We start from the raw sequence: 57,671 nt of genomic DNA on the forward strand, positions 1-57,671 counted from the left end.
CATGACGATTGCCAACGACAATCCGGCATAGCGAGGCTGCGCCAGAGCCGCGTGGCAGCGGGGGCATGCTGTGCAGATCAATCAGCAGCAATTCGCCGTGATCGCGCAGCATCTGATTGCGCTCCGACGCCATTGCCTGGTGAAAAGGCCGATGCGCCGCGTCCAGCCGCCGCTCATAGTCCAGTTCGCTGATCGGTGCGCGCCATAATGGGCCGCACCCGGGCAGGCGCGCGGGCACGACCCCGAGCCCTGCTCTGGCCTTGCGCCCCGGCGGTGCGAAACGCGGGCGCAGCGGAACGGCGACATCGGCGCCGTCCATATCGGCCTCGTGACGGTTGCAGTCGGCCACCGCGCGCAGCAAATTGGCCTTTACCACCCGTGCCCCTGCTTGCAGCATGGGTGCTGCGATCACATCGCACCACGGATCGGACAGGCGCTGCAGCTGGGAAACCGGCACCCGCGCCGCGCGTTCAACCCATTGTGGCAAATCGCGCCCCGCGTGCGGGATAGAGAGCAACACGGGCAGCTGTACGCCCGGCATTTGCCAAATCGAGACAGCTGCGCGCGGCTTCACCTATAGAATCGCCTTTCAGACCGGGTCGGCATCGCCATTTTGTTAAGCATGTGCCGCTATGCTACACAAGTCACGCGTCGGAGGGTCGTCGCGTCCGAAAACACACAACGAGAGTAACCATGATCCGCATCCTGCTGGCCGAAGATGATGATGTGATGCGCGAGTATCTGGCCCGTGCGCTGGTCGCAGCGGGCTATCACGTCACCAGCGTCGATCGCGGCACGGCGGCGCTGCCGCTGGTCGAATCGGGTACATTCGACCTGTTGCTGTCGGACATTGTTATGCCCGAAATGGATGGAATCGAGCTGGCACAATATGCTGCCAAGGCCGCGCCGCAGATGCAGGTAATGTTCATCACCGGCTTTGCTGCCGTGTGCTTGCGGGCAGAGGAAAATGTCCCGCAGGCCAAATTGCTGTCCAAGCCCTTCCACCTAAAAGATCTGGTGCGCGAGGTCGACAGCCTGTTCGGGCACCAGTCGCAAACTGCGTAATTCTGGGGTTGCGTGAGGGCCTAAGTCGCACTAATGGCGCGCTACCCCGAATAACGTGTGGGCGTGTAGCTCAGTGGTAGAGCACTGTGTTGACATCGCAGGGGTCGCAAGTTCAATCCTTGCCACGCCCACCATTTCCTCAATCAAGCCAGCCCTTTTCCCACGTCCATGCGGGAGGCGTCACCGACGCCCGAGCCGCCGTCGACGTCGAGGATGGTGCCCGTGATATAGGCCGCAGCAGGCGAACAGAGGAAGACGGCCGCTTCGGCAATTTCGGCAATCTCGCCCCAACGTTTCATGGCGATGCGGGCATAATGTTTTTCGCGCGTACCCGCATCGGGAGCCAGCCGCGCCATGCCCTCGGTACCGGCAATCGGACCCGGCGAAATGCCGGTGACACGCACATCGGGCCCCCATTCGAGCGCAAGCACGCGGACGAGTTGATTGATACCGGCTTTCGCCGCACAGGCATGGGCCTGCATCGCCATGGCGTTGACGGCCTGCCCCGCCGTTATGGCGATCAGCGACGCACCAGGGGTGTTGAGCAAATCGTGGCAGCCGCGAAAGACGTTGAAGGTGCCATTAAGGTCGATATCGACCACGGTGCGGAAGGCATTGGCCGACATCCCCAGCGAGGGCGCGAGGAAATTGCCCGCCGCGCCCGATACAACAATGTCCATGGGCCCGAAGCGGTCGACGACGTTTTCCATCACACTGCGGATCGCGCCATAATCGCGCACGTCGCCCGACAGGCCGATGGCGTCATGGCCGATATGCTCAGCCGCACGCTGCGCCTTGTCTGGATCGCGCCCTGCGACCGCCACGCGCGCGCCCAGCTCAGCAAAGCGGCGTGCAATGCCCAGATTGATGCCGCTGGTGCCGCCCGCGACAAAGGCAGTCTTGCCCGTCAGCAGGCCATCGCGAAATGTAGTCATCTATCTCTCCCTTAGCCCCATCCTGTCATTGCAAGCGAAGCGAAGCAATCTAGAGCTGTGCAAAGCCGCCCTGGATTGCTTCGCTGCGCTCGCAATGACGCCGAATGAGTCGGCGGGTTGACGTGAACGTCAACTTGCCCTTTCACGATGACAGCCAGAACAAGCAAGAGTCTCCCGCCATGCAATCCGGACCCACGTCACACTATTTCATCTCGCAGCGGCTGAAGCTGCATTATGCCGATTGGGGCAATCGCGATGCACCGCCGCTGCTGCTGGTCCACGGCGGGCGCGACCATTGCCGCAGCTGGGACTGGGTGGCCGAGGAACTTCGCGCCGACTGGCATGTTATTGCCCCTGATTTGCGGGGTCACGGCGACAGCGCTTGGTCGCCCGATGGCAATTACGGCATCGATGCGCTGGTCTATGATCTGGCGCAGCTGATCCACCAAATGGATGCCGCGCCGGTGACGATTGTGGCGCACTCGCTCGGCGGCAATGTGTGCGTGCGCTACGCCGGGCTGTACCCCGAAAAGGTGCGCAAGCTGGTGGCGATCGAAGGGCTCGGTCCCTCACCGAAATCGCGCGCCGAGCGGGAGGCGGCTCCCTTTGCCGAGCGCTGGCGCAAGTGGATCGCCGACAAGCGCGTTGCCGCCGGGAGGCTGCCGAAGCGCTATGCCACGCTGGACGATGCGCTTGAACGGATGCAAAGCGAGAACAGCTATCTGACCGCCGAACAGGCCCGCCATCTGACCATCCACGGCGTGAACCGCAACGAGGATGGGACATGGAGCTGGAAGTTCGACAACCACCTGAATGTCTGGCCGGTATTCGACCTGCCGGTGGCTGAGATTGAGGCTTTGTGGCGGGCGATTACGTGCCCGACATTGCTGCTGTATGGAGCGGACAGCTGGGCCTCGAACCCCGAGCACGACGGGCGGATGGCCCATTTTTCAACCGCGACGGTGAAGGAATATGAGCGAGCGGGGCACTGGTTACACCATGACCAGTTTGACCGATTTATGGCAGATTTACGGGACTTTCTCTAACTTACCCGCTTAATTTGTTCCGCCAACATCGCGAACATGGCATCAATGTGCGATCTTTCCAGGATCAGCGGCGGGGACAGCGCGATGATATCGCCCGTTGCGCGAACGAGCAGGCCATTGTCGAAACAGCCGTGGAAAAGCTCCATCGCGCGCTTGGTTGGCGCACCCGGGCGCGGTTCGAATTCGATGCCGGCAACAAGGCCGATTGTCCGAACATCGATGACGTTCGGTAAACCCTTCAGGCTGTGCGCAGCCTCGGCCCAATAGTCGCCCAGCTCCGCAGCACGGTCGAACAGGCCTTCGCGCGCATAAAGGTCCAGCGTGGCCAGGCCGGCAGCGCTAGCGAGCGGGTGACCCGAATAGGTGTAGCCGTGGAACAGTTCGATGCCGTCGGGCGCATTGTTGACGACATCGTCGTGAACAGCGCGGCTGACCGCAACCGCGCCCATGGGGACAGCGGCGTTGGTCAACCCCTTGGCCATGGTCAAAATGTCCGGGGTGATGCCCCAGGTTTCGGCTGCCGTTGCCCCGCCGACACGGCCGAAGGCGGTGATGACCTCGTCGAAGATCAGCAGGATGCCATGGCGCGTGCAGATGTCGCGCAGGCGCTCGAGATAACCGACCGGCGGTATCAATACGCCGGTCGATCCAGCCATCGGCTCGACGATGACGGCGGCGATGGTTTCGGCACCGTGGAGGGTAACCAGTCGCTCAAGATCGTCGGCCAGTTCAGACCCATTCGCCGGAAAGCCGCGCGAAAAGGCGTTGCGCGAAATATCATGGGTGTGCCGCAGATGGTCGACCCCGAGCAGACCCTGCCAGACACGGCGGTTGTTGACGATGCCGCCAACCGAAATACCGCCAAAGCCGGTGCCATGATAGCCGCGCTCGCGCCCGATCAGCCGCGTGCGTGTTCCCTGCCCGCGGGCGCGCTGGGCCGCGAGAGCAATCTTGAGCGCCGTGTCGACCGATTCCGACCCGCTGTTGGTAAAGAAGATGCGGTCGAGTCCTTCGGGCATAAGCGCCGCGAGGCGGCTGGAAAATTCGAACGCCAGGGGATGGCCGAGCTGGAAGGTCGGCCCGAAATCCATCGTTGCAGCGGTCCGGGCGATCGCAGCGGCAATTTCATCGCGGCAATGCCCGGCGTTTGAGCACCAGAGCCCGGCGGTGCCGTCGAGGATATCGCGGCCATCGGCGCTCTGGTAATACATGCCTTTGGCCGAAACGAGCTGGCGCGGCGTTTCTTTGTAACTGCGGTTCGCCGTGAAAGGCATCCAGAAGGCGGCCAGAGGGTCATTTTCGCGCAGCATCAGGGCCGTCCTTCCGTTTGTTACCTGAAACCTAGCCCAGCGCGACACAAAGCTGCAAGCACGCTTGCCAAATGCCGCATTTGGTGGTTGCTTGGCCGCGCACCCACCCCTCCCCCGCGCCCGTCCGGGGAAAGATGAGGATTTATGAGTATCAATCTGGCGAGCTGGATCGCCGAGAACAAAATCGAAGAAGTCGAATGCATCGTCCCCGACATCAATGGCGTCCAGCGCGGCAAGGTGCTGCCAGCCAACAAGTTTTTGTCGTCGGTACGTGACAAATCGCTGCGCATTCCGGGCAGCATTTTTATCTGCACCATCGACGGTCATTATCCCGAAGATATCGAGGACATCTGGGATAAGGACCCTGACAAAATCCTGATTGCAGATCCCGACACTATCTGCATCGCGCCGGGGTTCAAATCGCCGACGGCCTTTGTCATCGCCGATGCGTTCAACCGCGATGGCAGCGAAGTGGCACTCGCGCCTCGGGCAATCTTGAAGAAGGTGCTGGGGCTTTACGCGAAAAAGGGCTGGAAGCCGATTATCGCGCCCGAGGTGGAATTTTACCTCGTCAGCCAGAATGTTGACCCCGATTTCCCGCTGGTGCCGCCCACCGGCCAGTCGGGCCGCGCCGAAACCGCGAGCCAGCCCTATGGGCTGGAGGCGATGAACGAATATGAGGAAATCATCGATCATATCTATGACGATTGCGAGCTGATGGGGCTCGATATCGATACGATGATTCACGAAATGGGCGCGGCGCAGCTGGAGGTGAATTTCATTCACGGTGACCCGTTGCGGCTGGCCGATGAAGTTTTCCTGTTCAAGCGTGTGGTGCGCAGCGTGGCGCGCAGCCACGGCGTTTACGCCACCTTCATGGCCAATCCGATGGCGGGCCAGCCGGGCAGTGCGATGCACATCCACCAGTCGGTGGTCGACCTGGAAACGGGCAGAAACCTGTTCGCTGCGAGCAATGGGAAAGACAGCGCGCTGTTTCGCAGTCATGTCGCGGGCCTCGTTCGCCTGATGCCGCAAATCGCTCCGCTGTGGGCTCCCAATGTCAACAGTTTCCGCCGGATGCGCCCCGATAGCGCCGCGCCCATCAACGTGCACTGGGGCGTTGACAACCGGTCGTGCGGTTTCCGCGTGCCGGTATCCGACCGCCACAACCGCCGCGTCGAAAACCGTCTGCCGGGTGCCGACAGCAACCCCTATCTCGCCATCGCTGCGTCGCTGGTTTGTGGCTATATCGGCATGGTCGAGCGCATGATACCGCCGAAAGAGATTGAAGGCAGCGCCTATAACCGCGCGCGCACCTTGCCGCGCACGCTGGAAGCCGCGCTGGACCGTTTTGCCTCGTGCAAGAAGGTCAAGACGCTGCTTGGCGAGGACTTCTTTGATATCTTCTTCGCAGTGAAGGACCAGGAACTGTACAATTACCAGTCGGTCGTTTCGAGCTGGGAGCGCGAACATCTTTTGATGCGGGTATGATCCACCATCTGCCCAACAGCAGCTATTACGCGGCGTCGGTGACGCCGTTTCCAGCGCAGCCTCAACTGCTCGAATCGATCCAAGCCGATGTTTGCGTTGTTGGCGGCGGCTTTACGGGGCTGGCCGCGGCATTGGCCTGCGCGGAAAAGGGTCTCGCCACCATATTGCTCGAAGGCGACCGCATCGCCAATGGCGCGTCGGGGCGAAACGGCGGCCAGATGATCCCTGGGCTGAATGTTTATGCCCATGAACTGGTTGGCCTGCTCGGGCGTGATAATGCCGCAGCACTATACCGGCTGGCTGCATCGGCCCGCGAGCGGGTGCATGCACGGATCGCCCAGCATAGCATCGATTGCGACCTGCGCCCCGGCCATGTCCATCTGGCGGCACGCAAGGGTGATATGGCGGAGTTCGAGCGCGAGGCCGAGTTTGCCGATGCGCTGCTGGGCGATGGCAGCGCGCAGGTGGTCGGTGCAGCGGATGTTGGCCAGCATGTTGCGGTCGAGGGCTATCATGGTGCGCTGCTGACACCGGGCGGTGGGCATATGCATCCGATGAAATATGCGCATGGTTTGGCGCGCGCGGCGCTGGCCGCCGGCGTGCGGATTTTCGAACAGAGCCGGGTCACTGGCATAGCCGATGGTGCGCTGTCACGGGTCACGACGGCACAGGGCGAGGTTACCGCAAAGCATGTGCTGCTGGCCTGCGATGCCGACATGGGCAGCGTCGATCCGGCAGCCGGCAAATATACCATGCCCGTCCTCAACTATATTATCGCCACCGAACCGCTGGCTGCGGAGCGCGCCGCCGCGCTGATCCCGAGCGGGGCAGCGGTGTCGGACAGCCGGTTCGTGCTCAACTATTTTCGCTTGTCGGCCGACAATCGCATGCTGTTCGCGGGCGGCGAGAAATACACCGCGAAACCGCCACGCGACATTGCAGCCTTTGTCCGCCCGTTCATGCTGAAGCTGTTCCCATCGTTGGCCGATGCAGCGATCGATTTTGCCTGGGGGGGCGCGGTGGGGATCACCGTCAACCGGTTGCCGCAGTTCGGGTGGCGCGGGAACAGGCTGTTTGTCCACGGCTATTCAGGGCAAGGCGTGCTCCTCGCGACCCTAGCCGGTGAACTGATGGCCGATGCCATTACGGGCAAGCCAGATGGTTTCGAGCAGTTTGCGGCCGTTGCGCACCTGCCCTTTCCCGGTGGCAAGCTGCTGCGCAGCCCCATCTATACCGCTGCGATGATGTATATGGCGCTGCGGGATCGGCTGTGATTCCGGCGGAGCGCATTGCGGCGTTGATGGCACGCGAGCGCGACCTGTTCGTCGCCGCCAATCCACGCGCGGTTGCGGCAGCGGGACGAGGCAACAACTGGTTCGGGCAAGTGCCATTCCATTGGATGCTCGACTGGCCTTCGCCGGTGCCGCTGGTCGCGGCATCAGCGCAGGGGGCAACGCTGACCACGATTGACGGCCAGACGCTGAACGACTTTTGCCTGGGCGATACCGCCAGCATGTTTGGCCATTCGCCCCCTGCCCTTGCCGCCGCCATAGCCGCGCAGGCAATGCAGGGACTGAGCTATATGCTGCCGACCGAGAGGTCGGACGCGGTTTCGGCGTTGCTGGCCGACACCTTTGGCCTGCCGCGCTGGCAGGTGACGACGACCGCAAGCGAGGCCAATCGCGCGGTCATCCGCTGGTGCCGGGGGATTACGGGACGACGCAAAGTCTTGCTGTTCAACGGCTGCTATCATGGCGCGGTCGACGATGCTTTTGTTGACCTGAAGAACGGTGAGCCGACGATGCGCGCCAGCCTGGTCGGGCAGGTTCACGACCTGCGCGGCACCAGCGTGGTGGTCGAGTTCAACGACGAAGATGCGCTCGAAGCCGCGCTGGCGGGCGGTGACATCGCCTGCGTGCTGGCCGAGCCGGTGATGACCAATGTCGGGATGGTACGCGACGCACCCGGCTTTTTGCACCGGCTGCGTGGGCTGTGTGATGCGACCGGGACATTGCTGGTGTTCGACGAAACCCACACCATCTCGTCGGGCTTTGGCGGGCATAGCAACACCCATGGCCCGATGCCCGACATCATGGTGATCGGCAAATCCATTGGCGGCGGGGTCCCGACGGCGGTTTATGGCTTTACCGAGGCAGTGGCAACGCAGATGGCTGCGCTGAATGCAGCGCGGCCAGCCGGGCATAGCGGGATCGGGACCACCCTGTCAGCCAATGCACTGGCGATCAGTGCAATGCGGGCGATGCTGTCGGACGTCATTACGCGCGAAAATTATGCAGTGATGCTGGCGGGGGCCGAGCGGCTTGTGGCCGGGGTCAGGGAGGTGATCGAACGCCTCGGGCTCAGCTGGCACATCACCCAGGTCGGCGCGCGGGTCGAATTGCTGTGCTCGCCGGTGCCGCCGCGCAATGGCGGCGAAGCCAAGGCAGCGATGCAGCCGGCGCTTGAGGCGCTGATCCACCTCTATCTGACCAATCGCGGCAGCTTGCTCGCCCCGTTTCACAATATGATGCTGGTCAGCCCCGTCACCAGCGATAAGCAGATTGACCAATTGGTCACGTCGGTCGATGCACTGGCAGTTGAATTGCTGGAGTAACACTATGTCGCGTGCCCGTTCGTCGGCCACCATCGCCGGGGCGGAAGAAGCCAAGGCCTTTTTCGCTGCCAACCCCGAAATCGATTCCATCGAGATGATTTACACCGATCTGGGCGGGGTGCCGCGCGGTAAGCGGCTGCGCCAGCATGAGGTGATCGCGGTGTACGAGAGCGGGCGGATGTTTCCGGGCTCGATTACTGTGGTCGACATTCGCGGGCAGGATACGGTCGAAACCGGGCTGGTGTGGGAGGATGGCGACGCGGACCGGTCGATGAAGCCGATCCCTGGCACGCTCGTGAAGACGCCGTGGGGCGGCGACAATGCTGCGCAATTTCTGGTCGATTTCTATGAGCTCGACGGCACGCCGCATGATCTGGACCCGCGCCATGTGCTGGGACGCGTGATCGATCGCTTTGCCGATGACGGGCTGACCCCGGTGCTGGCGGTGGAGCTGGAGTTTTATTTGCTCAGCCCGCGCCGTACGCGTGACGGCGGTTATCGTCCGGCGCGGCCCGATGGCGGTCGCACGCCGACCGGAGTGGAAGTCTATGGCCTGCGCGAACTTGATGATTTCCGGCCCTTTTTCGACGAACTTTACGCTGCGTGCGACGTGCAGGGCTTGCCGCTGGAAAGTGCGATATCCGAATTCGCACCGGGGCAGTTTGAACTGACGCTGCGCCACAAGCCCGATGCGCTGCGCGCGGTTGACGACGGCATCATGTACAAGCGGCTGGTGAAGGCGGTCGCGCAGCGCCACGGTATGGAAGCGACCTTCATGGCCAAACCCTTTGCCGAGCAGGCGGGGTCTGGCATGCACATTCATGTGTCGGTCAACGATGGCGACGGCCGCAACATTTTTGCCAGCGATGCGCCTGAGGGCACCGATGCGCTGCGTCACGCCATCGGCGGGATGATCGGCAGCATCGGTGATGCCTTTGCGCTGTTTGCGCCGCATGCGAACAGTTTCCGCCGTTTCCGCGCCAACAGCTATGCGCCGGTTGCACCAACCTGGGGCGTCAACAACCGCACCGTTTCATTCCGCATCCCGGCAGGGCCGCCAGCAAGCCGCCATGTCGAGCACCGCGCCTGCGGGGCCGATGCCAACCCCTATCTGGCCGTGGCGGCAATTTTGGCGGGGATGCACCATGGGATGACCAACAAGATTGATCCCGGACCACCGGTGACAGGCAACGGCTATGACCGCGATAGCAGCGGTGATGACAAGCCACCGTCGAACTGGTTTGCCGCGGTGGACCGCTTTCACGGATCGGCATTGATGCGCGATTATCTGGGCGACCGCTTCGTCGACATGTTCACGATCGTAAAGCGCGTTGAACAGGATAATTACTTCGCGCAGGTTCCTCCCATCGATTATGAATGGTATTTGCGGAACGCCTGAACAAAAATTACGCATTTACCGCTTTGCAAAGCGACAAATTTGCGACAGCATCGCTGCACTGCACAAAGGGGAGTCGTCACGCCATGGACATCAATGAATTTCTGAAAGCCGGTCGCGGCCGTCGGTCACTGCTAAAGGGCATGGGCGTTGCCGCTGTTGGCATCAGCTTTGGCGGTCTCGCCGGTTGCACCACCGAGGAAAGCGCCAAAGTGTCGACTGGCGAACCGGGCGAGTTGAACTTCTACAACTGGGCGACCTATATCGGCGAAACCACCTTCGACGATTTCAAGGAAGCGAGCGGCATCACGGTCAGCATGACCGAATTTGCCAGCAACGACGAATTGTTCGCCAAGTTTAAAGCGGGCAACCCCGGCTTCGACGTTATTGTGCCGTCAAACGACTTTGTTGAGCGCATGATTGCCGCCGACATGCTGATGGAGCTCGACCAGAGCCTGATCCCCAACAAGAAGAATATCGATGGCGCCTATATCGACGTCGCCTTTGATCCCCAGCGCAAATTTTCGATGCCCTATACCTGGCTGACGTTGGGCATCGGCTATCGCAAGTCGAAGGTGCCGACCCCCCCCGACAGCTGGAAGGTGCTGTTCGACAGCGACCAGTATAAGGGCCGCATCGCCGTGTTGTCCGAAGCCGGCGACATGTTCCGCCTCTATGGCAAATATATGGGCAAGTCGGTCAATGCGCTGACCCCCGCCGATCTTGCCACCATCGAAAAAATGATGATCAAGCAGAAGCCCAATATCCAGAAATTCCATGAGGATGATGGACAGGACCTGCTGGCCAAGGGCGAGGTTGATCTGGTGCTGGAATATAACGGCGACATTGCCCAGCTGATGGCCGAGGATGACGACGTCGGCTTCGTTATTCCCAAGGAAGGCAGTCAGCTGAACAGCGATTGCCTGTGTATTCCCAAGGGCGCGAAGCACCCCAAGAATGCACATGCGTTCATCAACTATCTGCTGGACGCCGAGGCGGGGAAGAAGATTTCAGAGACTATTCTTTATCCCACGCCCAATTCGGCGGCGAAAGCGCTGATGCCCAATGAGTATAAGAATAATCCGGTGATTTTTCCGCCCGCCGACGTGCTCGCCAAATGCGAATATGCCAAGTTCAACGAGACGCTGCAGCCGCTGTACGAAGAGGCATTCACCCGCGTTCGCGCGGCATAAGCATCGGCAGCGGCGATGGCCGAACAGGACTGGAAGGCCAGCAAGAGCGCATTTGCAGCGGTGTCGGTACCGACACTGTTGTGGGTGTTCCTGTTTTTTCTGGTCCCTATGGGCATTGTGTGGATGTACAGTTTCGGCCGCAACGCCGGGCTGAACGAGATCGAATTCGTTGGCACGCTCGACAATTACAAGCGCGCGACCGAGTGGCTTTATCTTACCATCTTCGCCAAGAGTTTCGCCGTCGCGGCGCTGGTGACTTTGATCTGTCTGATCATCGGTTTTCCGGTGGCGATGGCGATTACGTTCGCGTCGGAAAAATGGCGACCCTGGTTGCTGCTGGGCATCATGCTGCCTTTCTGGACCAATCTTCTCATCCGCACCTATGCGCTGATGATGCTGCTGGGGACGCAGGGGTTCGCTAACAAGACGCTGGGTGTGCTGTGGGAGGGGGCGAGCTGGCTGCAGACATTGGTTGGGATGCAGCCGCTGCCGACGTGGGAGCCATTGCCGCTGCTCTACAATAATTTCGCGGTCGTATTCGGGCTGGTCTATGTCCACCTGCCGTTTATGGTGCTGCCACTCTATGCCGCGCTCGACCGGCTGGACCGCAGCCTGATCGAGGCGAGCCTTGATCTGGGCGCGGGGCATTTCCGCACCATTATGCGCATCGTCGTGCCGCTGGCCGCACCGGGCATTATCGCCGGCGTAATGATCACGCTGATTCCCGCGCTCGGCGCCTATCTGACCCCCGATCTCATGGGCGGGACCGACAGCCAGATGATCGCCAATGTTATCGAGCGCCAGTTCAAGCGTGCGAACGATTGGCCATTCGGTGCGGCGCTGTCGTTCCTGCTGATTTACGTGATGTTTGCGCTCATTGCATTGCAGGCACTGCGGCGCAAGCCGGCAGAGGCACGCTGATGGCGCTGCTTGCCCGCACCCCCCGCGCGCCGCTGGAGTATAGCCGCACGTTGTGGATGCGGCTGTGGGTCGGGTCGGTGCTGTTCTTCCTCTATGCACCGCTGCTGATCCTGATGATTTTCAGCTTTAACGACAGCAAGCGCAACGTCGTGTGGCGCGGGTTCACGACCAAATATTATGAAAAGGCGCTGGCCAATGATTCGCTGATCGAGGCGATGGCCAATTCGCTGACCATCGCTGCGCTGGCGACTTTATTCAGTCTGTTGCTGGGGGCGGTGGCCGCCGTGCTGCTGTGGCGGTTCCGCTTTCCGCTGAAGGGCGCGGTTGACGGGGTGATCTCGCTTCCCATCATCGTGCCGGAAATTTGCCTCGGCGTCGCATTCCTGATGTTCTTTGCCGCGATTGACTGGCCCAACAATCTGGTGTGGCCGCTCAATCTTGGGGCGATCACCATCGCGCACATCACCTTTTGCTTTCCCTTTGTAACCATGGTGGTGCGCTCGCGGCTGGCCAGCTTCAACCGCGAGCTCGAAGAAGCGGCCAAGGATCTGGGAGCGAGCGAATGGGCGGTTTTCCGGGATGTTCTGGTGCCACACATGAAGCCCGGGCTGGTCGCGGGTGCGCTGCTGTCCTTTACACTCAGCCTTGATGATTTCGTGATCACCTATTTCACCAGCGGACCCGACACGGTGACCTTCCCGGTCAAAGTTTATTCCATGGTGCGTTTCGCGCTGACCCCCGAAGTCAACGCGGCGTCGACCATCCTTATCATCCTGACCATCGCGCTGACTGCGCTTGCGCTGAAGGTGCAGGGCGTCAAGGCCATCGCCGGAAGCCATTCATGACCGACAAAGCGCCCATCATCGAAATCCGCAATGTGTCCAAACGCTTTGGCAAGGTGGCGGCGGTCGACAATGTCAGCCTGGACATTCGCAGCGGCGAATTTTTCGTGCTGCTCGGCCCGTCGGGGTGCGGCAAAACAACCCTGCTGCGCATGATCGCCGGGTTCGAGGTGCCGACATCGGGCCAAATCATCATCGATGGGCAGGATATGGCCGGAATCCCGCCCAACAAGCGCCCGGTGAATATGGTCTTTCAAAGCTATGCCGTGTTCCCGCACATGAGCGTGGCCGACAATGTTGGCTACGGCCTGAAAATCGCCGGCGTCGGCCGTGCCGAGCGCGACGAGCGCGTGCGCGAGGCGCTGGGGCTGGTCAAACTGGACGGGTTCGAAGAGCGGCGGCCCGACCAGATGTCGGGCGGGCAGCGCCAGCGCGTTGCGCTGGCGCGCAGTCTGGTGATGCGGCCCAAGGTGTTGTTGCTCGACGAACCGCTGTCGGCGCTCGATGCCAAGCTGCGCGCACAGATGCAGTTCGAACTTGCGGATTTGCAGGACCAGGTCGGCATCACCTTTGTTACCGTGACGCACGACCAGGACGAGGCCCTGTCGATGGCGAGCCGCATCGCGGTGATCAACAAGGGCGAAGTGGCGCAGCTGGCGACGCCATCGGACCTGTATGAATTTCCCGCCAACCGATTTGTTGCCGATTTTGTAGGGTCGGTGAACATCTTTGAGGGCAAGTTGATCCTCGACGAGCCCGACAAGGCGGCGGTCGATTGTCCGGGACTGGGCAAGGTATATCTGAACCATGGCGTGACCGGCCCGCACGGTGCTGATGTGTGGGTCGCGCTGCGGCCCGAGAAAATGTATCTGCACGTGCCCGGTGAGGGCCGAGCGGTCCGCGCAGCGGCGCAGGATGCACCCGAAGGCTATAATTTCGCGCGCGGCGTGATCAAAGGGATGAGCTATTTGGGCGACATCACCCTGTTCGAGGTCAAGCTGGACAGCGGCGCGATGATCCGCGCTTCACGCCCAAACCTATCGCGCCACGACCAGGAAGATTTCACCTGGGATGACCGAGTGAGTATGCACTGGCGAGCGGACAGCCCGGTGGTGCTGTTGGGGTGAAGCCAACCATATCGTCGTCCTGAACTTGTTTCAGGACAACACCTCCGTGTCTTTGTTGTCCTGAAACAAGTTCAGGACGACGAGAGGCGGGGTTAGTGGCTCTGCTTCTTTCCCGGCACCAGATGCAGCGCCGCAACAATCAGCCCGCCCAGCAGCAGCCCGAACACCCCCGACCCCGCGGCATTGATGATCCATTCCCACAGACCAGCACCAGGCAAGCCACCCGCAACAGCATGGGCAAAATCATGCAAGGCATGGCCCAGCCCGCCGATGTGAAATTCATCGAGGCCGTGGAGCACAATTTGTCCCCCCACCCACAGCATGGCCGCTGTGCCAATCAGCGCCAGCGCTGCCAATAGCTTCGGCATGACGTTGACGAGCCCGCGACCAATGGCACGGCGCGCGCTATGCCCCTCTTTCGCCATGTGCAGGCCGATATCGTCCATCTTTACGATCAATCCGACTACACCATAAACGATGGCGGTAATTGCCACCGCAATCACCGCCAGCGTCGCCGCGCGCGTCCACAGCCCATCGTCCATGACCTCATAGAGGGCAATAACCATGATTTCGGCCGACAGGATAAAATCGGTGCGGATTGCGCCGGCGACCATCGCTTCTTCGTGCGATGTGTCGCAGACTTCCTCCACCGCTTCGTTGAGCGGTTTATCTTTGGCGGTGAGTGCATGCCAGACCTTTTCGGCGCCCTCAAAACAGAGATAGGCGCCGCCGATCATCAAGATGGGCGTAATCGCCCATTTGGCAAAAACCGACAGCAACAGCGCGACGGGCAGGATGAAAACCAGCTTGTTCCGAAGCGACCCCCGCGCAATGCGCCAGATGATCGGCAATTCGCGGTCGGGGGTAAAGCCAGTGACGTAGCGCGGTGTGACGGCGGCATCGTCGACGACGACCCCGGCGGCCTTCACTCCGGCCTTTGTTGCGGCAGCGCCGATGTCATCGATGCTGGCAGCCGCGACTTTGGCGATGGTGGCGACATCGTCGAGCAGCGCGAATATTCCGGATGGCATGGGCTAAAGCTCTCTACAGCGATTCTATCCTCCCTTTACCGTCTGCCCTGAGCTTGTCGAAGGGCTGTTCTTCCTTTCTGCGGTGGCAGGCAGAGGGCCGACATTCGACAAGCTCAGGGCGAGCGGGAAAAAATCAATCAGAGCGCCCGCAACTTCGGCTCCGCGGCATCGAGCGCGCCGCGAATGATCCGCACCATTTCATCGATTTGTGCGGGCGTGATGATTAACGGCGGGCACATGACGATGCTGTCGCGGATGCCCCGCACCATCAGGCCGCCGGCAATGCACAGGTCGCGCACCATCGGTCCGGCCGTGCCTTCCTTGCCGCCGAAGCGCGCGCCGCTGGACTTATCGGCGACGATCTCGACCGCGCCGAGCAGGCCGATCGAGCGGGCCTCGCCCACCAGCGGATGGTCGTTCAACGTGGCCAGCGCCTTGGCCAGATAGGGCCCGGTCTCGTTCCGCACCCGGTCGACCAGATGTTCGCGCTCCAAAATCTCGATATTGCGCAGCGCCACCGCCGAGGCCACCGGATGGCCCGAATAAGTATAGCCGTGCACAAAATCACCGCCGGTTTTCATTACCTTGATGATGTCGGCGCTAACCGCGACGGCAGAGATGGGCAGGTAGCCTGACGACAGCCCCTTGGCCATGGCGATGATGTCGGGCTGCACCCCCATCGTTTCATGACCCCACATATTGCCCGTGCGTCCAAAGCCGCAAATCACCTCGTCGCACACCAGCAAGATGCCATATTTGCGGCAGATTGCCTCGACCTGCGGCCAATAGTTGGCGGGCGGGATGATCACGCCGCCCGCGCCCTGCACCGGTTCGCCGATGAAAGCTGCAACATTTTCCGGGCCGACTTCGATGATTTTCGCCTCAATTGCCTCGGCGCAGGCCGTGCCAAAGGCCTCGGGCGACATGTCGCGGCCTTCATTAAACCAATAGGGCTGGCGGACATGTTCAATCCCGGCGAGCGGCAGCACGCCCGGTGCCGGAAAGCCCTGCCCGTGCATCGCCTTCATCCCGCCCATGCTGACCCCGGCAACGGTGGAGCCATGATAGGCGTTGTGGCGGCTGATGAAGATGGTACGGCTCGCCTCGCCCTTCACCTGCCAATAATGGCGGACGAGGCGCAGGATTGTGTCGTTGGCCTCGCTGCCCGAACTGTTGAAAAAAACATGCGGCAGGCGGCCGCCGGTCAGGCTGGCAATCTTGTCCGCCAGCATGACGGCGGGCGGGTTCGCGGTTTTGAAGAAGCTGTTGTAATAGGGCAGCTCGAGCATCTGCTCTTTGGCGACATCGGCGAGCTCGGTTCGGCCGTAACCGACATTGACGCACCACAGCCCCGCCATGCCATCCAGAATGCGGTTGCCGTCACCGTCGTGAATATAGCAACCCTCGGCATGCGTGATGATGCGGCTGCCACCCAGATCCTCAATCTCTTGCCAGTCGGCCTGCGCCGGCAGGTGGTGGGCGATGTCGAGGCGCTTGAGTTCGGCGATGTCATAGTTGCGGGGCATGGTGGACTCCTGAACGATTGGGTCGCCCCTGCAAAAGCAGGGGCCGTCGCGGCCTGTCCACAATGGCGCGGGAGCAAGCCTCTAGCGGGCCCCTGCTTTCGCAGGGGCGACGGAATGTCAGGGCGAGAACCCAATCCGCGCCTGGTAGCGGTTATAGCGGGTGATGCAGCGGTTCATGCCTCTCCTCTTAGCGCTCTTCCCAGCAGGCGAAAATAGGTCTGGCTGTCGGGGTCGTTTTCGGTGCCCCATTCGGGATGCCATTGCACTGCCAGCAAAGGCGCACCATTGGGCCGGGCGCTATAGGCTTCGACCAATCCGTCGGGCGCGCGCGCCTCTATGGTCAGGCCGTCAGCGAGCCGTCCGATACCTTGGTAATGCACCGAATTCACCTCGATCGCAGCCCTCGCATAGGCCGCCGCGAGCATGCCGCCATGCTCCAACTGGACCGGGTGGCGATGGTCAAACATCGCGTCAAAGCTTACACCGTCAGGGGCGTGGTGCTGGATCAATTCGTCGCTGGCGCTGGTGTCGCGGCGCAAGGTGCCGCCGAGCGCGACATTGATTTCCTGAAAACCGCGGCAAATCCCAAACACCGGCTTGGCGGCATCAATCATCCGGTCCACCAGTCCCAGCGCAATTTCGTCGCGGTCGGGGTCGAACGGCCCCTCTCCCTCTGCCGCCTCACCATAGCGTCCGGGGGCAACGTTGGAGGGCGTGCCAGTGAGCAAAATGCCATCGAGGCGCGGGGCGACTTCGGCCGCAGTCATCAGGTCAGGCAGTGATGGAACGATGAGCGCTGCTACATCGGCATAACGCATGGCGCTGACAATATAGCGGTTCATCACCGCTTGCGCGATTTCTGTCCCGACGATGCGGTTGCAAGCGATGATGCCGAGTACAGGGCGTGTGCTCATGGCCCCTTGTTTCGGACTAGCGAGCGCAGGTCAAGCGCGACTGCCACACAATAATTTTCCATTGCCGTCATCCAAAGCGGGCTGCAGCAACGTATCTGCAGGTAAAGGTCATAAGGAGAATTTCATGCGGGTAGCGTTCATTGCAGCTGTCGCCGTTTTCTTCATTGCGCCCGCCGCCCAAGCGACAGACGAAACAGCATTTAGTGCTGCTGCCGCACGCCTCGCCATGGCTGGGCAATGGTCGGGCAAGCTGGAATACCTCGATTATTCGGCCAATCGTTGGTTTGGCATCCCCGTGTCGGTCCGGATCGAGGATCAAGGCGATGGCGTTACCATCATCCGCAAGGCAGATTTTGATGATGGTCCGGCGGTGGGCAATGTCCGCATCACTACGATCGATATGCTGGATACGGCGCAGTCGACCATCACGGTCGCTGGGTTTCGCAAAGGCCGCTCGGTTGACCTTAGTATTTACAGCGTACGGGTTGAGGGAAAGCCCGCCGATTTGCGCAACTGGACGATGATCGAAGAGGCTCAGGGCCGTGATGACAATCGACCTGCAATCATCCGCTTGACCACCACCCGCAAAGGTGACTCAGTTATCACACTGAAAGAAGTTGATTTTCAGGATGACAACAGGGCCGAATGGCTGACCCGCAATCGCACCACCCTGACCCGAATTGGCGGCTAGAAGTGCGACAGATCAATGCTTGGCTGCATCCTTTTGCGCAAAGGCGGCCGCCGCGCCATACAGGCCGGGCTGCGCGAGCGTGATCAGCTTGACCGGGATGGCGCTCATATAGCCTTCGAACCGCCCCTTGGCACGAAAGCGCTCGGGAAAGCCCGAGCGGACCAGCGTGTCGCGGATGCGTTGGCCAAGGCCGCCGGCGATCACCACCCCTGACGCACCCTGCGCCAAAGCAATGTCCCCGGCGACGCTGCCCAGCGACAGGCAGAAACGGTCAGCAGCGGCGGCAGCCAGACTGTCCTCTCCGCTCATCGCCAGTTTCCAGATGGTACGGTCGTCTAGCGGGGCGATCGCCCGGCCCTCGATCCCTGCCAGCGCCTCGTAAATGTCGACGATGCCCGGACCCGAGACAATGCGCTCGACCGAGACACGGCGGTGACGCTTGCGCAAGCGCGCCAAGATGGCGTCCTCGATGCTGTCGAGCGGAGCGAAGTCGATATGCCCGCCCTCGGTCGCCTGCACGCGGTAGGTATCTTCATCGCGCCAGACATGCGCGACGCCCAGCCCGGTGCCCGGGCCGATGACACTGATTGTTCCGCTGACGGGCAACGGTTCATCGGGGCCACACAGATGGTCAAACGCACCGGCATCGGCGGCAGCGACCGCATGTCCCACCGCTTCAAAATCATTGATCAGCAGATGATCATCGACGTTCAGCTTTTCGCCGATCAGCGCGGGACGGATAATCCAGGGATTGTTGGTGAAGCGGATGACATCGCCCTTGGCTGGCCCCGCAATGGCGATGGCCGTCGCGCGCGGCAAATCGGTGCCGGTGATCCGACCAAAATCCTCCCACGCCGTCTGGAAACTGGCATGGTCGGCGGTTTGTAGCGTGACCGCTTCGCCGAGCGCCACCACGCGCCCGCCCGCGACTTGCGCCAGGGCAAAGCGAGCGTGAGTCCCGCCGATATCGACTGCGACGAGTTGCTGTGTGGCGGCCATACGTGCAATTCTCCCGCAGCCAGCGTGCCGCATGGCACGCGCGAAGACAAGCCGCATACGACTGCGCGCAGGGCAGAGGTCAGTGCTTTTGGGGAAATGGCGCACCCGGAACGATTCGAACGTCCGACCCCCAGATTCGTAGTCTGGTGCTCTATCCAGCTGAGCTACGGGTGCGTGGAGGAGCGCCAATAGGGCGAAGGCCCATGGGGCGCAAGCCCTTTTCGGCGCTAATTTGACTGATCGGCAATGCCCCTGCCGATGGCTGCGAAACCCAAACGACTGAGGTCAGGCTGGGCATCGATGACGTCTTGCGGACAACCAGAGTCCCACGGAAAGTTACCGCTGTTCGCACACGGCCAAACCAGCTGCCACACCGGAAAGGCCTTGTTCTCGTAGTACCAGCGCGTGAAATTCATATAATCGTCGGCAGCGCGCTCGCCGGCTTCGACAAATACAACGGGAAAGCCTTCAAGAAATCCTTCGATCTGCTCGCCCGTGCCGAGTTGATCACCTTCATTTAATCGACGATAAAATTCGTTGACCATCCACAGATGCAGCTTCGAGGAGAGGCCGAACACGATAAGTTCTGGAGCTCCGTAACTTTCAAACGCGCCAGTTGAATACGAAAAGTTGGGTGTCCCGGTTGGCTCGTCAACGCGGTCGGAGACCGACATCACTGCGTGGCCGTGGTTCTCGATCATATCGAGGTAGCTCTGATCGAGCGGGTCGGTTTGCGGCTGTCCTTTGAGCGACATTAACGCTTCAGCGCCGCCTGCGCCGCCGCCAATCGCGCGATGGGGACGCGGTAGGGCGACGCGCTGACGTAATCCAGCCCAACGCTCTCGCAGAAGAAGATGGATGGCGCATCGCCGCCATGTTCGCCGCAAATGCCCAGCTTGATGCCGTCGCGGGTTTTGCGCCCACGTTCGGCGGCGATCTCGATCAGCTGGCCGACGCCCGCGGTATCGATGCTCACGAACGGATCGGCCAGGAAAATGCCCTTGTCGACATAATGGGTCAGGAAACGGCCCGCGTCGTCGCGGCTGATGCCGATAGTCGTCTGGGTAAGGTCGTTGGTGCCGAAGCTGAAAAATTCGGCACTTTCGGCAATTTCGCCCGCCATCAGCGCAGCGCGGGGGAGCTCGATCATCGTGCCGACCAGATAGTCGATGCGCGCGCCGCGCTCAGCGAACACCGCCTCGGCCATGCGGTCGATGACGGCCTTCATCAGGTCAAGCTCGCGCTTGGTGGCCACCAATGGCACCATCACTTCGGGAATGGGGGCCGCGCCGCTCGCCGCCGCAACGTCGAGCGCGGCTTCAAAAATCGCGCGCGCCTGCATCTCGTAAATCTCTGGATAGGTCACGCCCAGGCGGCAGCCGCGATGGCCCAGCATCGGGTTAAACTCGTGAAGCTCGTTGGCGCGCGCCTTGAGTTTCTCGATGCCGACCCCGGCGGCCTCGGCCACTTCGGCAAATTCCTCCTCGCGCGTCGGCAGAAATTCGTGGAGCGGCGGGTCGAGCAGGCGGATGGTGACGGGCAGCCCCGCCATCACTTCGAAAATTCCCGCGAAATCGCTGCGCTGTTCGGGCAGCAACTTGGCGAGCGCCTTGCGCCGCCCCGCTTCGTCATCGGCCAGGATCATCTGGCGCACCGCGGTGATGCGGCTCGCGTCGAAGAACATATGTTCGGTCCGGCATAGGCCGATCCCCTCGGCCCCGAAATCGCGCGCGACCTGCGCATCGTGGGGGGTTTCGGCGTTGGCGCGCACCTTCATGCGGCGACCTTTGTCGGCCCACACCATCAACGTGCCGAAATCGCCGACCAGTTCGGGTTGCAGCGTCTTGACCTCGCCCGCCATCACTTCGCCGGTCGAGCCATCGAGGGTGATGATCTGGCCTTCGTGGAATTCGCGCCCGCCCACGCGCAGGATGCGTGCGGCGCTGTCGATGCTGAGCCCGCCCGCGCCCGACACGCAGGGGCGGCCCATGCCCCGCGCCACAACCGCAGCGTGGCTGGTCATCCCGCCGCGCGCGGTCAGGATGCCGCGCGCCGCGTGCATGCCGTGAATGTCCTCAGGGCTGGTTTCGACGCGCACCAAAATGACCGCCTCGCCCATTTCGGCGGCGTGTTCGGCGCTATCGGCGGTGAACATGATCTTGCCCGACGCCGCGCCGGGGCTGGCGGGCAGCCCTTTGGTCAACACATCGCGCGGCGCGTCGGGGTCGAGCGTCGGATGGAGCAATTGGTCGAGCGCGCCAGGGTCAACCCGCTGCACCGCTTCGTCCTCGGTAATCAGCCCCTCGGCGGCCATATCGACGGCGATTTTCAGCGCCGCCTTGGCCGTGCGCTTGCCCGAACGGGTTTGCAACATCCACAATTTGCCGCGTTCAACCGTGAATTCGATATCCTGCATGTCGCGGTAATGACGTTCCAGCGTGTCGAACACCTGCGCCAGCTCGGCGAAGGTTTCGGGCATTGCCTCTTCCATGCTCAGCGGCTTGGCGTTGGCGGCCTCGCGCGCGGCACGGGTCAGATACTGCGGGGTGCGGATGCCCGCGACGACATCCTCGCCCTGCGCATTGATCAGCCATTCGCCATAATAGGCGTGCGCGCCAGTCGCAGGGTCGCGGGTAAAAGCGACGCCCGTCGCCGATGTTTCGCCCATATTGCCGAACACCATCGCCTGCACATTCACTGCGGTGCCCCATTCGGCGGGGATGGCGTTGAGGCGGCGATAGACCTTCGCGCGCTCGCTTTCCCAGCTGGTGAACACCGCACCAATCGCACCCCACAGCTGGTCGCGCGGGTCCTGCGGGAATGGCGCGCCCGATTGGGCTTCGACGAGCACATTATATTCGGCGACCAGCGCTTTGAGGTCTTCGGCCTCTAGCTCGGTGTCGAGGAAATAGCCGCGATCTTCCTTGGCGATTTCCAGCGCTTCTTCAAAGGCGGCATGGTCCAGTCCCATGACGACATCGGCGTACATCTGGATAAAGCGGCGATAGCTGTCCCACGCAAAGCGCGCGTCGCCCGAGGTGGCGGCGAGCCCCTCAACCGTCGCATCGTTAAGGCCGAGGTTGAGCACCGTGTCCATCATCCCCGGCATCGAAACGCGCGCGCCCGAGCGCACCGAAACGAGCAAGGGATCAGCGGGGTTGCCAAAGGTCTTACCCGTAATCCCCTCGATATGCGCGATACCGGCGTCGACTTCGGCGGCGAGGGTGGCGGGGAAAGCCTGGCCGTTCGCGTAATAGGCCGTGCAAACTTCGGTGGTGATGGTGAAACCCGGCGGCACCGGCAGGCCGATGCTGGCCATTTCGGCAAGGTTCGAGCCCTTGCCGCCGAGCAGTTCCTTGGACCGCTCTTTGGTGGTGGCCGCGCCGCCGAACAGGTGAACCTGATTCATCATCATCCCTCAATTTTCGAAAAATCGGCGACACTGTGCACGGCATCGCGGAACCGCGCGAGCAGACCAAGGCGAAACGCACGAACTTGATGATCGGGGTCGTTCACCATCACACCGGCGAAAAAAGCATCGATCGGCGCGCGGAGCGAGGCAAGCGCGGCCATGGCGTCCGTGAAGCGTTCTTCGACGACGGCAGCGGCAGCGGCGGGTTCGGCGGTGTCGAGGGCGGTTTGGAGGGCTGTGTCGTGCGCCGTGAGGTTCCCCTCCCGCTCGCGGGAGGGGTTAGGGGTGGGTGAGTCCGATGCAGTCACAGGCCCACCCCCAGCCCCTCCCGCAAGCGGGAGGGGAGCATTAGCCCCCGCCTGCTTCAGCAAATTCGCCGCGCGCTTATATGCGGCCAGCAAATCCGCCCCATCGGCGGTGTCCATAAACGCCTGCAAAGCCTTCACGCGCGCGAGCAGGCGAACAAGGTCATCCTCCCCGCCGAGCGCGAAAACCGCGTCGATCAGGTCGTGGCGGACGCCAGCTTCGCGTTGCTGGACTTTGAGGCGATCGGCGAAGAAGTCGAGAAATTGCGATCGCGTTCTCTCAAGACCATCTGCAACCTCTGTATGCGATTCAGTATCGACCCATCGACCCTCGTTCGGACTTTCTCGTAGCACTTGAGCGAGCAGTGACCAGTGAAGCGGGCCTCGATTGGATAGCAGACAATCTATGACCCCATTCAATGAGAGCCTTATCTCGCTCCTAAACATCAGGCTCATCGCGCTGATAGCCGCGCGACGCAGTGCAAACGGATCCTTTGAGCCTGTTGGAGGTTCATTGATTGCAAAGAAAGCCAACAGCGTATCCAGCTTATCCGCCAAACTCACCGCCACCGTCACCGGCGCGGTGGGCACGTCATCGCCCTGCCCGACCGGCTTGTAATGGTCGCGGATCGCGGCGGCGACTTGGGGGTCGAGGCCTTCGCGCGCGGCGTAATAGCCGCCCATGATGCCCTGCAATTCGGGGAATTCGCCGACCATTTCGGTGACCAGATCGGCCTTGCACAGGCGCGCGGCTTGTTCGGCGAGGTTGGCAAGGTCGCTGTTCCCCGGCGAAAGCCGGGGTCCAGAGCTTGACTGCGCCGACGGTAGGTCATGATCGCCCTGGGCCCCGGCTTTCGCCGGGGAACGGTCCGTGACAATCCCCTCTTCGCAGAGCCACCGCGCCAGCTTCGCCACGCGGTCGACCTTGTCGGCGACCGTGCCCAGCTTTTCGTGGAACACGATGTTGCCCAGCTTCTCCGCATGCTGCGCCAGCGTTTTCTTCTGGTCCTGTTCCCAGAAAAAGCGCGCGTCGCTCAATCGCGCCGCCAGCACCTTGCGGTTGCCGTCGACAATGGCGGCGCCACCGTCGCTGGGGGTAATGTTGGCGGTGCAGATGAAGGCGTTGGCGAGTTTGCCATGCGCATCCTCGCACACGAAATATTTCTGGTTCACCCGCGCGGTCAGCTGGATGACTTCGGGCGGCACTTCCAGAAAGGCCTCGTCAAAGCGCCCGAGCAGCGGCACCGGCCATTCGGTCAGGCCCGCATTCTCCACGACCAGCGCCTCGTCCTCCACCAGCACGAGGCCCGCGTCCGCCGCCGCTTTGGCTGCACCGTCGCGGATGCGCGCGCAGCGTTCGGAGAAATGGACGATGACATGCGCGGCGCGCAGCGCTTCGACATAGGCACCAGCGTTGGCGACGGACACCGGCCCCGACGACAGGAAACGGTGGCCCATTGTCGTGCGCCCGCTGGCTATTCCGTCAATTTCGCACGCCACAACATCATCGCCGAGCAGCGCGACGATGCCCTGGAGCGGACGGACCCAGCGCAGGCTTTCGGTGCTGATTGAGGCCGTCCCCCAGCGCATCGATTTGGGCCAGGGAAAGGCGCGGATGATGGCGGGGATGGCTTCGGCGAGCACCTCGGCGGTGGGCCGGCCCGGTTTGTCGATCACGGCGAAATAGGTGCCGTCGCGTTCAACGAGCTGGTCCTGCGTCAGCGCGGTCTTGCGCAGAAAGCCCTCGATCGCTTGCGGCGGGGCGCCGACCTTTGGGCCTTTGGTCTCTTCGCTGACGGCTTCGGTCGCCAGCGGCAGGTCGCGGGCGATCAGCGCGAGGCGGCGGGGGGTCGCGAAAGTTTCGATGGCACTTGCCGCAAGGCCCGCCTTGGCCAACGCTTCGCCGAACAGGCGTTCCAGATCGGCCTTGGCCTTCACCTGCATCCGCGCAGGAATTTCCTCCGAGAGGAGTTCGAGCAGGAAGTCGGTTGTCACGCCGCCCACCCGTTCTTTTCCATCCATGCCGCGCAGCTGCCCTTCGCAAGGTCGCGGACGCGGGCGATGTAATTGGCGCGTTCCTGCACACTGATCACGCCGCGCGCTTGTAAAAGATTGAACAGATGCGACGCCTCGATCGCCTGGTCATAGGCGGCGAGCGGGACGCCCGCCGCAATGGCGCGCTGGCATTCGGACTCGGCGGCCTCGAACCCTTTCAGCAGCACGGCGGTATCGGCGACCTCGAAATTCCATTTCGAGAACTGTTTTTCATTTTCGAGGAAGACGTCGCCGTAGTTGACCCCTGCGTCGTTGAACCGCAGGTCGTACACATTGTCGACGCCCTGAATGTACATGGCCAGCCGTTCGAGACCATAGGTCAGCTCGCCCGCTACGGGTTTGCAATCGAATCCGCCCATTTGCTGGAAATAGGTGAACTGGGTCACCTCCATGCCATCGCACCACACTTCCCAGCCGAGGCCCCATGCGCCGAGCGTCGGCGATTCCCAGTCGTCCTCGACAAAGCGGATGTCGTGCGCGAGCGGGTCGATGCCGATGGCGTCAAGGCTGCCGAGATAAAGCGCCTGCAAGTCGGCCGGCGACGGCTTCATGATCACCTGATATTGGTAATAATGCTGCAGCCGGTTGGGGTTTTCGCCATAGCGGCCGTCGGTAGGACGACGGCTGGGCTGAACATAGGCGACATTCCACGGGTCGGGCCCCAGGCTGCGCAATGTGGTCGCAGGATGAAAGGTCCCCGCCCCTACCCGCATGTCATAGGGCTGGAGAATCGCACAGCCGCGCGCGCCCCAATAGGCGTGCAGCGTCAGGATGATGTCCTGAAAACTTAGGCCCTTGGTGTCGGCCACGGCGGCAAAGTCCCCATATTTCGCAGGTGCAACAATTTCCGCCGCCTTGGCGGAGAGTGACGGAAGGGTCAAGCTACTCTGCGGCGACTTCGACCGCTGCGCGCACGACGGTTACCGGCGTTGCATTGAGCACAGCGTTGCCCGTCAGCCGGCAATAGCGTTCGGGATCGGTCAAATCGTTGATCGACACCCCGGCGTGGGCAGCCGCTGTCTGCCACCCAACCCCCTTGCGACCATGCCCCCAGCCGTGCGGCAGCGACACCGCCCCGGGCATCATGTCATCGGTGACCTCGGCGGCGACGGTGACGCGGCCGACGCGGCTGGCGACGTCGATCAAGTCGCCATCGGCAATGGCGCGCGCGGCGGCATCATCGGGGTGAATCATCAATGTGCAGCGGTCAGGGCCCTTCACCAGCCGCTTGCTGTTATGCAGCCAGCTGTTGTTCGACCGCACATGCCGCCGCCCGATCAAACGCAGGCTGTCGCCGGGCGTCGTTGTCATGTCGGCGCGGAAGCGATCCAATTCCTCGACCAAAGTGGCTGGGACGGCGTGGATGCGCTTGTCCGGCGTACGGATACGCTCTGCCAGATTGGCGCGCAGCGGGCCGAGGTCGACGCCGTTGGGCTGCGCCTCGACTTCGGCCAGGCTCATGCCCATGGGGCTGGCGCGCAGCATTGAATCGAGCTGTTCGCGCGGTGTCGGGATATTCGGCATCGCCTCACCCCGCGCGGCGTGGATGGCGGCGGCAAGTTCGGTCACAATTTCCCAGTCAGCCTTGCTGTCCGGCTGCTTTTCCAGCAACGCGGGCGAATAAGCCCCGAAGTTGCGGATCGCCAGCGGGCCGAAGAACAGCGGATAATGGTCCTTTTCCAGCGGACCGCACGGCGGCAAGATATAATGCGCGTGGCGGCTGGTTTCGGTGATGTACATGTCGAAACTCACCATCAAGTCGAGCCCCGCGAGCGCTTCGTCGGTGCGTCCACCGTCAGGGGCCGACAGGACAGGATTTCCCGCCGCAACGAACAGCATCCGCACCCGCTGGTCATCATCGCGCAGCAGTTCGTCGGCAAAGGCGACCATCGGGATTTCGCCCATCACCGACGGCATGGGGCCGCGCGCCGTTTCGACAGTCTTGATACTGCCCTTGCCCACCAGCGCGATGGTGTCGAGCAGCGGTTCGGGGAACATGGTGCCGCCGACGCGGTCAAGATTGCCGCTGGCGAGGTTGATCAGCTGGATCAGCCACTGGTTGAGCGTGCCATATTCGGTCACCGACACGCCCATCCGGCCATAGATGGCGGCGGGCTGGCCGCTGGTCATTAGGGCGGCAGTCGCCGCAATCTCCTCCACTGCGACCCCGCAATGATCGGCAAGCTCGGCATCATCAAACGCGGAAAGCTGATCATCGATTGTTGCCCAGCTGTCATCGACCAGGGCTGCAATTGGTGAGGTAAGGTCTGGTTGGCGCTGGCGAACTGCGCGCAGAATGGCCAGCAGCAGTGCCGTGTCGGTCCCCGGCCGCACCGGCACCCAGCGATCGGCAAGCTTCGCCGTCTCCGTCCGGCGCGGATCGACGACCACCAGCGTGCCGCCGCGCGACTGCATTTCGGCAACGCGGCGCTTGAAATCGGGGACCGTCCACATGCTGCCATTCGATGCGGCCGGATTGCCGCCGACAATTACCAACGCCTGCGTGCGATCAATGTCGGGCACGGCGGCGAGGCTGACGTGCCCATACATTTGATGTTGGACATAATGGTGCGGAATCTGGTCGAGCGTGGAGGCCGAGAAGGTTCCCTTCGACCCCACCGCACGGCGCAGCGCGCCCATCTGGCCCGATATGGCATAGTCATGCGCGTTGGGGTTGCCGACATAGAAAGCGGGGCGCGCCTTTTCGGCCTGAAGTGCAACGACGTGCGCAGCGATTTCGGCATAGGCGGTGGCCCAGTCGATGGCTTCCCAACCTCTGGCGGTGCGCTTGATCGGGGTTCGCAACCGGTCAGGGTCATCCTGCAAATCGGCGATGGCAGTTGCCTTGGGACAAATGTGCCCGCGGCTCAGCACATGATCAGGATTGCCCTTGATCGACAGTATCTTGCGCCCATCAAGTTCCACCAAAATGCCGCAATTGGCCTCGCAGATGTGGCAGGTGCGCGCGTGCACGGACATGAAAATTCTCCCTCTTTCGCAAGCAGACTAGCACGCGCACCGCGCCTGTCCAATGTCAGCCGTGCAAGTCATTTTGTCATGTCTTGTTGACATGTCAGCGAATCATGTCCATATGTCATGTGTCCATGACACAATGTCATGCGACAGCGACAATGGACTGGCCAATGCACAACAAGCTGAAGGTGCTGCGCGCGATGCACAATTGGAGCCAGGCGGAGCTTGCCGACCGGCTTGATGTGTCGCGTCAGGCGGTCAACGCCATTGAAACGGGCAAGTATGACCCCTCGCTCCCCCTCGCCTTCAAACTGGCGCGGCTGTTCAACATGCCCATCGAGGAGATTTTCAGTGACGGAGAATGAACCGCTGGACGCACCGCGCCGCCCCAGCTTCGTCTGGACTAGCACCATCATCATCGCCACGGCCTTCTTGACCGGCGCAGTGGCAGGCTATTTCGACAAAATGGCCGAATATGGCGAAGCTCCACGGTCAGGCAGCTTAATCGCTCAGCTCGTTGTGATTGCGCTGGGCGTGTCAATACTCGTCGCCTATCTCTCACGCTTCGGACGTTTTTGGGAAAACTGGTCCCGCCGCAAGCAGCTCTACGCTGTCAGCCTGTCGATTGCAGCGCTGCTAGGCTTTATCACCACTTTGGCATTGCGCTTCGGTGTTGGCGACGGTCCCACCAGCGATTTGTTCGGGAACGGGCGGTTCGACCCAGGCGTTGCCATGATCCTTTCGGCCCTGTGGCTAGGCGGCATGACGCTGTCGATTCTCATCTATCACCGCAGCGTCGATGATCATGAAAAGCAGGCCTATCTGTGGGGCGGGCTGGCCGGTTTCTATGCGGTCGTCTTTCCGGCACCGGTGTGGTGGCTGCTTGCACGCGCCCAGATTGTGCCGCCGGTAGATGCGATGATCCTGTTCCTCTTTGCCGTCACCGCCAATGCTATTGTTTATATGTGGCTGAAATATCGTTGAACCCCCTCCCCTTCCTATCACTTTCATCCTAAAGGAATGAACATGAACCGCTTTTTCAAAACACTGATGTTCACCGCCGCGATGATACCGCTGGCCCAGTGCGCCAATCTGGCGCCGGTGGGCTCGGCGTTGGCGCAGTCCGCTCCGGCAGCCGCAGCGGGTGAAGATGCCGACCCCGCGCTGTGGGTGGTCAAGGACGCCGACACCACCATCTATCTGTTCGGCACTGTCCACATGCTGAAACCCGGCCTTAGCTGGTTTGATGAAGCGGTGAAGGATGCGTTCGACAAATCGGACAGCCTGAAAATCGAAGTCGTTCTGCCCGAGGACCAAGGCGAGTTGGTGTCGCGCACCCTGCCCTTTGCCATCGACCAGACGGGCACGCCGCTGTCGAGCCTGTTATCCGAAAGCGAGCGGGCTGCCTATGAAGCCGCCATGGCAAAATTTGGCCTGCCGGTGGCGCAGTTTGAAATGTTCGAACCCTGGTTTTCGGGGCTGACACTGTCCGCGGTGGCTTTGACCGCGGATGGCTATGATCCTAACCAAGGGTCGGAGAAAACCCTGACCGGGGCAGCGAAAGCGGCTGGCAAGCCGGTCGAAGGGCTGGAGACGTTGGAAGAGCAGATGGGCTTTTTCGATACTTTGCCGCGCGACGTGCAGGTCAAGTTCCTCAACGCGACGGTGGCCCAGCTGCCCACGGCTGGCGGCGAATTCGCTGACATTTTGCTGGCCTGGAAGCAGGGCAAGCCCGACGAATTGGGCGCACGCATGAACCGTGCGATGCTGGGTTCCGAAGAGTTGGCTGATGCCCTGCTGTTCAAGCGGAACGAACGGTGGGCGAGCTGGATCAAGTCGCGGCTGGACCAGCCTGGCAGCGTCTTTGTTGCGGTCGGCGCCGGCCATCTGGCGGGCGAAAAAAGCGTGCAGGATTATCTGACCAAGCACGGCTTGAATGCCGAGCGCATTGCCTATTAAGCCGATGATGCTGCACCGCTGGCTCCTTGCGATGCTGGCGGTGCTGCTGGTGGGTGCCTGCTCGGAATCGATCCGGCAGGACGCCACGCCAGCGGTTTGGGCGGTGCGCAGCCCGGGAACGACAATCTATCTGACCGGCACTGTACATTTGCTGCCTGACGGGACGAACTGGCGTAACGGGCCGATCACCGCCGCGATCGCCGATGCCGACGAGCTGGTGACCGAGCTGGCCCCGGACGAGCTGGCGAGGGCAGCCAAGGTGATGCGGCTTTTCAGCTATGGCGACGGCCCGATCCAGCCCCGCGAGCGCTTTGATATCGACCTGCGCGACGACTATATCGCATTGGAAGGTCAGGAATTGAGCGTGGTTCCGGGGATGGCCGCGCTCGATGACTGGGCGCTGGCGCTGATGCTGGCGCGGGTGAACGCCGACAAGGCAGGGTTGCGCGCTGCCAATGGCGTGGACGCTGCGCTGATTGAAACCTTTGCAGCCGCTGGTAAACCGCGGCTGGGGCTGGAAACCGCTGAGGATCAGTTCGGCGCGTTCGATGCTATCCCCCTGCCCGAACAGCGCATCATGCTGAACCGGTTGATGCGCGATATCGCCGAAGGACGCGCAGACGACCGGCTGCGTGCGACTGTCGGCGCCTGGTCGCGCGGCGATATGGAAGCACTGGCCGACATTATCGCGCGGGATGCGGGCAATGCGCCGACGGCGCACCGGTTGCTGTTGACCGACCGCAATCGCCAATGGACTGACTGGATCGAACGGCGGCTGGACCAGCCCGGCACGGTGCTGGTGGCGGTAGGCGCGGGGCATTTTGCCGGACCCGAATCGCTGCTTGAGTTGTTGGCTGCCCGCGGGTTCAAGGCCGAACGACTCCAATAGGCTTGCATTTCGGCGCGTCTGCCGCTAACGGCCCGCGCTTCCGCTATGGTCATCCCTGGAGGCGTGGCGGACAGTGAAACATCATCTCGGAGAAATATCATGAGCGATCAGCTGACGCTGACGGCCGAGACGCGCGAACGGGCAGGCAAGGGAGCCTCCCGTGCCCTGCGTCGTGAAGGCCGCGTCCCCGCCGTAATTTATGGCGGCAAAGAAGAACCCCTGGCAATCCACGTCGAAGAAAAGCTGCTCATGAAGCAGCTGATGACCGGCCACTTCATGAACTCGGTGGTCGAGATCACTGTCGGCGGAAAGGCCCTGCGCACCCTGCCCAAGGACGTCGCTTTTCACCCCGTGAACGACCGCCCGCTGCATGTCGATTTCCTGCGCCTGACGAAGGATTCGACGGTGCATGTCGAAGTGCCGGTGAAGTTCATCAATGAGGAAGCCTCGCCCGGCCTGAAGCGCGGCGGCGTGCTGAACATCGTGCGCCACGAGCTGGAACTGGTGTGCGACGCCAACCGCATCCCCGACGACATCATTATCGATGTGACCGGCTTTGACGTGGGCGATTCGATCCACATCAGCCATGTAACGTTGCCCGAAGGGTCGACGAGCGCGATCACCGACCGCGACTTCACCATCGCCACCATCGTCGCACCGTCGGCGCTGAAGTCGAGCGATGGCGACACGACCAAGGATGAGGCCGCAGAAGGCTAATTCCGCAACCTTATCGGCATTGAAGCCCCGCCCGCCCTCTGCCAGACAGACGGCGGGCGGGGCTTTCGCTTTTTCAGGGGTTTGAAAATCAATGCAGCTTTGGGTCGGCCTTGGCAATCCGGGCACGCAATATGCGCTGCACCGGCACAATGTCGGCTTCATGGCTGCCGATGCGATCGCTGAAACCCACGGCTTCGGATCCGAAGCCAAGAAATTCAAAGGGCTGCTGCGCGAAGGGCGGATTGGCTCGACCCGCGTCCTGATCCTCAAACCGCAGACTTTCATGAATGAAAGCGGACAGAGCGTGCGTGCCGCGCTCGATTTCTATAAACTGGATGTTTCAGCGGTCACCGCTTTTTACGATGAACTCGACCTTGCCCCGTTCAAGGTCAAAGTGAAGCGTGGCGGCGGCGCGGCGGGGCACAATGGCATCCGCAGCATGATCGCGCACATCGGCGATGATTTCCGCCGGGTCCGGCTGGGGATCGGCCACCCCGGGCACAGGGACCGGGTCACCCCGCATGTGCTGGGCAATTTTGCCAAAAGCGAGATCGAGCCGCTGACCGATATGCTGGGCGCGGTGGCCGCCGAGGCGCGATGGCTGGCGGCCGAAGACGATGCCCGGTTTCTGACGGATTTGGCGCTGCGCTTGCAGGGATAATTTACTGCCCCGACTGCGCGTAGCGCATCGGCGGCGGCGGCGGCGCGCCATCAGGCTGGTCGGCAAGCTTGATCGCGCACATTGTGCCCCAGCGCAGGTGGCTGTCGCAGCCGACACCGGCAAAACGATAATGGCCGGTCAACAACAGGTGGCGATGCCCGCGCGAGGCAACGCCGTCGTCAACCACCAACTGGCGCACCACATCGCGCGGGCTGCGCTGGCCATAGCTGATAACCTCACTGACAAAGCGCCCGCCGCCGCGCGCCATGACGCGTTCACCCGGGCCCTGCCCGCGCGCGATATGGCCGATTTCGCCGCTCGATGCCTGCCAGCGGGCATGATCGGCGGCCGCGGCATCGAGAATTTCGCCGCCGCGCAGCCGCGCTACCGGCGCTGCACGTTCCAGCGCGGCGATGGCGTCGTCTACCGCGCGCACGCCTTCGATGCTCATTTCAACGACATTGTCGTCAGCATCGAACACCACCTTGCCGCGGATACGGGTGCGATATTCGCGCAAGTCTTGGGCATAACCTGCCGGGTCGGCGCGCAGCCGATTGATTTCGGCCAGCACGGCGCTTTCAAAATCGTCCGTTTGCGCGGTCGCCGGCGGAGCAAACGCCAGCGCCAGCAACAACGCCAATTTGCCGAAGTGTGCAATGCTCATCGACGCGACCCCGCTTGCATATGACTGCAAGTCTGTGGGGCGAAGGTTAAGAATAACTTACCTGCCCGCAACCTGCTTGCGTTGAACGGAGCAAGGGCGGCATATATTCCGCCGAGGAGAATTCGCATGACCGACAATCGCCGCCTGAACCGTCGCCAAATGCTGGGCGCGACCGCCGCCATGGCCACTGCTCCCGCCTTTACTTCGGCCGCGCTGGCCGAAGAGCCGCAGCTGAGTGACAAGACCATCCTGATCACCGGCGCGTCGAGCGGTTTCGGTTATGTCGGTGCGCTTTACTATGCGCGGCGCGGGGCAAGGGTGATTGCCTCGATGCGCGGCCTGCCCCGGCGCGAGGCCGCCCAATTGCTGGAAGAAGCCAAGAAGGAAGATCTGGACATCCAGGTGGTCGAAATCGACGTGACTTCAGACGCATCGGTCGCGAAGGGGGTGGAAGAAGCATTGCGGCTGGGCGGTGGGCGCATCGACGTGCTGGTCAACAATGCCGGTATCGGCATCACCGGGCCGGTCGAGGTGCAGGACATGGCCGCCACCCAGCTGATCTTCGACACCAATGTGTTTGGCTGCCACCGGCTGGTGCGCAATGTGCTGCCGATCATGCGCGATCAGAAAGCGGGGCAGATTTTCCAGATTTCGTCGCAGCTGGGCCGCGTCATCGTGCCCGGCGGCGGCCATTATTCGGCGACCAAATTCGCGCTGGAGGCGATGGGCGAGCAGTTGGCCTATGAGCTGGTGCCGCACAATATCGATGTGACGATTATTCAGCCCGGCGGCTATCCGACGCGCGTGTGGGTCAACCGCAACGCGCTGACCGCTGCGCTGAAGGACCGTACCGAAAACGGGCGGCTCGATGCTTACCCCGCCTTCACCACAGGCATGGGCCGCGAGGATGGGTCGGGCCGCAGCGCCGACCCGCTCGATGTACCGCGTGCGATCGCCGAAATCATCGCGATGCCACCGGGCAAGCGCCCGCTACGCCGGGCGGTGCATCCGGGCAACAAGCCGCAGGAGCCGATCAACAAGGTCAGCGCCGAGGTGCAAGTGGCGTGGTTGGGCGGAACGGCGCTGGGCCCGCTGGTGAAGGCCGTGCACGACTGACTCCTGTGGGGCCCAAGGAGCGAACCGAATGATCCTTCCGATACTCCTAATGTTGGGGCAGCCTGACACAGAATCCGCAAATGATGTCACATCGCAAATCCCACTGACATTCCAGGGTGTTACGGCGCGTGTCGATTTAGGCACAGACGGCAACGTCAACCAATGCGTCAGCACCAAGATCGGCGAAATGATTGAGGAATTCCCGATTTGTGATCTGTTTGGTAGGTCTGAGACGTTGGCGCTGATGTTTGGGCAAGCGCGTAAAGGCCGACAAATTTTGCATATCCGAGCGGCGCTGGGTCCATCGGGTGACAAGGAATTTGGCAGTGCCGGGTTTCCCACCGGAGCAAAGCCATTCAACTTCCTTGATTTTTCCTTTGAGGTCGATGCGAACGGCGTTGGCCGAAACTGCACAACAGTGACCAACAATCTGGACCCACGATTTGACGGATTTTGCGCTGCGATATTCCAAAGCGAGCGCAGTTTTTTCCTTGTTAGCCCCCAAGATCAGTTCCCTTTTGCCATGACCTTCCGCGTGGACGCCTTCGCAGAATAAGTTGGACTGGCCTTTCGCGCCGCAGCCGCCTAGTGGGCCATTCCGCGAAAGGATTGGGTATATGGGTTTCAAATGCGGCATCGTCGGTCTGCCCAATGTCGGCAAGTCGACCCTGTTCAATGCGCTGACCGAGACGCAGGCGGCGCAGGCGGCCAATTATCCGTTTTGCACGATTGAACCCAACGTCGGCAATGTCGCGGTGCCCGATCCGCGGCTCGACCAGCTGGCGGCGATCGCTTCAAGCCAGAAGATCATCCCTACTCAGTTGGCGTTTGTGGACATCGCAGGCTTGGTGCGCGGCGCGTCCAAGGGCGAAGGCCTCGGCAACCAGTTCCTTGGCAATATCCGCGAGGTCGATGCCATCGTCCATGTGCTGCGCTGTTTCGAGGATGACGACATCCAGCATGTCGAAAACAAGGTCGATCCCATCGCCGACGCCGAAACGGTCGAAACCGAATTGCTGCTCGCCGATATGGAGAGCCTGGAAAAGCGCGTGCCCGCCTTCCAGAAAAAGGCCGCGCAGGGCGACAAGGAGGCCAAGGCTGCGGCCGCCGTGCTGGGGCGCGCCCTGGAATTGCTGCGCGAGGGCAAACCGGCGCGACTGACCGTGCCCGAGGGCGATGACGAGACACGCATCTTCAAACAGGCGCAGTTGCTGACGTCCAAACCCGTGCTTTATGTCTGCAACGTCGAAGAATCTGCAGCAGCCGAGGGCAATGTGCATAGCGCGCGCGTGTTCGCCAAGGCGGCTGCCGAGGGCGCGCAAGCGGTCGTCGTGTCGGCGGCGATTGAAGCCGAAATCGTTACCATGCCTGCCGAAGAGCGCGGCGAGTTTCTGGAAGCGCTGGGGCTCAGCGAAGCGGGCCTCGCGCGCATCATTCGTGCGGGATACGCGTTGCTCGACCTTATCACCTTCTTCACCGTCGGACCAAAAGAAGCCCGGGCGTGGACCGTGCACAAGGGCGCAAAGGCCCCCGAGGCGGCAGGGGAGATTCACAGCGATATGCAGCGCGGCTTCATCCGCGCCGAAACCATTGCTTTCACCGACTATGTCGCATTGGGCGGCGAAAGCCCGGCGCGCGAGGCGGGCAAATTGCGGCAGGAAGGCAAGGAGTATGTGGTCGCTGATGGCGATGTGCTGCATTTCAAATTCAACGTTTGACCATGTGGTTGACAAGGGGCGTTAATTCAGGGCAGTTTCACGCCATGGGGAAACGATTGATCCTTGCTGCTGCGGGAACCACTCTGATCGGCGCGTTGAGCGTGCCAATAGCTGTTGCGTCACCAGCGATGGACAATGGCTGTCAGGCGGCCAATCCCGCGCCACCCAAGGCAAAGGAGCGCAAGCCCGCCGAGACCCGCGAAAAGAAGCGCTCGGGATCCGGCCGTAGCTGTCTTGGCTGCATTGTGCCGCTCGACGGCCTGTCCTCGACGATGGCGATCGCCACCGATTTCTGACACGCGAGCGGCTGTCATTGTCGCATGCCGCCGATAGGCTAAAGGCTTCCGAACCCGATTCGCCGGGGAGCGAAGGAAGCGCCATGTTCAACCGCCGTCTGTTCATCGCCGGGGCCGCCGCGAGCGGCATCGCCGCACCCGCTATCCTCCACGCACAGAACCGCTGGCGCAGCTATCCTTTTGCGCTCGGGGTGGCGGCGGGCGATCCTGCCCCCGATGGTTTCGTCATTTGGACGCGCCTTGCGCCCGAGCCACTGACACCCGATGGCGGCATGGCCATGTTCCCGATGCCGGTGCAGTGGGAAGTCGCAAGCGACCCGCGCTTTGAGACCATCGTGCAATCGGGCGAGGCCATCGCGCGACCCGAGCTGGCGCATGCAGTGCATGTCGAGGTGGCGGGGTTGCAGCCCGACCGGCCCTATTTTTACCGCTTCACCGCAGGCGGCGAGCGCAGCTTCCGGGGACAAGCGCGCACTTTGCCACTCGCCAGCGCCGATGTTGCCCGCCTGAAATTCGGCGTCGCCGGATGCCAGCGGTTCGAGGACGGTTACTATGGCGCGTTCCGCCACCTGTCGAATGAGGCCGACCTCGCCTTCGTCTATCATTATGGCGACTATATCTACGAATATGCCGTGGGGGCAGTGTCGTCGAATTTCTTCAGCGGCGCATTGGTGGAGCCCGTGCGCCGCCCGCTCGGCCAGTCCACCTACAGCCTGAGCGACTATCGTCAGCGCTATGCGCAGGTGAAATCGGACCCCGATTTGATCCGCGCGCACGCCGCGCATGCCTTTGTGTCGAGCTATGACGATCATGAAGTCGATAACAATTGGGTGACCGATATCGACGAGGATGGCACCCCGCCCGAATTGTTCGCGCTGCGCCGCGCGGCGGCGTTTCAGGCCTGGTATGAACATATGCCGGTGCGCAAATCACAGCTGCCGCGCGGCGGCGTGGTGCAAATGTACCGCGACCTAAAATATGGCCGTCTTGCTCATGTCGATATCTGCGACACGCGCCTCTATCGCACCGATCAGCCGTGCGGCGACGGGTTCAAGCCGCATTGCGCCGAGGTGGATGGCAAGAATGCGCAGGTGCTGGGTGCCGAGCAGGAGGCGTGGGTGGCACGCAACCTGGCGAACCGCGACCATGTTTGGAACGCGCTGGCGCAGCAGGTCACGATGATGAGCCTCGACCGCCGCCGCCGCCCGGAGGAACCCGCGCGCATACTGAACATGGACAGCTGGGCGGGCTATGAAGCGCCGCGCCAGCGCTTGCTCGCGCGCATGGCGGGCCGACAGAATGTCATCGTGCTGACGGGCGACGAGCACCAGAATTTCTGCGGCAATCTGGTGCACCGCGACAAAATCGTCGGCGGCGAATTTGTCGCCACCTCGATCAGCAGCGGCGGCAATGGCCAGGACGTCCGCCCCGGCACCGATGAATGGATGAAGTTCAACCCCGAACTCAAATTCGCCAACGACCAGCGCGGCTATCTGGTATGCGAAGTGACGCCTGAGGCGTGGCAGACGCATTTCATGGTGGTCGATCAAGTGCGCACGCGCGAAAATGCCCTATCACGGCGGATGACGGCGGTGGTGGCGCGCGATGAGGCGGGGGTTAAGCTGTCGGCTTAGCTTGATCTTGCAATGTTGCCATTGTGTTCGTAATTTCAATCGAACCAATGTGAATCCAAATTATTGCCGAGATCTTGTGAGTTGGCCAGATGACTCTTCCACCCGTATATAGTCGCCGTAAACGCATTCTCGACACAGCCTCGCCGGACGTATTCACGTACGACGCCATTCCAAACAATCTAAAAATTTCTCTGTTCATGATAATGGATAGAGCAGCAGATTATTACACGTCGGGATCATCTTATAAGATATGGGATAAAGTTGTCGATTCTTTGCGTGAGGAATTAGGAGTATATAAACTTGCAGAAATAAATCATCATGACCCACACGATGAATTGCAACTTTACTTTAATCATCTTGCTTCGATTGATAGAATTTTAGACACGATTGAATTTTGGAATTTCTTCACCGTGAATTGGATCAGAAAAAATTCGATCCATCGTACAAGCCAAAATCTTACGGATTCGATTGCCATATTGAACGCAAGACTCTTTGAAAACGGCATTGGATTCGAGTTAGTCAATGGGCAGATCGTAGAAAAGGCGAACGAATTTGCGCATTCAGAAATTGTGCTACCTGCACTACGGATTTTATCCGAAAGTCGTTTTTCTGGTGCTAATCAAGAATTTAGAGAAGCGCATCAAGCTTACCGCGATGGGTCATACAAGGATTGTTTGATCGACTGCCTCAAGTCTTTTGAGAGTGTAATCAAAACAATTGCTGAGCGAAAAGGCTGGCAACTGCCGCCCAACCCCAATGCAAAGATATTGATCGCGTCGCTTTTCGAGAACGAGCTGGTTCCACCCTACATGCAGAGTCAGTTTGACGGCCTACGGACGCTGCTTGAGAGCAGCGTGCCGACAACACGGAATAAGGTTGCAGGCCATGGGCAAGGTCCTGAAGTCATTCAAGTGCCGAAAGCGCTGGCCACACTTCAACTGCACCAAACTGCGGCGATGATAATTTTTTTGAGCGACTTAGCTTAGCGTCGCCCGAACAACCGCTCGACATCGCCCATCGACAGCTTCACCCACGTCGGTCTCCCATGGTTGCACTGGCCCGAGCGCGGTGTGACCTCCATCTGGCGCAGCAGCGCGTTCATTTCGGCGACGTTCAGCACACGCCCGGCGCGGACAGAGCCGTGGCAGGCCATGGTTGCGGCGACATGGTCGATCCGCTCGGCAAGTCCCAGCGCGGAGTCAAACCCCGCCAGATCGTCGGCAATATCGCGCACCAGCCGCTGCGCATCAGGATTGCCGAGCAGCGCCGGCGTCCCGCGCACAACGACCGCGCCGGGTCCGAAGCGTTCGATCTCGACCCCCAGCTTCGCTAACTCACCCGCCGCGCTCTCCAGCCGGTCGCAGGCAGGCTCATCAAGCTCGACCACCTCGGGCAGCAGCAGACCTTGGACAGCGACCCCCTGCCCCGCGAGGCCGGCGCGCAGCCCTTCAAGGACAAGCCGCTCATGCGCGGCGTGCTGGTCGACCAGCACCAGCCCATCCTCGGCCTCGGCAACAATATAGGTGTTGGCAATCTGCCCGCGCGCGATGCCCAGCGGGTGGTCGGTGCTGACCGGGGGCGGCGCTGTTGCCACCTCGGCACGACCCTGCGGCAGCACGTCGGCTGCGGCCCAGTCGCGGCGCGCTTCGGCGACATGCAGCTCACCCGCTTCGCGATCAAACGGCCGGGCAAACAATGCACCGAAGGCTGGGGTTGGCGCCACGGGTTCAGCCTGCCACGCCGCCTCCATCCCCGCCGCCGGGCGCTGGACGCTGCGAATTCCCTGCTCGTTCAGCGTCCGGCGCAGACCACCTACAATCAACCCACGCACCAGCGCCGGATCGCGGAAGCGCACCTCGGTCTTGGCGGGATGGACGTTCACATCGACCTCGCTGCCAGGCAGATCGATGAACAGCGCCACCACCGGATGCCGGTCGCGCGCAAGCAAGTCGGCATAGGCAGCGCGCAATGCGCCGACCAGCAGGCGGTCCTTCACCGGCCGACCGTTGACGAACAGATATTGGTGGTCAGCGACGCCGCGATTAAAGGTTGGCAGGCTGGCAACGCCGCTGATGCGGACATGCTCGCGCACCAGATCAACCAAAATGGCATTGTCTGCCAGCGCACGGTCGACCAGCAGCGCGACGCGCTCCTCGCGCGCTTGGCTTGCCTGTAAATCAAATATGCGGCGCCCGTCATGCTCGAGCGCAAAAGCGATGTCGGGCCGCGCCATGGCGAGCCGCCGCATCACATCGAGCGCGGCGGCATATTCGCCGCGCGCGCTGCGCAGAAATTTGCGGCGGGCCGGCACGCGGGCGAACAGGTCGGCAATGGTCACGCGCGTGCCGGGGGGCAGCGCCGCTGGGCCTTCGTCAACCACAACGCCATTGTCGACAACACGGCGCCAGCCGCTTGCACCAGCAGGGCGGCTCTCGATGGTCAGCCGCGCCACGCTGGCGATGCTGGGCAGCGCCTCACCGCGAAAGCCCAAGGTGACGACATTCTCAATCGCCTCGTCAGGCAGTTTTGAGGTGGCGTGGCGTTCCAGCGCGAGTGCGAGGTCAGCGGGCGACATCCCGCACCCGTCATCCTCGACCACCATCTGCGCGATTCCGCCCTCGCTGAGCCGGACTGCGATGCGGCTCGCCCCTGCGTCAATCGCGTTTTCCACAACTTCTTTGAGCGCAGCCGCCGGACGTTCGACCACTTCGCCCGCAGCGATGCGATTCACCAGCGATTCCGGCAAGCGGCGTATTGACATGCGCCCTGCCCTAGCGCAGTCGCACCCCAAGCGCGACCCACCCGCAAACTTTGACCGCAAATGCCCCTCTGACTGGCGCTAGACCGCTATTTTCGGGCAGTTACACCGGTCAGTCCGGTTGACGGACCGTCACGCAGCGTCAAACAGCATCGGAGCGCGGCCCATCCCGCCACCGCCCGGACAGGAAAGCAGAAACAAAAATGTCGTTTTTTTCGCGCTGGTTCAAATTTTCCTCACAAGACATGGCCATCGACCTCGGCACCGCCAACACCGTCGTTTATGTGCGCGGGCGCGGCATTGTGCTTAACGAACCTTCGGTCGTTGCGGTCGAAACGATCAACGGCATCAAGCGCGTGAAGGCCGTGGGTGATGACGCCAAGCTGATGATGGGCAAGACGCCCGACAGTATCGAGGCCATCCGGCCGCTGCGCGATGGCGTGATCGCCGACATCGATGTCGCTGAACAGATGATCAAACACTTCATTACCAAAGTGCATGGCGGCAAGCCCAGTTTGATCAGCCATCCCGAAATCGTCATCTGCGTGCCGTCGGGGTCAACCAGCGTCGAACGCCGCGCCATCCGCGACGCCGCGAGCAATGCCGGCGCCAGCCAGGTGTGGCTGATTGAGGAACCCATGGCTGCTGCCATCGGTGCCGACATGCCCGTGACCGAACCCATCGGGTCGATGGTCGTCGATATTGGCGGCGGCACCACGGAAGTTGCGGTGCTCTCGCTGCGCGGCGTTGCGTATTCCACCTCGGTGCGTGCCGGCGGCGACAAAATGGACGAAGCCATCGTCTCTTATGTCCGCCGCCACCACAATCTGCTGATCGGCGAAGCCACCGCCGAGCGGATCAAGAAGGATTTCGGCATTGCCCGCACCCCCGCCGACGGCACCGGGCTGATTATCCAGATCAAGGGCCGCGACCTCGTCAACGGTGTGCCCAAGGAAATTTCGATCAACCAGGCGCAAATTGCTGACGCGCTGTCCGAACCCATCGGGACAATTATCGAAGGTGTGCGTATCGCGCTGGAAAACACGGCACCCGAGCTCGCCGCCGATATCGTCGACCAGGGTATTGTCCTGACCGGCGGCGGCGCGCTGATCCGTGAGCTGGATGAAATGCTGCGCGATGCAACCGGCCTGCCCGTGACCGTCGCCGAAGACCCGCTAACCTGCGTCGCCATCGGCACGGGCCGGGCGATGGAAGACCCGGCGTTCCGCGGCGTGTTGCTGCAAGCCTGAACGGAGCCCGCCTGCCGCCATGCTCCGCCCGGCTCAGCTTCGACCGGGGCAATCCCGCAAAGCCCAAGTCCGGCTGTTCATCGCCTATGTCGTGGCGATGGTCGGCGCGGTCGTGGGGTTGTTGCTTGCAATTTTGTCGATTGCCGACCCGGTTGGTTTTGCCGCGCTGCGTACAGCCGCGCAGGAAGCGGTCAGCCCGGTCGCGCGCCTGACGCGATCGGTGACCGGGACAGCGTCGGGGCTCAGCGACAGCATTACCGCCTATTTCGCAGCCGGCAGCCAGAACCAGCGGCTGCGCCGTCAGGTCGAGGAACAGCAACGCGATCTGGTTGAAGCCAGCACATTGGCCGAGGAAAACCGCCAGCTGCGTATTTTGCTGAAACTCGGTGAACAAGGCAGCGGCGGCATTGCCAACGGCTATTTGCTAACGTCCAACCCGACCAGCAGCCGACGCCTTGCCATTCTGAGCATCGGGCGCAACCGCGGTGTGCGGCCCGGGATGCCGGTACGCGCGGCGGACGGGCTGATTGGCCGCGTGCTCGATAGCGGACCAACCACCGCGCGCGTGCTGTTGCTGACCGACAGCGACAATATCGTGCCGCTGCGCCGCGCCAGCGACGGTCTGCCCGCGCTGGCAAGCGGGCGCGGCAATGGCGAGCTGGATATCCGCACGCTCAATCTGGCCGACAATCCATTCAAGCCCGGCGACATATTGGTGACGTCGGGCACCGGAGGGATTTACCGTCCCAACATCCCTGTCGCACTGGTGGTGCGGCTGCAGAATGATGGCGCGGTGGCGCGCCCCCTCGCCGACCCGGCTAAGGTCGACATTGTCGCGGTCCTGCCCGCCTATGCCGCCACCAGCGGCGCCAGCGAAATCGCGCCATGAGCAGCCTGGCCCCGCAACGCATTGGCGAACCGCCATCGCAATTGCGACTCCAGGCGATTCCGATCGTCTCGGTCCTGCTTGCCTCGGCGCTGCCAATGATGTTGCCGCTGATAGCGGCATGGGCCTATTTGCCGCCGCTTGGCCTGCTGTTGTTCCTCGCATGGCGGCTGCTGCACCCCAGCCTGTGGCCGGTGTGGATCGGGTTGCCGCTCGGGCTGTGGGATGATCTGATGTCGGGCCAGCCAGTCGGTGCCGCGATGGGGTTGTGGACCATCGCGCTGCTGGTCATCGATTTCATCGACCAGCGCACCTATTGGCGCGGATATTGGCAAGACTGGATGATTGCTGCGGTGGCGACCAGCATCATTATCGTTGCTGGCGCGGCACTGGCGCATCCCGGTGCCCAGATATCGCTGCTCCTCGGTCTGGTCGGACTTCAGATTGCCGCCAGCATCCTGCTCTTCCCCATGATGGTCCGCGTCGCGGCATGGCTGGACAGGATCCGGTTGTTCCGGCGATAGCACGGCGATGTTCGGCAAATTTGGCAAAGCCCCCCCGGTTACCGAGGCATGGCGCGGGTTCACCTTCACCCGGCGCACCATGCTGGTGGGCGGCATCCAGATGGCGATCGGCGGCGCGCTGGCAGCCCGCATGGCCTATATCTCGATCATCGACAGCGAGCGCTATGTTCTTGAGTCCGAAAGCAACCGCCTGAACCTGACGCTGATCCCGCCGAGACGCGGCTGGATCGTCGACAAGCGCGGCAAGGCGCTCGCCAACAACCGCGTCAGCCTGCGGATCGACCTGATCCCCGACCGGGTGCGGGACAAAGCGAAAATTATCGCCGATCTCCAGCAACTTCTGGGGCTGGATGCCGACACGGTGCAGCGCATTCGGCGCGATCTGGACAAGGCGGAAGGCTTTCAGCCCGTTCCGGTTGCCGAGAATTTGGACGAAGCCCGCTTTGCCTCGATCCTCGTGCGCATTACCGACCTGCCCGGCGTTGCCCCGGCGCGCGGTTTTGCGCGCAACTATCCCGCCGGGGCGGCCGTGGGCCACTTGCTCGGCTATGTCGGCGCGCCGACCGCCGAGGAATATCAAAAGGCCCGCGATCCCCTGTATGTCACGCCTGGCTTCAAAACCGGCAAAGATGGTCTGGAGCGCTATTTTGAACCATTTTTGCGCGGCAAGCCCGGGGCCAAGCGCGTCGAAGTGACCGCAGGCGGCAAAGTCGTCCGCGAACTCGACACCCAGCCCGACACGCAGGGCGATACGCTGCACCTCGCGATTGATGGCGACCTTCAGGATTATGCGGCGCGGCGCATGGGCCGCGAATCGGGCGCGGCCGTGGTCATCGACTGCCTGACCGGCGACATCATCGCCTTTGTTTCCATGCCCTGTTTCGACCCCAACAGCTTTTCCGATGGTATCGGGCAAAAGGAATGGGCCTGGCTGAATGGCGATACCGACCGCAAGCCATTGCTGAATAAGGCGACGCGCGGGCTGTATCCGCCCGGATCGACGCTCAAGCCGATGGCCGCGCTGGCAATTCTAGAGGCGGGTGTCGATCCCGCCGAACGCATCACCTGCCCTGGCGGATATCGGCTGGGCAGCCGCTTTTTCCGCTGTCTCGGGCGCCACGGTCCGGTGGACATGCCGACCGCGATCGAAAAGAGCTGCAACACCTATTTCTACACCATGGCGCACCGGCTGGGTTATGACCGCATTGCGCCGGTTGCCCGCACGCTGGGGCTGGGAGAGGATTTCCGCATCAGCGGGGCGAACCAGCGCTATGGCACCATCCCCGACAGCGCGTGGAAGCAGCGCAAATATGATTCAGCCTGGACCGCGTCGGACTCGCTGAACGCGGTGATTGGCCAGGGCTATGTTATCGTCAATCCGCTGCAACTGGCGGTCAGCACCGCGCGCATCGCATCGGGCAAGGCGCTTTACCCCAGTCTGGTCGCGCGCAAACCCGAACTGGTCAAATCCCTGCCCTATTCAGCTGAACATCTGGCCATTGTCCACTCGGGCATGGACCGCGTGGTCAATGGCAATGGCACGGCGGTGCGCAGCCGGCTCGATCTCGACGGCATCAAGCTGGCGGGCAAGACCGGAACGGCGCAGGTGCGCGGGCTGGCTTCGGGTTCACGGGGCCAGGGCGGAACCTATCGTTACCGCGACCATGGCCTGTTTGTCTGCTTTGCTCCGACCGACAACCCGCGGTACGCTGCGGCGGTGATTATCGAACATGGGATGGGCGGCGCGCGCGCTGCGGCGCCGGTCGCCAAGGATATTTTCACTTTCCTTTATGACCGCGAGCAGGCGATGGCATCGCTGGCGACGCTGGAAGAGGGTTGGGGCGGCGATATTCCGACGCGCATGGCGCGCGATTTTGCAGGTTTTCAGGGCCTGTCGATCGACACCAGCGAGGTCGAAACACCATGATCCCGGTGCCGCAAACCTTGCGCCGCTACCCTTGGGGATTGATCGCGACGTTGCTGTTCATCGCCTGCTTCGGCATGATCGTGCTCTATTCGGCGGCGGGGGGCAGCTTCACGCCCTGGGCGCTGACCCATGGCATGCGCTTTGCCATTTTTCTGACAATGGCGCTGATCATCGGCTTTTTCATCCCGCTGGAGTTGATGGCGCGGCTGTCCTTCATGGCCTATGCCGGCGTGGCCGTCCTGCTGCTCGGCGTGGAAGTAGCCGGCGCGGTGCGCGGCGGCAGCCAGCGCTGGCTCAACATCGGCTTTATGAACCTGCAGCCTTCGGAGTTGATGAAGGTTGCCATTGTGCTGGCGCTGGCACGCTTTTACAGCATGTTGCCACCTGCGGAAACGCCGCGGGTCCGTGCTCTTGGCCCGGCATTGGTGCTGATCGGCATTCCGGCCGCGTTGGTGATGTTGCAACCCGACCTTGGCACGGCGCTGTCGATCATCGCCAGCGGGGTCGTGGTCATGTTCCTTGCCGGTCTGCCGCTGTGGTGGTTTGTCAGCGTTGGCGTTGCCGGAATTGCCGCGCTGCCGATCCTGTTCAGCCTGCTGCACGATTATCAGCAGAAACGGGTGCTGATTTTCCTTAATCCAGAGGAAGATCCCCTCGGCGCAGGCTATCACATCACCCAGTCGAAAATCGCCATCGGTTCGGGCGGGCTCGATGGCAAAGGCTTTTTGAACGGCTCGCAAAGCCACCTTGATTATCTGCCCGAAGGGCACACCGACTTCATCTTTGCCACCATGGCCGAAGAATGGGGACTGATTGGCGGCCTGGCACTCGGCTTTGCCTATTTCCTGCTGCTGCGCTGGTCCACACGGGTCGCGCTGGGGGCGTCGACCCGCTTTGGCCAGTTGACGGCGGCAGGGCTGACCATGACCATATTTTTCTACATCGCCGTCAATCTGATGATGGTGATGGGCTTGGCGCCCGTCGTGGGCATCCCCCTGCCCCTCTTCTCGCACGGCGGCTCGTCGATGCTGACGATCATGCTGTGCGTCGGCATCATATTGGCGGTCCAGCGCGACAAGAGCGGCGCGCGGCGGCCCTTTGGTTGAGTGCACGAAAAGCCGTTGCAAAGCCGCGCCAGCCATGATAGCGGCGCGCCTCGCTTTGGCCACCAGACCAAAGCCGAGCGGTCAAACACCGCCCGATGGACGCATAGCTCAGTTGGTAGAGCAGCTGACTCTTAATCAGCGGGTCCTAGGTTCGAGCCCTAGTGCGTCCACCAAACTTCTCAACGGCTTAGGTGCAAATATACACCCCTCCCAAGGGGCTGTCGAGAGCCACGTAATCGCCACGTAATCAACGTGTTTCGTAGCCTGGCGTAGAGGCCTGATTTTCGATGTGCGGGAGGACGTTTCCTCCCTAGTCGAAGCCGCTGCGCGTCTTCTTCACACCCACCTCTGCGGGGACACCCCGCAACGCCCCGAAACGAAGAGCGGGGCTGCTGACGCGCTCTGTCCCGCAGGGCTGCCTGCCCTTCTCCTGAGTGCGCGGTGTCTGACCCATGGGGCCCCGCACGCACTCTGATCTGGCGGAAATGGCCCAAAGCGCAGGCCGGGAAAGCCGACAGGCCCCGCCTTTCGGCCTGCGCGAGCGATGACACGATGCTCCGCCTCTTTCAGGGTGCAGTTTCTTGCTTTGGCGATCTCGCTGGCAGCTCGCGCGGTTGTAAGCGTTGAGGGGAGAGAGTGAGAGTCTGGCGGGCTACGCCGTGACGGGATGAGGGAGGAGAGAGAGGCTCCCGGCCAGCCGTCATGGAGATTTCCCATGGATATGCAGGTTCTCGATACGCGCCGCGACCCAACCGGCGGTTACAAGGTGGATGTCTCGCGCGGCTCGCGCGTGGGTCGGGTGTCGTCGGAGTGGTTCTCGCGCCCAGATGATGAGCGGTTTCTGTCACTTGACGATCTGGCCCGATCAGTGCGCGGTCGGTCTGACCGGAGCCGGACGCGCGTGGTCGAGACGGCGCTGATCCATGTCGAAGCAAACCGCAATGATCCGGAACGCTTGGCTCTCATGTTGCCGGGTGCCGAGGCACCGGTGACGCCAACCCACTGGAGCTTTGGGCAACTGGCCAGCCAGGTCGGCGCTCCTGCTGCCTATCTGCGCCAACTTCCGGCCCCGCTCGCCGCGATCAATCTGCAATATGGGCTGACCTCCCACCGGGCCGAGCAGATCAAGACGCTCGAAACCGACAATGGCCGCCTCGAACTGCGCGCCGTGACCGGCCCCGACTACGGCCGGATCTACGACCATGAGCTTGTCGAAGCGGTGCAGAAGATCGCTGGCAACGGCACCGGCGACACACGCTGGAAGGTCCCGGGCGTGCTCGACTGGTCGACCGGGGTCTACAACCCTAACGTCGACATCTCGAAGGATACGACCACGCTCTATGCGTCGGATCGCGACGTCTTCCTGTTTCTGGTCGATGATTGCAACCCGATCGAAGCCGGGCGGCTGCCCGACGGATCGCCCGATCTCTACTTCCGCGGGTTCTATTGCTGGAACTCCGAGGTCGGCGCCAAGACGCTCGGCATGGCGAGCTTCTACCTGCGCGCGGTCTGCCAGAACCGGAACCTGTGGGGCGTGGAGGACTTCGAAGAGATCAGCATCCGCCACAGCAAATATGCCGCGAACCGCTTTTCCCACGAAGCCGAACCGGCGCTGGTGAACTTTGCCAATTCCTCGCCGCAGCCGTTCGTCAACGGCATCAAGACTGCCCGAGAGCGAATTGTCGCCCGCAGCGACGAAGACCGGCAGGATTTCCTCCGGGCGCGCGGGTTCTCCAAGGCTGAAACCGGCCGGATCATCGAGACCGTGCTGGCCGAGGAAGGCCGCCCGCCGGAATCGATCTTCGATTTCGTGCAGGGCATTACCGCATTGGCGCGGTCCAAGGCCCATCAGGACGCCCGGCTCGACATGGAGGGCAAGGCAAAGAAGCTGCTCGACCGGATGCACTAAGCCTGCAGGGCTCAGCCCGTTACTGATGCGTTGCGCTGCCTTCTCAGAGTGAGAGGGCGGCGCTTCGCTTCGTGACGGGTTCGGGCCTGAGAGAGAGTCTTTCGGGCGGCCCGTCATGGAGAAACCCCATGACCAAGACACTGCCCAAGCTCGTGCTCAGCGCCTCGCGCGACATCCCGTTTTCGCAGCTGATGCTGAGCCAGAAGAATGTGCGGCGCGTGAAAGCCGGCCTTTCAATCGAGGATCTGGCCGAGGACATTTATCGCCGGACCCTGCTCCAGAGCATCAACGTCCGCCCCGTGCTTGACGCCGACGGCAAGGAAACCGGCATGTTCGAAGTGCCGGCCGGTGGCCGCCGTTTCCGGGCCCTCGAACTGCTGGTGAAGACCAAGCGGATGGCCAAGGATCAGCCGGTCCCCTGCGTCGTGCGCGAAGCGGGGATCGCTGAAGAGGATTCGCTCGCTGAAAACGTCATGCGCGTTGCGCTGCATCCGCTCGATCAGTTCCGTGCCTTCACCGCGCTGATCGAAGCCGGCCTGTCCGAGGAGGACATCGCCGCGCGGTTCTTCGTCTCTGTCTCGACCGTACGCCAGCGCCTCCGGCTCGCCTCAGTCTCGCCCACCCTGCTTGAGGCCTATGGCGAGGACGGCATGACGCTCGAACAGCTCATGGCCTTCTCGGTCACCGACAACCATGTGCGCCAGGAGCAGGTCTGGGACCAGGTTAACCAGGGACACCATGTGCCCGCCTACCACATCCGCCGCTTGCTGACCGAAGATGCGATTTCCGCAAGTGACCGCCGTGTCCGGTTCATCGGCATTGGCGCCTACACCGAGGCTGGCGGCTATGTGTTGCGCGACCTGTTTTCGTCGGACGAGGATGGATGGTTGCAGGATCCCGCACTGGTCGAATTGCTGGTGAGCGAAAAGCTGTCGGAACTCGCACAGGAAATCGGTGCAGAAGGCTGGAAATGGGTCGAGGCCGCCGTCGACCTGCCCTATGGCTGCGAGCGCGGCAAACTCCGGATCGTCGGCACGACCGTTCCGTTAACCAACGACGAGCAGGCACGGCGCGATGTGCTGGTCGAGGAATATGACCGCATTGGCGACGACTACGGCGATGGCAGCGACCTTCCTGACGAAGTCGATGCCCGGCTGACCGCAATCGATGCCGAACTGACCGCCCTGGACAGTCGTCCCACGGTTTACGATCCGGACGACATGGCCCGCGCCGGCGTGTTCATTTCGCTGACCCACGATGGTCGCCTGCGGATCGACCGCGGCTATGTCCGTCCTGAAGATGAACCCGTCGCTGAAGGCCAGAATGACGGTACGAACGGTGCCAACGCAGACGTGTCCGCCGGCGCGACAGTCACCGTGGCAGGGCAAGCGGCGCCAATCGGTGGTGACGACGACGAAGATGAGGCGATCAAGCCGCTACCTGACAGGCTCGTTTCCGAACTCACTGCTGAACGCACCCTCGCGCTACGCGATGCACTGGCCAACGCTCCGCAGGCGGCGTTCCTCGCCCTTCTCCATGCGCTCGTCCTATCGGTGTTCCGTCCCCACGGGACTCATGGCTGTGTGCAAATCGGCGTCACCCAGGCCTGGCTCGGCAATGTCGCATCGAACTTGCGCGAGAGTGCCTGGAGCCAGTCGATCCAGGAGCGGCATGACCATTGGGGTGAAAAGCTGCCGGATGAACCACAGCCGCTGTGGGACACCCTCGCCGCAATGCCGCAGGATGAGCAGATGGCACTGCTCGCCCACTGTGTCAGCCACGGCGTCAACGCACTGTTTGAGCCGAGCAAGGGCTATGAGGGACGCATCTCGGCGCATGGCGTGGCGCAGCGCATTGCCGCCGCCGATGCTCTGGCAGCAGCAGTCGGGCTCGACATGGCCGAGGCTGGCTGGACGCCAACGGTCGACAACTACCTCGGGCGGGTGACCAAGCCCCGGATCATCGAAGCGGTCCGCGAAGCCAAGGGCGATGCGACCGTCGCCCTGATCGAACATCTCAAAAAGGGTGACATGGCACGCGAGGCCGAACGGCTGCTGGGCGGCACCGGTTGGTTGCCGGAACCCCTGCGGTTGCCGGTCATCGAAGCAGATGAAGCTGGAATCGCCGACCTGCCCGAATTCCTCGCGGATGATGCCGGACAGCCGGACGCCGGCGACGCTTTCGCGATCGCTGCCGAATGAACTTCGCCCGCGCGGGGCGGCCCCGGTCGCCCCGCGCGTCTTTCCCCCCCTCACCGATGAAGGAGCCTTGCCATGGCAATTCCTGACCATGCCCGCGCCAATTTCGAGACGCTGCTGCAAGCGGCACAAGCGGGCGATCTCGCGTTGATGGAATGCACCGAGGTTGCCAGCGGCGAAACCCGCTACGTTCTTTGCGCCGTTGGCCGCGATGCCGACGACTATGTGATGACACCGTTCGGGCACCTCGCACCGGGCAATCCCTACGAGGCCTACATTCCGCCCGCCTGATCCGGCACCACCTCCCCAACTTCATTGAAGGAATTCCGACATGACCAACTCGCCTTTGGCGGGGGCCTCCGCGCGCCCGCATGCCGCTGTGTGCCCGCAGCAAACCGCTACCGCGATCATCACCGCAGCCCATGACCTGCTCGGCCACCTTGCCGCTGGTCGCCGGATCGACACGCCTGCCATTCGCACCGCCATGCAGTCCGCCTTTGGCGCAAGCGATGCGACCGGAGCCTGGAGCTGGAAGACCGCCTATGAAGCCGTCGAGGTCGCGCAATTGTTGTTCATGCGCCGCTACGGCCCGGCGATCCACGCAAGGACCGCCGATCCGTTCGAACGGCTGAAACTTGTCGAACGGATTGCCCGGCTCGCCCCCACGCAAACTCGGCGCAGCGAGGAAATGCAGGCTTACCAGCAATTCTCGACGCCACTGGGACTAGCATGGGTGGCCGGGTTTGCTGCGGGCTTTCTGCCAGGCGAACTGGTGCTCGAACCTTCTGCAGGCACGGGACTGCTGGCCATCCAAGCTGAACTGGCAGGATGCAGATTGGCAATGAACGAAGTCGCCGACGCGCGTGCCGCCCTGCTTGGCAACCTGTTCGCAGGCTCGCTCCTGTCCATGCACGACGCCGCACAGATCCACGACCGGCTCGATACAGCTGTGGTGCCGAGTTGCATCATCATGAACCCGCCATTCTCTGCGGCGCTGAATGTTGAAGCCCGTGTGGCCGACGCAGCCATCCGGCATCTGTCATCGGCTGTCGCGCGGCTTGCCGACGGTGGACGGCTCGTGGCGATCACAGGTGCAAACTGCGCGCCGGATCACAAGGCATGGCGGGATGGCTTCATCCGGATGCAGGACAAGGCACGGGTCGTGTTCAGCGCGGCCATTGCAGGCAGCGTGTTTGCACCGCACGGCACTACGATCGAAACCCGGCTGACCGTGATCGACAAGCTCCCGGCAGACAATCCAGCACAATTTCCGGCATCGCGAGGCATGGCTCCCGATCTCGCGATCCTGCTGCGCTGGTTGGCCGACAGCCTCCCGCCGCGGCAGCCCATTGCCGCGTCAGCTCTTCAGCCACTGGTCGCTGCCCGTCATACACTAGCGATCAAAGCCATTTCAAAGCCGAGACTGGCTGCAGCGCCTATCGCTGCGACATCCGGCGTGCCGCTCGACTATGATGTGATCGACTGGTGTCCTCCGACCGACGGCAAGCTCTCCGAAACGCTCTATGAGCCTTACACCCTTCAATCGATCCGCATCGCGGGCGCTCAGCCCCATCCGACGCGTCTGGTGCAATCAGCCGCGATGTCCTCGGTCGCGCCGCCCAAGCCGAGCTATCGTCCTCATCTGCCAGCTGGCCTAGTCGAACAGGGGCTGCTGTCGGATGCCCAGCTCGAATCGGTCATTTATGCGGGCGAAGCCCATGCCGACCATCTCGTCGGCAGCTGGTCCGTTAATGCGACCTGGGACAAGGTGGAAGCCGCGCCCGATGATTGCGACACGGCCGTCCGGTTCCGCAAGGGCTGGTTCCTCGGTGATGGCACCGGAGCTGGCAAAGGGCGTCAGGTTGCAGGGATCTTGCTCGACAATTGGCTCAAGGGCCGAACGCGCGCAGTCTGGATTTCGAAATCCGACAAGCTGCTAGAAGATGCGCAGCGCGACTGGAAGGCTCTGGGGCAAGAGCCCTTGCTGGTCACGCCGCTCGCCCGCTTCCGCCAGGGTACGCCGATCCGGCTCGAGCAAGGCATCCTTTTCACGACCTATGCCACGCTACGCTCCGACGCGCGCGAAAACCGTGTTTCCCGGGTCCAGCAGATTGTCGATTGGCTGGGGACCGACTTCGACGGGGTCATTGTCTTCGACGAGAGCCATGCCATGCAGAATGCCGGCGGCGGCAAATCCGAACGGGGCGATTGCGCCCCCTCGCAGCAGGGACGTGCCGGACTGCGCCTGCAGCATGCACTGCCCGATGCCCGGGTCGTCTATGTCTCTGCAACCGGGGCCACCACGGTCGAGAACCTTGCCTATGCTCAGCGGCTCGGCCTGTGGGGCGGCGCAGACTTTCCCTTCGACAAGCGCACCGATTTCGTTGCGGCCATCGAAGCGGGCGGGGTCGCAGCGATGGAAGTGCTGGCCCGCGATCTGAAATCGCTCGGCCTCTATGCCGCCCGTTCGCTTTCCTACGAAGGCGTCGAATATGAGCTGGTCGAGCATCAGCTGACACCGGACCAGGTCCGCATCTATGATGCCTATGCCGGGGCGTTTCAGGTCATCCACAACAACTTGGACGCAGCGCTGGAGGCCGCCAACGTCACGAGCTGCGAAGGCACGCTCAACGCACAGGCCAAGTCTGCGGCCCGCTCGGCGTTTGAATCCGCCAAGCAGCGCTTCTTCAATCATCTGATTACGGCGATGAAGACGCCAACGCTGATCGCCGCGATCGAGCAGGGCCTCGCCGATGGCCACGCCGCTGTGGTGCAGATCGTCTCGACGGGGGAAGCGCTGCTGTCGCGCCGCCTCGCCGACATCGATCCGGGAGAGTGGAACGACATTCAGGTCGATATCACGCCACGCGAATATGTTCTGGATTACCTCCTCCACAGCTTCCCGACCCAGCTTCACGAGAGCTTCACCGACGGCGACGGCAATCTCGCGTCGAGGCCAGCCTATGACGAGGATGGCAATGTCGTGCAGTGCCGCGAGGCTTGTCAGCGGCGCGACCGGCTGATCGAACAATTGGCATCGATGGAGCCGGTGCAAGGCGCACTGGACCAGATCGTCCAGCGGTTCGGGACGGATATGGTGGCCGAGGTAACTGGTCGATCGCGGCGGATCGTCCGCAGGGTCGACGCGAATAGTGACCGGCTCGCGGTCGAGAACCGGCCTACCCATGCCAACCTCGCCGAAGCGCAGGCATTCATGGAGGATCGCAAGCAAATCCTCGTATTCTCCGATGCCGGAGGCACTGGACGCAGCTACCATGCCGATCTGGGCGCGAGGAACCAGCGGCTCCGCCATCACTATCTGCTGGAAGCAGGCTGGAAGGCCGATGCCGCAATCCAGGGCCTGGGCCGCACCAATCGCACCAATCAAGCGCAGCCGCCGCTATTCCGGCCGGTGGCCACCAATGTCCAGGCCGAGAAACGCTTCCTCTCAACAATCGCGCGGCGGCTCGACACTCTGGGTGCAATCACGCGCGGACAGCGGCAGACCGGTGGTCAGGGGCTGTTCCGCCCCGAAGACAATCTCGAAAGCCCCTATGCCCGCGATGCGCTGCGCCAGCTCTATGTGCTGCTCTATGCGGGCAAGGTCGAGCGATGCTCGCTCGCGACCTTCGAAAGCACGACCGGCCTGTCGCTGACCGACAGTAGCGGGTGCCTCAAGGACGAACTGCCGCCGATCACGACTTTCCTGAACCGGCTGCTGGCACTCACCATCGACATGCAGAATGTGCTGTTCACGGTGTTCGAGCAGTTGCTCAGCGCCAAAGTTGAAAGCGCAATCGCGGCGGGCAGTTACGATCTCGGGCTGGAAACGCTAACCGCCGACAGCTTCACCGTAACAGCTAGTGAGCCGATCTACGTCCATCCGGCCACGGGCGCAGAGACCCGGTTGCTGACGATTTCAATGAAGGAGCGCAACCAGCCGGTCTCGCTCGAGCGGGCGCTCGAACTGCGGCGTGAACCCGCCGCGCGGCTGTTGGTCAATGCCCGCTCGCGGCGCGCTGCAGTCCAGCTGCCGGCTCGCAGCGTCATGCTCGACGATGGCGAAGTTGAACGCCGCGTCCGGCTGATCCGGCCGATGGAGCGGCTGAACTTTGCCCATAGCCATCTGCCCGAGACCCACTGGGATGAGGTGGACGAGCGGACATTCGCGACAATCTGGCAAGAAGAGGTGGCGCATGTCGATGAATTCACGACAAGCGAACTGCACATCGTCACCGGCCTGCTACTCCCCATCTGGAAGCAGCTTCCCGAAGAATCGACCCGTGTCTACCGGCTCCAGACCGACGATGGCACCCGCATCGTCGGGCGCAAGGTTTCCGCAGCATGGGCAGCGAATGCGACGGCCAAGCCAGACGCGCCAGTGTTATCGCCACCCCAGGCACTCGCATTGCTGCGTGAAGGGCACGCGGTGCTCGACCTTGCCGATGGGCTGCAATTGCGCCGGTCTCGGCTCATGCAGGTGAACCGGATCGAACTCACCGGGTTTGGTTCGACGGCGGTCGACCGGCTCAAGGCCATGGGGCTGTTCTCCGAGATCGTCAGCTGGAAGCTGCGTCTGTTCGTGCCTGATGACATGGTAAAAGGGTCGGCGGTGATCGAGCGGCTGTTCGAACGGCACCCTTTGACGCGCATCGCCGACCGGAAAGCGGCCTGACATGGCCAAGCTCTCCACGCGCGCGGCAGAAATGTCGGAACGGCTTGCGCAGAACGTGCAGGCCGTTTGCCGCCATTATCTGCCCGCAGGCAGGCGAGAAGGCCGCTACTGGATGGTTGGCGATGTCGCGGGAACGCCCGGGCGCAGTCTCTATGTCCGCCTCTTCGAAACCGAACGCGGCGTGATCGGCAACTGGGTCGATGCCGCAACCGGCGAGTATGGCGATCTCGTTGATCTCATCCGGCTCAACCAGCGGCATGGGCGCCTGTCCGAAACCATTGAGGAAGCCGAACGCTTCCTCAGCCTGCCACCATCGGCTTCGGACGATCAGCGCAGTGCCGCGTCATTCGCCACGCCCGCGCGCGCAGGATCCACGACCGCTGCCATACGCCTATTTGCCGCCTCGAAACCACTGACTGGATCAATGGCGAGCGCCTACCTGCGATCACGTGGCATCACACGCGTATCCGACCTGCCAGCCCTGCGCTTTCATCCGCGATGCTACTACAGACCAAACGAGAACGATGATCCAGTAACTGCGGGCGCATTCCCGGCGCTGATCGCAGCAGTTACCGACAGCGACGGCTTGCAGACCGGCACCCATCGCACCTGGCTCGATCCATCCGGCTGCGCGAAGGCCAAAGTCGCATCGCCGCGCAGGGCGATGGGCAACATCCTCGGCAACGCCGTAAGGTTCGGTGCTGTGGATGATGTCATCATCGCAGGCGAAGGCATCGAAACCATGCTGTCGTTGCGCGAAGTTCTGCCAACCATGCCGATGGCAGCCGCAACCTCGTCAGCCCACCTTGCCGCCATCCTGTTTCCGCCAACACTTCGGCGTCTCTACGTCGCACGTGACTTGGATGCTGCCGGCGACGCAGCGTTTGGCGTCCTGACTGAGCGCACACAGGCAGGAGGAATCGAACTCGTATCACTCATGCCGGACCTCGCTGACTTCAATGACGACCTCCGCCAGCATGGCGTTGCTGCACTGGCGGAACGGGTCCGCCATCATCTCCGACAGCAGGATCAGACACGCTTTTCCGTCGATATTGGCTGAGCCGATACGGGGTTGAAGGATGGGCGATGGCGGCGTGCATTGGACTTGACCCAAGACCTGGCCCAGCCCGGCCTCCTTCGAGCGGCGTCCGAGAGACCGGCGGCCGCGAGGCCGCAATGGCGGTCATGCGGCTATTTTCCGGCGGCGCATCCGCGCCTTTCCATCGCGAACCAAAATAGCCCCCCGCCCGCCATCCTCCGCTGCGCTTCGGCCACAAGGGTGCGGCCTCGCAGCAGCCGGTCAGAGGGACGCCCATGAAGGCCGGGCAAGGTGCCCGGTCCCAAGGCCCCAAGGACCAACGCAATGACCATCACGCCCGATTCAGAACCCGAACACGAAACCTCTGCCACAGCCCATCTCCTCGATGAAATCGCGCTCTATGGCTATCGCCCCTTCTCAGACGAAGCCGACCCGCGACCGCTCCCCGAAGAACGCATCGCCGCTGGCGCCGTCGCCGACATGTTCGATGCCCTCATCGCCACCATGATCGACACCAGGCTCGAACCCGATCTGGAGGACCTGTGCTGGTCGCTTGCCAACCTCTTCCACCGCGCAGAAGGCCGGATCCAGCGCGAGCTCGACGACAATGAAGATGCCCAGAAGCGCAGCCAGCGCGAGCAGGATGGCTCCGAGGTCATGTCGGTCGAACTCGAACGCCTGCTTCGCGAAGGCACCGGCTTAATCGAACGCCGCAACGCCATGGAATTTATGCGTGATGCCGCCGGAGACCAGTTCGAATTGCATTTCCGCAAGGCCTGGACCCCGCGCACCCGGTCACTCGTAAATCATCGCACTATGACAGCCGCCATGATCGACAGCCGGGATTTTCTAGCTGCGAAGCGTCGCTCAGAGACTGAGCCGCTGCTTCCGGTGGGCACGCGCATCGCGTTTACGTCCGGTCCTGACTATCAGAACCACAACCGGATATGGGCTGTCCTGGACAAGGTGCTCGCCAAATATCCAGACATGGTCCTGTTCCACGGCGGCAATCCCACCGGCGGCGAACACATCGCTTCGCTATGGGCGCGCAATCGCAAGATCACACATGTCGCGTTCCGGCCGGACTGGAATCGGTTCAAGAAGGCGGCACCATTCCGGCGCAACGATCAGATGCTGGAAGCGCTGCCCAAGGCCGTGGTCGCCTGCCCGGGCAATGGCATCAATGCCAATTTGGTCGACAAGGCACGCAAGCTGGGGGTGTCAGTTTGGGCGATCGAGTGACGCCGTTACTCAGATCAGCCTTTAGCCTGCCAACTCCTTCTGGCGGAAGGTCATTTCCCCGAGTATTGTCCCGACATGACCATCGACCCGATCTTCACTCCCGAACAGCTGAGCGCAATTGAGAACGCACCACTTTTTGCAGGTGACAGGCATCCCGCATGGAGTGTTCTGTTCGAGGGAAAGAGCGCAGTCGATTTTCTGACACGTCGCGCAATTGACGCGATAGTTCGATCGTCCGACCTCCAATCTAGAATGCGCGGCACGCTTGATCGCGCGGTTGACCCAAGCAATGTTCCGGACGCCGCAGCTGCCTTGGCGGAGCTACGAGCGCTTAGCGGATTGATGGAAGCGGGGCTGCTCGTCCAGCCGCTCGCTCCCCACAGTAAACGCGGAGCTACTCCCGATTTCGAAGCTGATGCTGGCGATGGACCCGTTACGGTCGAAGTCCACGCTAAGCACGAGGACGGCGTCCAGACACAGCTTCGCCAATCAATTGCCAACGGTGAGGATGTTCGGGGGGTTGAGCGAAGAACGAAAGATTTCGTCAAAGGCTCAATCAGCTTTTCAACAGCCGTTCTTCACCCTGGCGGCGCTCCGAACCCCGATAAAGCATTCGACTCAGTGCAGGCAAACGTCATCAGCAAGCTCTGCGCAGTT

The 57,671-nt window shown here is 62.2% G+C and carries 49 protein-coding genes and 3 tRNA genes (2 of these 52 running past the window's edge); 37 read left to right on the forward strand and 15 right to left on the reverse strand.

Annotated elements, in window-relative coordinates; all coding sequences use genetic code 11:
• A protein-coding gene (locus AC2TC0_RS10140) for an N-formylglutamate amidohydrolase (protein ID WP_484717374.1) crosses the window boundary here: on the reverse strand, nucleotides 1-541 show its 5' portion. Its footprint begins 296 nt before the window's first position; only the first 541 of its 837 coding nucleotides appear in the window; its start codon is at nucleotides 539-541; the stop codon falls past the left edge of the window.
• A 152-nt stretch (nucleotides 542-693) separates the two neighbouring features.
• Between AC2TC0_RS10140 and cpdR the strand changes: the two genes are divergently transcribed.
• On the forward strand, nucleotides 694-1,065 hold the full coding sequence (cpdR, locus tag AC2TC0_RS10145) for a cell cycle two-component system response regulator CpdR (RefSeq protein WP_484717375.1): 372 nt from the start codon (nucleotides 694-696) through the stop codon (nucleotides 1,063-1,065).
• Between the two features lie 59 nt (nucleotides 1,066-1,124).
• Nucleotides 1,125-1,199 (forward strand) — tRNA-Val (locus AC2TC0_RS10150).
• 9 nt (nucleotides 1,200-1,208) lie between these two features.
• On the opposite strand, the gene AC2TC0_RS10155 is transcribed toward AC2TC0_RS10150, so the two are convergent.
• Nucleotides 1,209-2,000, reverse strand: a complete 792-nt coding sequence (locus AC2TC0_RS10155; RefSeq protein WP_484717376.1) for an SDR family oxidoreductase — start codon at nucleotides 1,998-2,000, stop codon at nucleotides 1,209-1,211.
• 179 nt (nucleotides 2,001-2,179) lie between these two features.
• Between AC2TC0_RS10155 and AC2TC0_RS10160 the strand changes: the two genes are divergently transcribed.
• Complete coding sequence (locus AC2TC0_RS10160) at nucleotides 2,180-3,046, forward strand: alpha/beta fold hydrolase (RefSeq protein WP_484717498.1); 867 nt, start codon at nucleotides 2,180-2,182, stop codon at nucleotides 3,044-3,046.
• Here the strand turns inward: AC2TC0_RS10160 and aptA are convergent.
• Nucleotides 3,043-4,356, reverse strand: coding sequence for an omega-aminotransferase AptA (gene aptA / locus AC2TC0_RS10165; RefSeq protein ID WP_484717377.1), 1,314 nt, complete (start codon nucleotides 4,354-4,356; stop codon nucleotides 3,043-3,045). The genes AC2TC0_RS10160 and aptA overlap by 4 nt on opposite strands.
• A 144-nt stretch (nucleotides 4,357-4,500) precedes the next feature.
• On the opposite strand from aptA, the gene AC2TC0_RS10170 reads away from it, so the two are divergent.
• From AC2TC0_RS10170 to AC2TC0_RS10205, 8 genes are all read left to right on the forward strand, one after another.
• Entirely contained in the window at nucleotides 4,501-5,847 is a 1,347-nt protein-coding gene (locus AC2TC0_RS10170) for a glutamine synthetase family protein (RefSeq protein ID WP_484717378.1), read from the forward strand.
• Nucleotides 5,844-7,121, forward strand: coding sequence for an NAD(P)/FAD-dependent oxidoreductase (locus tag AC2TC0_RS10175; RefSeq protein WP_484717379.1), 1,278 nt, complete (start codon nucleotides 5,844-5,846; stop codon nucleotides 7,119-7,121). Before AC2TC0_RS10170 ends, AC2TC0_RS10175 begins: the two co-directional genes overlap by 4 nt.
• Nucleotides 7,118-8,461, forward strand: a complete 1,344-nt coding sequence (locus tag AC2TC0_RS10180; protein WP_484717380.1) for an aspartate aminotransferase family protein — start codon at nucleotides 7,118-7,120, stop codon at nucleotides 8,459-8,461. Before AC2TC0_RS10175 ends, AC2TC0_RS10180 begins: the two co-directional genes overlap by 4 nt.
• A gap of 4 nt (nucleotides 8,462-8,465) precedes the next feature.
• Nucleotides 8,466-9,860, forward strand: a complete 1,395-nt coding sequence (locus tag AC2TC0_RS10185) for a glutamine synthetase family protein (protein WP_484717381.1) — start codon at nucleotides 8,466-8,468, stop codon at nucleotides 9,858-9,860.
• A gap of 83 nt (nucleotides 9,861-9,943) precedes the next feature.
• Entirely contained in the window at nucleotides 9,944-11,050 is a 1,107-nt protein-coding gene (locus AC2TC0_RS10190) for an ABC transporter substrate-binding protein (RefSeq protein ID WP_484717382.1), read from the forward strand.
• 15 nt (nucleotides 11,051-11,065) lie between these two features.
• The gene (locus AC2TC0_RS10195) at nucleotides 11,066-11,971 is read left to right on the forward strand and encodes an ABC transporter permease (protein WP_484717383.1); all 906 of its coding nucleotides are present in this window, start codon (nucleotides 11,066-11,068) and stop codon (nucleotides 11,969-11,971) included.
• The gene (locus AC2TC0_RS10200) at nucleotides 11,971-12,816 is read left to right on the forward strand and encodes an ABC transporter permease (RefSeq protein ID WP_484717384.1); all 846 of its coding nucleotides are present in this window, start codon (nucleotides 11,971-11,973) and stop codon (nucleotides 12,814-12,816) included. The genes AC2TC0_RS10195 and AC2TC0_RS10200 overlap by 1 nt, the downstream gene beginning before the upstream one ends.
• A complete protein-coding gene (locus AC2TC0_RS10205) occupies nucleotides 12,813-13,940 on the forward strand; it encodes an ABC transporter ATP-binding protein (RefSeq protein WP_484717385.1) in 1,128 nt (375 codons plus the stop codon). The genes AC2TC0_RS10200 and AC2TC0_RS10205 overlap by 4 nt, the downstream gene beginning before the upstream one ends.
• Before the next feature lie 92 nt (nucleotides 13,941-14,032).
• On the opposite strand, the gene AC2TC0_RS10210 is transcribed toward AC2TC0_RS10205, so the two are convergent.
• The 3 genes from AC2TC0_RS10210 to AC2TC0_RS10220 form a co-directional block, all read right to left on the reverse strand.
• Nucleotides 14,033-14,971 carry a DUF808 domain-containing protein gene (locus tag AC2TC0_RS10210; RefSeq protein ID WP_484717386.1) on the reverse strand — a complete coding sequence of 313 codons (939 nt, stop codon included), beginning with the start codon at nucleotides 14,969-14,971 and terminating at the stop codon, nucleotides 14,033-14,035.
• Nucleotides 14,972-15,108: 137 nt separating this feature from the next.
• Nucleotides 15,109-16,497, reverse strand: coding sequence for an aspartate aminotransferase family protein (locus AC2TC0_RS10215; RefSeq protein WP_484717387.1), 1,389 nt, complete (start codon nucleotides 16,495-16,497; stop codon nucleotides 15,109-15,111).
• Between the two features lie 173 nt (nucleotides 16,498-16,670).
• A complete protein-coding gene (locus AC2TC0_RS10220) occupies nucleotides 16,671-17,411 on the reverse strand; it encodes a gamma-glutamyl-gamma-aminobutyrate hydrolase family protein (RefSeq protein ID WP_484717388.1) in 741 nt (246 codons plus the stop codon).
• A gap of 124 nt (nucleotides 17,412-17,535) precedes the next feature.
• Here AC2TC0_RS10220 and AC2TC0_RS10225 point away from each other — a divergent pair, with 124 nt between their 5' ends.
• Nucleotides 17,536-18,102 carry a hypothetical protein gene (locus AC2TC0_RS10225; protein ID WP_484717389.1) on the forward strand — a complete coding sequence of 189 codons (567 nt, stop codon included), beginning with the start codon at nucleotides 17,536-17,538 and terminating at the stop codon, nucleotides 18,100-18,102.
• Nucleotides 18,103-18,114: 12 nt separating this feature from the next.
• Here AC2TC0_RS10225 and AC2TC0_RS10230 read toward each other — a convergent pair whose 3' ends face one another.
• The 7 genes from AC2TC0_RS10230 to AC2TC0_RS10260 all read right to left on the reverse strand — a co-directional run bounded on the left by AC2TC0_RS10230 (nucleotide 18,115) and on the right by AC2TC0_RS10260 (nucleotide 27,852).
• Nucleotides 18,115-19,101 carry a glucokinase gene (locus AC2TC0_RS10230; protein WP_484717390.1) on the reverse strand — a complete coding sequence of 329 codons (987 nt, stop codon included), beginning with the start codon at nucleotides 19,099-19,101 and terminating at the stop codon, nucleotides 18,115-18,117.
• Between the two features lie 97 nt (nucleotides 19,102-19,198).
• Nucleotides 19,199-19,275 (reverse strand) — tRNA-Arg (locus tag AC2TC0_RS10235).
• 53 nt (nucleotides 19,276-19,328) lie between these two features.
• Complete coding sequence (locus AC2TC0_RS10240; protein WP_484717391.1) at nucleotides 19,329-19,856, reverse strand: DUF4262 domain-containing protein; 528 nt, start codon at nucleotides 19,854-19,856, stop codon at nucleotides 19,329-19,331.
• Nucleotides 19,856-22,513 carry a pyruvate, phosphate dikinase gene (gene ppdK / locus AC2TC0_RS10245; protein WP_484717392.1) on the reverse strand — a complete coding sequence of 886 codons (2,658 nt, stop codon included), beginning with the start codon at nucleotides 22,511-22,513 and terminating at the stop codon, nucleotides 19,856-19,858. The genes AC2TC0_RS10240 and ppdK overlap by 1 nt, the downstream gene beginning before the upstream one ends.
• Nucleotides 22,513-24,840: a glycine--tRNA ligase subunit beta gene (gene glyS, locus AC2TC0_RS10250; RefSeq protein WP_484717393.1), complete on the reverse strand. Its 2,328-nt coding sequence runs from the start codon at nucleotides 24,838-24,840 to the stop codon at nucleotides 22,513-22,515. The genes ppdK and glyS overlap by 1 nt, the downstream gene beginning before the upstream one ends.
• Nucleotides 24,810-25,682: a glycine--tRNA ligase subunit alpha gene (locus AC2TC0_RS10255; protein WP_484717394.1), complete on the reverse strand. Its 873-nt coding sequence runs from the start codon at nucleotides 25,680-25,682 to the stop codon at nucleotides 24,810-24,812. Before AC2TC0_RS10255 ends, glyS begins: the two co-directional genes overlap by 31 nt.
• A 73-nt stretch (nucleotides 25,683-25,755) precedes the next feature.
• The gene (locus AC2TC0_RS10260) at nucleotides 25,756-27,852 is read right to left on the reverse strand and encodes a molybdopterin dinucleotide binding domain-containing protein (protein ID WP_484717395.1); all 2,097 of its coding nucleotides are present in this window, start codon (nucleotides 27,850-27,852) and stop codon (nucleotides 25,756-25,758) included.
• Nucleotides 27,853-28,016: 164 nt separating this feature from the next.
• On the opposite strand from AC2TC0_RS10260, the gene AC2TC0_RS10265 reads away from it, so the two are divergent.
• The 6 genes from AC2TC0_RS10265 (at nucleotide 28,017) to pth (ending at nucleotide 32,072) form a co-directional block, all read left to right on the forward strand.
• Complete coding sequence (locus tag AC2TC0_RS10265; protein ID WP_484717396.1) at nucleotides 28,017-28,211, forward strand: helix-turn-helix transcriptional regulator; 195 nt, start codon at nucleotides 28,017-28,019, stop codon at nucleotides 28,209-28,211.
• Nucleotides 28,198-28,830 (forward strand): hypothetical protein, encoded by a 633-nt coding sequence (locus tag AC2TC0_RS10270; protein WP_484717397.1) that lies wholly within the window; start codon nucleotides 28,198-28,200, stop codon nucleotides 28,828-28,830. The genes AC2TC0_RS10265 and AC2TC0_RS10270 overlap by 14 nt, the downstream gene beginning before the upstream one ends.
• A 42-nt stretch (nucleotides 28,831-28,872) precedes the next feature.
• Entirely contained in the window at nucleotides 28,873-29,805 is a 933-nt protein-coding gene (locus tag AC2TC0_RS10275; RefSeq protein WP_484717398.1) for a TraB/GumN family protein, read from the forward strand.
• 4 nt (nucleotides 29,806-29,809) lie between these two features.
• Nucleotides 29,810-30,694, forward strand: a complete 885-nt coding sequence (locus tag AC2TC0_RS10280; RefSeq protein WP_484717399.1) for a TraB/GumN family protein — start codon at nucleotides 29,810-29,812, stop codon at nucleotides 30,692-30,694.
• A 99-nt stretch (nucleotides 30,695-30,793) separates the two neighbouring features.
• Nucleotides 30,794-31,411: a 50S ribosomal protein L25/general stress protein Ctc gene (locus AC2TC0_RS10285; protein WP_484717400.1), complete on the forward strand. Its 618-nt coding sequence runs from the start codon at nucleotides 30,794-30,796 to the stop codon at nucleotides 31,409-31,411.
• Between the two features lie 91 nt (nucleotides 31,412-31,502).
• A complete protein-coding gene (gene pth, locus AC2TC0_RS10290; protein ID WP_484717401.1) occupies nucleotides 31,503-32,072 on the forward strand; it encodes an aminoacyl-tRNA hydrolase in 570 nt (189 codons plus the stop codon).
• 1 nt (nucleotide 32,073) lies between these two features.
• Here the strand turns inward: pth and AC2TC0_RS10295 are convergent, their stop codons facing one another.
• Entirely contained in the window at nucleotides 32,074-32,736 is a 663-nt protein-coding gene (locus tag AC2TC0_RS10295) for a CAP domain-containing protein (protein ID WP_484717402.1), read from the reverse strand.
• Between the two features lie 126 nt (nucleotides 32,737-32,862).
• On the opposite strand from AC2TC0_RS10295, the gene AC2TC0_RS10300 reads away from it, so the two are divergent.
• The 6 genes from AC2TC0_RS10300 (at nucleotide 32,863) to AC2TC0_RS10325 (ending at nucleotide 38,486) form a co-directional block, all read left to right on the forward strand.
• Entirely contained in the window at nucleotides 32,863-33,852 is a 990-nt protein-coding gene (locus AC2TC0_RS10300) for an SDR family oxidoreductase (protein ID WP_484717403.1), read from the forward strand.
• Between the two features lie 28 nt (nucleotides 33,853-33,880).
• Nucleotides 33,881-34,408 carry a hypothetical protein gene (locus tag AC2TC0_RS10305; RefSeq protein ID WP_484717404.1) on the forward strand — a complete coding sequence of 176 codons (528 nt, stop codon included), beginning with the start codon at nucleotides 33,881-33,883 and terminating at the stop codon, nucleotides 34,406-34,408.
• Nucleotides 34,409-34,469: 61 nt separating this feature from the next.
• Nucleotides 34,470-35,570 (forward strand): redox-regulated ATPase YchF, encoded by a 1,101-nt coding sequence (ychF, locus tag AC2TC0_RS10310; RefSeq protein WP_484717405.1) that lies wholly within the window; start codon nucleotides 34,470-34,472, stop codon nucleotides 35,568-35,570.
• A gap of 44 nt (nucleotides 35,571-35,614) precedes the next feature.
• The gene (locus AC2TC0_RS10315; protein WP_484717406.1) at nucleotides 35,615-35,866 is read left to right on the forward strand and encodes a hypothetical protein; all 252 of its coding nucleotides are present in this window, start codon (nucleotides 35,615-35,617) and stop codon (nucleotides 35,864-35,866) included.
• 83 nt (nucleotides 35,867-35,949) lie between these two features.
• Complete coding sequence (locus tag AC2TC0_RS10320; protein ID WP_484717407.1) at nucleotides 35,950-37,500, forward strand: alkaline phosphatase D family protein; 1,551 nt, start codon at nucleotides 35,950-35,952, stop codon at nucleotides 37,498-37,500.
• An 89-nt stretch (nucleotides 37,501-37,589) separates the two neighbouring features.
• Nucleotides 37,590-38,486, forward strand: coding sequence for an STM4504/CBY_0614 family protein (locus AC2TC0_RS10325; protein WP_484717408.1), 897 nt, complete (start codon nucleotides 37,590-37,592; stop codon nucleotides 38,484-38,486).
• Here AC2TC0_RS10325 and mutL read toward each other — a convergent pair.
• Nucleotides 38,483-40,261 carry a DNA mismatch repair endonuclease MutL gene (mutL, locus tag AC2TC0_RS10330; protein WP_484717409.1) on the reverse strand — a complete coding sequence of 593 codons (1,779 nt, stop codon included), beginning with the start codon at nucleotides 40,259-40,261 and terminating at the stop codon, nucleotides 38,483-38,485. The genes AC2TC0_RS10325 and mutL overlap by 4 nt on opposite strands.
• A gap of 200 nt (nucleotides 40,262-40,461) precedes the next feature.
• Between mutL and AC2TC0_RS10335 the strand changes: the two genes are divergently transcribed.
• From AC2TC0_RS10335 to AC2TC0_RS10395, 13 genes are all read left to right on the forward strand, one after another.
• Nucleotides 40,462-41,508 carry a rod shape-determining protein gene (locus tag AC2TC0_RS10335; RefSeq protein WP_484717410.1) on the forward strand — a complete coding sequence of 349 codons (1,047 nt, stop codon included), beginning with the start codon at nucleotides 40,462-40,464 and terminating at the stop codon, nucleotides 41,506-41,508.
• A gap of 19 nt (nucleotides 41,509-41,527) precedes the next feature.
• Nucleotides 41,528-42,397: a rod shape-determining protein MreC gene (gene mreC, locus AC2TC0_RS10340; RefSeq protein WP_484717411.1), complete on the forward strand. Its 870-nt coding sequence runs from the start codon at nucleotides 41,528-41,530 to the stop codon at nucleotides 42,395-42,397.
• Nucleotides 42,394-42,918 carry a rod shape-determining protein MreD gene (locus tag AC2TC0_RS10345; RefSeq protein WP_484717412.1) on the forward strand — a complete coding sequence of 175 codons (525 nt, stop codon included), beginning with the start codon at nucleotides 42,394-42,396 and terminating at the stop codon, nucleotides 42,916-42,918. The genes mreC and AC2TC0_RS10345 overlap by 4 nt, the downstream gene beginning before the upstream one ends.
• 7 nt (nucleotides 42,919-42,925) lie before the next feature.
• Nucleotides 42,926-44,845, forward strand: a complete 1,920-nt coding sequence (mrdA, locus tag AC2TC0_RS10350) for a penicillin-binding protein 2 (protein WP_484717413.1) — start codon at nucleotides 42,926-42,928, stop codon at nucleotides 44,843-44,845.
• Nucleotides 44,842-45,951: a rod shape-determining protein RodA gene (gene rodA, locus AC2TC0_RS10355; protein ID WP_484717414.1), complete on the forward strand. Its 1,110-nt coding sequence runs from the start codon at nucleotides 44,842-44,844 to the stop codon at nucleotides 45,949-45,951. The genes mrdA and rodA overlap by 4 nt, the downstream gene beginning before the upstream one ends.
• Before the next feature lie 97 nt (nucleotides 45,952-46,048).
• Nucleotides 46,049-46,124: transfer RNA gene (locus AC2TC0_RS10360), tRNA-Lys, on the forward strand.
• Between the two features lie 542 nt (nucleotides 46,125-46,666).
• The gene (locus tag AC2TC0_RS10365; RefSeq protein WP_484717415.1) at nucleotides 46,667-47,860 is read left to right on the forward strand and encodes a DUF932 domain-containing protein; all 1,194 of its coding nucleotides are present in this window, start codon (nucleotides 46,667-46,669) and stop codon (nucleotides 47,858-47,860) included.
• Nucleotides 47,861-47,988: 128 nt separating this feature from the next.
• Nucleotides 47,989-50,061 (forward strand): ParB/RepB/Spo0J family partition protein, encoded by a 2,073-nt coding sequence (locus AC2TC0_RS10370; RefSeq protein ID WP_484717416.1) that lies wholly within the window; start codon nucleotides 47,989-47,991, stop codon nucleotides 50,059-50,061.
• A gap of 72 nt (nucleotides 50,062-50,133) precedes the next feature.
• Nucleotides 50,134-50,349 (forward strand): DUF6117 family protein, encoded by a 216-nt coding sequence (locus tag AC2TC0_RS10375; protein WP_484717417.1) that lies wholly within the window; start codon nucleotides 50,134-50,136, stop codon nucleotides 50,347-50,349.
• Nucleotides 50,350-50,389: 40 nt separating this feature from the next.
• Nucleotides 50,390-54,733, forward strand: a complete 4,344-nt coding sequence (locus tag AC2TC0_RS10380) for a strawberry notch-like NTP hydrolase domain-containing protein (protein ID WP_484717418.1) — start codon at nucleotides 50,390-50,392, stop codon at nucleotides 54,731-54,733.
• A gap of 1 nt (nucleotide 54,734) precedes the next feature.
• Nucleotides 54,735-55,793: a DUF7146 domain-containing protein gene (locus AC2TC0_RS10385; RefSeq protein ID WP_484717419.1), complete on the forward strand. Its 1,059-nt coding sequence runs from the start codon at nucleotides 54,735-54,737 to the stop codon at nucleotides 55,791-55,793.
• Nucleotides 55,794-56,096: 303 nt separating this feature from the next.
• A complete protein-coding gene (locus AC2TC0_RS10390) occupies nucleotides 56,097-57,014 on the forward strand; it encodes a DUF2493 domain-containing protein (RefSeq protein ID WP_484717420.1) in 918 nt (305 codons plus the stop codon).
• Nucleotides 57,015-57,089: 75 nt separating this feature from the next.
• On the forward strand, nucleotides 57,090-57,671 hold the 5' portion of the coding sequence (locus AC2TC0_RS10395) for a hypothetical protein (protein WP_484717421.1). It continues 477 nt past the right edge of the window; only the first 582 of its 1,059 coding nucleotides appear in the window; the start codon lies at nucleotides 57,090-57,092; the stop codon falls past the right edge of the window.

This window comes from Sphingopyxis sp. sgz302558 (assembly GCF_057220455.1).

Coding starts and splice junctions, on each gene's coding strand:
- cpdR (WP_484717375.1), top strand. CDS start 694: ATGATCCGCATCCTGCTGGCCGAAGATGATGATGTGATGCGCGAGTAT.
- AC2TC0_RS10155 (WP_484717376.1), bottom strand. CDS start 2,000: ATGACTACATTTCGCGATGGCCTGCTGACGGGCAAGACTGCCTTTGTC.
- AC2TC0_RS10160 (WP_484717498.1), top strand. CDS start 2,180: ATGCAATCCGGACCCACGTCACACTATTTCATCTCGCAGCGGCTGAAG.
- aptA (WP_484717377.1), bottom strand. CDS start 4,356: ATGCTGCGCGAAAATGACCCTCTGGCCGCCTTCTGGATGCCTTTCACG.
- AC2TC0_RS10170 (WP_484717378.1), top strand. CDS start 4,501: ATGAGTATCAATCTGGCGAGCTGGATCGCCGAGAACAAAATCGAAGAA.
- AC2TC0_RS10175 (WP_484717379.1), top strand. CDS start 5,844: ATGATCCACCATCTGCCCAACAGCAGCTATTACGCGGCGTCGGTGACG.
- AC2TC0_RS10185 (WP_484717381.1), top strand. CDS start 8,466: ATGTCGCGTGCCCGTTCGTCGGCCACCATCGCCGGGGCGGAAGAAGCC.
- AC2TC0_RS10190 (WP_484717382.1), top strand. CDS start 9,944: ATGGACATCAATGAATTTCTGAAAGCCGGTCGCGGCCGTCGGTCACTG.
- AC2TC0_RS10195 (WP_484717383.1), top strand. CDS start 11,066: ATGGCCGAACAGGACTGGAAGGCCAGCAAGAGCGCATTTGCAGCGGTG.
- AC2TC0_RS10200 (WP_484717384.1), top strand. CDS start 11,971: ATGGCGCTGCTTGCCCGCACCCCCCGCGCGCCGCTGGAGTATAGCCGC.
- AC2TC0_RS10205 (WP_484717385.1), top strand. CDS start 12,813: ATGACCGACAAAGCGCCCATCATCGAAATCCGCAATGTGTCCAAACGC.
- AC2TC0_RS10210 (WP_484717386.1), bottom strand. CDS start 14,971: ATGCCATCCGGAATATTCGCGCTGCTCGACGATGTCGCCACCATCGCC.
- AC2TC0_RS10215 (WP_484717387.1), bottom strand. CDS start 16,497: ATGCCCCGCAACTATGACATCGCCGAACTCAAGCGCCTCGACATCGCC.
- AC2TC0_RS10220 (WP_484717388.1), bottom strand. CDS start 17,411: ATGAGCACACGCCCTGTACTCGGCATCATCGCTTGCAACCGCATCGTC.
- AC2TC0_RS10225 (WP_484717389.1), top strand. CDS start 17,536: ATGCGGGTAGCGTTCATTGCAGCTGTCGCCGTTTTCTTCATTGCGCCC.
- AC2TC0_RS10230 (WP_484717390.1), bottom strand. CDS start 19,101: ATGGCCGCCACACAGCAACTCGTCGCAGTCGATATCGGCGGGACTCAC.
- AC2TC0_RS10240 (WP_484717391.1), bottom strand. CDS start 19,856: ATGTCGCTCAAAGGACAGCCGCAAACCGACCCGCTCGATCAGAGCTAC.
- ppdK (WP_484717392.1), bottom strand. CDS start 22,513: ATGATGAATCAGGTTCACCTGTTCGGCGGCGCGGCCACCACCAAAGAG.
- glyS (WP_484717393.1), bottom strand. CDS start 24,840: ATGGATGGAAAAGAACGGGTGGGCGGCGTGACAACCGACTTCCTGCTC.
- AC2TC0_RS10260 (WP_484717395.1), bottom strand. CDS start 27,852: ATGTCCGTGCACGCGCGCACCTGCCACATCTGCGAGGCCAATTGCGGC.
- AC2TC0_RS10265 (WP_484717396.1), top strand. CDS start 28,017: ATGCACAACAAGCTGAAGGTGCTGCGCGCGATGCACAATTGGAGCCAG.
- AC2TC0_RS10275 (WP_484717398.1), top strand. CDS start 28,873: ATGAACCGCTTTTTCAAAACACTGATGTTCACCGCCGCGATGATACCG.
- AC2TC0_RS10280 (WP_484717399.1), top strand. CDS start 29,810: ATGATGCTGCACCGCTGGCTCCTTGCGATGCTGGCGGTGCTGCTGGTG.
- AC2TC0_RS10285 (WP_484717400.1), top strand. CDS start 30,794: ATGAGCGATCAGCTGACGCTGACGGCCGAGACGCGCGAACGGGCAGGC.
- pth (WP_484717401.1), top strand. CDS start 31,503: ATGCAGCTTTGGGTCGGCCTTGGCAATCCGGGCACGCAATATGCGCTG.
- AC2TC0_RS10295 (WP_484717402.1), bottom strand. CDS start 32,736: ATGAGCATTGCACACTTCGGCAAATTGGCGTTGTTGCTGGCGCTGGCG.
- AC2TC0_RS10300 (WP_484717403.1), top strand. CDS start 32,863: ATGACCGACAATCGCCGCCTGAACCGTCGCCAAATGCTGGGCGCGACC.
- AC2TC0_RS10305 (WP_484717404.1), top strand. CDS start 33,881: ATGATCCTTCCGATACTCCTAATGTTGGGGCAGCCTGACACAGAATCC.
- ychF (WP_484717405.1), top strand. CDS start 34,470: ATGGGTTTCAAATGCGGCATCGTCGGTCTGCCCAATGTCGGCAAGTCG.
- AC2TC0_RS10315 (WP_484717406.1), top strand. CDS start 35,615: ATGGGGAAACGATTGATCCTTGCTGCTGCGGGAACCACTCTGATCGGC.
- AC2TC0_RS10320 (WP_484717407.1), top strand. CDS start 35,950: ATGTTCAACCGCCGTCTGTTCATCGCCGGGGCCGCCGCGAGCGGCATC.
- AC2TC0_RS10325 (WP_484717408.1), top strand. CDS start 37,590: ATGACTCTTCCACCCGTATATAGTCGCCGTAAACGCATTCTCGACACA.
- mutL (WP_484717409.1), bottom strand. CDS start 40,261: ATGTCAATACGCCGCTTGCCGGAATCGCTGGTGAATCGCATCGCTGCG.
- AC2TC0_RS10335 (WP_484717410.1), top strand. CDS start 40,462: ATGTCGTTTTTTTCGCGCTGGTTCAAATTTTCCTCACAAGACATGGCC.
- mreC (WP_484717411.1), top strand. CDS start 41,528: ATGCTCCGCCCGGCTCAGCTTCGACCGGGGCAATCCCGCAAAGCCCAA.
- AC2TC0_RS10345 (WP_484717412.1), top strand. CDS start 42,394: ATGAGCAGCCTGGCCCCGCAACGCATTGGCGAACCGCCATCGCAATTG.
- mrdA (WP_484717413.1), top strand. CDS start 42,926: ATGTTCGGCAAATTTGGCAAAGCCCCCCCGGTTACCGAGGCATGGCGC.
- rodA (WP_484717414.1), top strand. CDS start 44,842: ATGATCCCGGTGCCGCAAACCTTGCGCCGCTACCCTTGGGGATTGATC.
- AC2TC0_RS10365 (WP_484717415.1), top strand. CDS start 46,667: ATGGATATGCAGGTTCTCGATACGCGCCGCGACCCAACCGGCGGTTAC.
- AC2TC0_RS10370 (WP_484717416.1), top strand. CDS start 47,989: ATGACCAAGACACTGCCCAAGCTCGTGCTCAGCGCCTCGCGCGACATC.
- AC2TC0_RS10375 (WP_484717417.1), top strand. CDS start 50,134: ATGGCAATTCCTGACCATGCCCGCGCCAATTTCGAGACGCTGCTGCAA.
- AC2TC0_RS10380 (WP_484717418.1), top strand. CDS start 50,390: ATGACCAACTCGCCTTTGGCGGGGGCCTCCGCGCGCCCGCATGCCGCT.
- AC2TC0_RS10385 (WP_484717419.1), top strand. CDS start 54,735: ATGGCCAAGCTCTCCACGCGCGCGGCAGAAATGTCGGAACGGCTTGCG.
- AC2TC0_RS10390 (WP_484717420.1), top strand. CDS start 56,097: ATGACCATCACGCCCGATTCAGAACCCGAACACGAAACCTCTGCCACA.